The following is a 48,756-nucleotide window of genomic DNA, read 5'->3' as shown; positions in this document are numbered from 1 at the left end:
TGCTCATTTTATCATTTTCTGGTCGATCTGAACAGTACAATTATTGATATTTATAATTAATATCAATCACTTGAATGTATTTAAGCATCGACTAAGTAGACAGTTTATAATAAAAAATACGGGAACGGTCGCGGTTAAACACCGAACACAAAGAACCCGTGTTTTACACGGGTTCTTTGTGTTCGGTTATTGTCTCTTTATAACTTGTAGCAAAAAGACAGTGATTATTTATTCAGGCATAACAACGCAATCGCTGAGAAAAAGATCTCAAAACTTCTATACCACTTTCTTCGGCACGTTTACACCAGTCTTCCAGCTGTTTGACCAACTCATCTTTCGATGCGGTCGAACGTTGCCAAATTTCGATCAATTCTTCTCTCATGGAATAGATTGTATCCAGGGTTTTGGTCTTACTCAATACCTGGCTGAGCGTTTCACGCTCATGTGCCTGTAATGTTTTCGCATCTGCCAGAAGCCAGCGTTTTAACGTTGATTTGTCAATATCATAATGCGAGATTGATTCTTTCAAATGAACGATTTCTTCTGCAAATGCCACTTTCAGTGATTTGGAATATTTCGCCAGCACTTCATAACGATGCGAGATAACTGCATGTAACGTATCCAGGTCACACTGCGTTTTGCCTTTATTGAACCTTAGCTTGGGCGCTACTTTTTTAACTTTTGCCAATCCCATCATTTCAAGCAAACGTATGTACAACCAGCCGATATCAAATTCGTACCACTTGTTCGACAACCGGGCGGACGTTGCATAGGCATGATGGTTGTTATGTAATTCTTCACCACCGATCAGAATACCCCATGGCACAACATTACGGCTCGCATCTTCCGCCTGAAAATTACGATATCCCCAGTAATGTCCAACACCATTAATTACACCTGCAGCAAAAAGCGGCGTCCACATCATTTGAATAGCCCAGATTGTTAAACCAATCGGGCCAAACAGAATTATATTTATAATCAGCATCAACGCAATGCCTTTAGCGCTGTGTTTACTGTATATGTTGCGTTCAACCCAGTCATCCGGCGTACCATATCCATAACGTTCCAGTGTTTCTTTGTTTTTTGATTCAATTCGATAAAGTTCTGCACCCTCGGTCAACACCTTTTTGATACCGTAAATCATCGGACTGTGCGGATCATCCGGGGTTTCGCATTTAGCATGGTGCTTGCGATGTATTGCTGTCCATTCTTTTGTCACCATTCCTGTTGTAAGCCAGAGCCAGAATCGAAAAAAATGACTGGGAATGGAATGTAACTCCAGTGCTCTGTGGGCTGAGTGCCGGTGTAAATAAATTGTTATGCTGGCAATTGTAATATGTGTCAGTACCAGCGTAACAACAACATATCCCCACCAAGGCATATCTATAACACCCGAAATTAAATTGAGAAAATCTGAAATCATAAAAAACCGTCCTTCTCTTAAAACCTAAAATTTTTATACAATTTGAAGCGGTATATTCAAAAACAGCCTGGCAATGTCCTTGCTCGCTTTTTTTAAACGCGAATACCTGATAAGACTAAGACAAAAACATCAGCAGGTAATTCATATAACACATACAATAATAACAAACTGGCCATACAACTTTTTCTAATAATTTTCTAATAACATAAAAACTTATAATGTGTCTAGCGCTTGACGCGCCATCTTAACACTTTAATGACAGCCACTGTCAAAATTTGACACAAAAATTTACCATATTTTTATCCTTAGAAAAAGTGAAGCAAACCTTATCAAATCAAATAAAAAACAAATTCGCGTAAATTGGCGCTTTACAACCAAAGATGCACGGATAAAATCAAAATCACTTTATCCATCAATACAAAATCGATAAAGTACTAGGAAACAAAGGCTGGATCAGCCAACATTTCGATCAGCACCCGCGATACGCCGTTTTGCCATTCAGGCAGACACAGGTTAAACGTCTTCTGAATCCTCGTTGTCTCCAGCCGCGAATTTAACGGACGCTTCGCTGGTGTCGGATAATCGCAACTGGGAATCGGATGCAGATTGTCCGGCACCAGGTTTAGTGGCATACCGGCTTCAGCTGCCTGTGCAAGTATGAAGTGCGCGAAACCATACCAGGATATACAGCCTTGCGCAGTCAAATGATACAACCCGCCGACAGCCGCCGCATTTTTTTGATCGCGCAATGTATGGACGATATGGGCAGCCACATCCGCGATCAACTCTGCGCCCGTGGGTGCGCCGAACTGGTCGTCGACAATCTGCAGCTGATCGCGTTCACGGGCGAGTCTGAGTATGGTTCTGACAAAATTGTTGCCATAAGCGGCATAAACCCAGCTGGTGCGCAAAATAATATGCGCACAGCCCGATGCAATAATATTATCTTCTCCTGTCAGCTTGGTTCTGCCGTAAACATTCAGCGGACCCGTTGTATCTGTCTCTGTCCAAGGCTGATCGCCGCTGCCGTCAAACACATAATCGGTCGAATAATGGATCAGCCAGGCATTCAGTCGTCTGGCTTCTTCGGCCATAACGGAAGGCGCATCGGCATTAATAGTCTGTGCAAGCTGCGATTCCTGTTCTGCTTTATCGACTGCGGTGTATGCAGCCGCATTGATAATGATGTCCGGCTTGACAGTGCGCACTGTTTGCCGGATACCCTTCGGGTTGGCAAGATTGCCGCATAAAGCCGGGCTGTCCGATCCAAGAACAAACAATTGATCCGACGATACCAGCGGCGCCAGGCTGCGCTGCAACTCCCAACCCACCTGTCCGTTTTTACCGAACAGCAGTATTTTCATAAACACTCCGGGTGTAGTTTTTTTCTATCCACAGGCGATAATCCCCGGTCTGAACATTGGCAATCCAGCCCTGATTGTCCAGATACCATTGCACCGTCTTGCGAATACCGGATTCGAATGTTTCGCCGGGCTTCCAGTTCAATTCGCGTTCGATTTTTTGAGCATCAATGGCATAACGGGTATCATGACCCGGGCGATCGGTAACGTATGTAATCAGGCTGCGATAGTCAGCAGACCGGGATGTTTCAACCGACTCCTGCAATAAGGTACAGATGGTATGGACAATATCGATATTGGGTTTTTCGTTCCAGCCACCGATATTATATGCTTCACCAGGCTTTCCGGCTTCCAGTACACGGCGTAACGCACTGCAATGATCCAACACGTAAAGCCAGTCGCGTATTTGTCTGCCATCGCCATAAACAGGCAATGGCTTCCCGGACAGAGCATTAGCGATCATAAGCGGAATCAGTTTCTCAGGAAACTGATAAGGTCCGTAATTATTTGAGCAACTGGTGACCAGCGTCGGCAGACCGTGCGTTTTGTAATACGCATTGACCAAGTGATCGCTTGATGCCTTACTGGCGGAATACGGACTACTCGGCTGATAACGGTGCGTTTCGGTGAAGGCTGGCGCATCCGCTTCCAAAGAACCGAAAACTTCATCAGTTGAAACATGCAAAAAACGGAAATTGCTTTTTGCCGGCTCATCGAGTGCAAGCCAGTACACGCGAACGGCGTCCAGCAATCGGAATGTACCCACAATATTGGTTTGGATAAATGCTTCCGGCCCGTGAATTGACCGGTCGACATGGCTTTCAGCAGCCAAATTGACCACCGCTCTGGGCTGATACTGCGCAAGCAGTCCTGATACCAGTTCTTGATTACCGATATCACCCCGCACAAAATGATACCGGCTGTCACCCGACAAGGAAACCAGATTCTGCAAGTTGCCTGCATATGTCAATTTGTCCAGATTAATAACGGTTTCATCCGATTGCGCCAGCCAATCCAGAATGAAGTTTGATCCGATAAAGCCCGCACCACCGGTCACTAAAATCATAAGATGTGCCTACAATAACGATGATAGAAATTAGTTGCCAAAATCGAAATTTCCAAGCCGCCACTCCGGCACAATTCCCATTTCACCGGACGCAGCCTGTAGCGCGCAATCCGTGCCAATGCCAGGCACCCATGCCAGCTTTTCACCGCAAAATAATAACGGTAACGCAAACCGCTGCCACGGTGGAATAGATGCTTCCTGCAGTAAATTTTTTAAACTGCGCCGCGGCCGTTTACAATCGGGCATAAAATACTCTCCACCCTCGCGCACTTTAATGAACACCGGGGATTGCCTTAACTTGTGCGCACTTAGCCCTTGGCCTTGCACTGATACAAAACGCAGCACCCCGCCCAATTCCGTCAGCCGCACACTTGGCTCGCCCTGCCATCTGCGTTGCAGATGCTTTGGTGACCGTTTTTGTTGGAGCAGAATATACATATAGTCTTTGAAACAACGAACCTCAGCATCGCCAACCGTCACCCGCAGCTGCGCGTCTTTTTTAGCATAGCGTAGTTGATTCAATATTTCATCAAGTTTAACCGTACTGGGCAACGGAATATTGTGTTCGTGCAGAAGATAACGCAGTAGGTTTTTTGCACGTGGCCGATTTAATTTGCGCAAAGCCGGAATATACAAATTACCGGCAATTACGCAATTTTGCGCGTCTACTTCAGCCAATTCGTCAAGTAACTGAGATGCCTCGGCCATATGTTGGCTGGTTCGCTGCAGCGTTTTGGCATAAGCTGGATAGCGATTGTTTAAAACCGGCAACAACGCATGGCGAAGGAAATTGCGGTTGAAGCTGCAGTCGTCATTGCTTTCATCATGAATCCAGTCGAGCCCGCGCTGGCGTGCATAGGCCAGAATATCAGCGCGGGAAATATTAAGCAGCGGTCTTAAAATCGACGGCGCTGCACTGACAGTCTGTTTACGGACAACGGGCATGGCACTCAACCCCCTGACGCCCGCTCCGCGAAGCAATTGCAGTAACAATGTTTCCGCCTGATCATCCTGATGCTGGGCCAGCACCAGATAATCCCCTGGTAAGCGGCTGAAAACACCGTATCGTTTTTCCCGCGCAACAGCTTCAAGACTCGAGCCCGGCTTATTTTTTACCTTCGCGTACCTAACGGAAACGGGAATACCGTAGGCGTAACATTGCCGACAGCAAAAATGACTCCATGCTACGCTATGCCGGCTGATTCCATGATTCACATGAGCCGCCGACAGCGCCAGCCGCATTTGTCTGGAAACGGTCGACAGTATATCCAGCAGCACGATTGAATCAACACCGCCACTCAGCCCGACAATCAAGTGATCGCCCTGTTTGACATACACCTGAAGTACGGCTTTAACATCGTCAACCAGACAATCCGGATTATTCGACTTTTTCCTCCTTGAATGAACCATACAGCATCAATCGTTCTATACGCTTCTCAATGAGTGTATCGCCGGAATAGCCCTGCAGTTTTCTGAGAGACTCTTGAATCACGGCTTTCACCGATTGCATCATGGCCGGATAGTCCCGATGCGCGCCACCGAGCGGCTCGGGAATAATACTGTCAATCAAATGCGCAGCTTTGAGCCGTTCAGCTGTAATACCCATAATTTCCGCTGCATCAGGCGCCTTGTCGGCGCTTTTCCAAAGTATCGACGCGCAACCTTCGGGCGATATAACCGAGTATGTAGCATATTGGAGCATGTGAACCATATCGCCGACTGCGATCGCCAGTGCACCGCCAGATCCGCCTTCACCAATCACGATACAGACAATCGGTACATTGAGTTCGGCCATTACATAAAGATTTTTCCCGATTGCCTCGGATTGTCCGCGTTCTTCCGCGTCTATACCGGGATATGCACCGGGCGTATCAATAAAGGTAATCAGCGGTATGGAAAATTTTTCGGCCAAACGCATCAAACGCAGCGCCTTGCGATATCCTTCAGGTTTGGGCATGCCGAAATTCCGATGAATTTTCTCACGTGTATCGCGCCCTTTCTGATGGCCCAGCACCATTACTGTCTGGCCGTTAAAACGTGCCAATCCGCCAACAATAGCATGGTCGTCGGCAAAATTACGGTCGCCGTGCAACTCTTCAAAATTGGTAAAAATATGCTCAATATAATCTGACGCATAGGGGCGCTGCGGATGCCTTGCAACCTGTGAAATCTGCCAGGGTGTCAGTTTTGCGTAAATACTCTTGGTCAACGCCTCACTTTTTGCTTTTAACCGGTCAATTTCCGCGGAAATATCCAGTGCGGAATCTTCCTGAGCGAAACGCAGTTCTTCGATTTTTGTTTCAAACTCTGCAATACTCTGCTCAAAATCCAGAAAAGTAATTTTCATGTAATCATGTAAGCATAAAAAAATTGATAATTCTAAACCGTGATGATACAGGATTTAGCTTTAAGTCTGCAGGTATGAATGTACTGAAACCGGGTTTTACCGCTGCTAGTGATCCTACCCGGCGGTGATATACAACAATACAACTCAATTCATTTTGTTCTGTCAAAGACAAAAACATAATAAGCCCCCAGCCGGTCATACCTAACTACTGCGCTTACTACTTTGTAACCGATACTGTGCTTTTAGACAGTATGTACTTCACAATTAATTTCGCGTAGTGTATTCAACGAACATCCGCATATAGCAGCAATGGAGGCAAAACATGAATAGACGAAACTTTCTCATTGGCATGGGCGTGACCGCAACCGCGCCTTTGGCTTTTTTTTATCCCACTGAACAGGCGCTGGCAATAGCCCCTGCAGCAGTCGAACGTTTAAAAAAGCCACATACAGCATGGCGCGAGTTGATTTCGCCGGAGGCTTACAAAATTTTGTTCGAGGAACATACCGAGCCGCCTGGCAGCAGCAAGCTAAACCACGAATCACGTGAAGGCACTTACATCTGTGCAGCCTGTTATTTACCATTATTCGAGAGTCGACATAAATATGACAGCGGCACCGGATGGCCGAGCTTCACGCAACCGATTGCAACACATGTCGGCACCAAAAAGGATTTCAAACTCATTATTCCACGTACCGAATACCATTGCGCACGTTGCGGCGGACATCAAGGGCATGTTTTCAATGACGGCCCCAAGCCACGTGGTGAACGCTGGTGCAATAACGGGCTGGCATTAAAATTTATCGTACACACGGAATCGTTACCACCATTGAGAGGATAGGAGGACAAGATGCTCCCGGAACACAATTATTTTTTCAGAACCACAGCTGTCTTTGCATTTATTCTTGTATTTTTGGCAACAGCTTGCCAGCAGACCAGCAACAACAGTATACAAAAATCCAGCACACTCACTGTATCTGAAGAAGACCTGGATACCGCAATTTTTGCAGGCGGTTGCTTCTGGTGCACTGAATCGGACTTTGACAAAGTACCCGGCGTGATTTCTACAACATCCGGATTCATTGGCGGCACGGTTGACAACCCGACCTACAAACAAGTCGTTACTGGAAACACAGGACACGTGGAAGCGGTCAGGATTGAATTCGACAAAACCGTCACCAGCTATGCGGAACTGCTGGAAGCTTTCTGGCCCACGATTGATCCTGTATTTGAAGACGGCCAGTTCTGCGACATCGGCCCGCAGTACCGCAGCGCCATTTTTTACCTAAACCCCGAACAACAGACAATAGCCGAAGCTTCAAAAGCTGCACTGGAGGCAAGCGGCCGTTTTACGCAACCTGTTGTAACCGAAATCTTACCGGCCACACAGTTTTACGCTGCCGAAGAATACCATCAGGATTATTATTTGAAAAATCCGCTGCGCTACAGCTATTATCGCAATAATTGCGGACGCGATGACCGCCTGCAACAGATTTGGAAAAATGGTTACTAACCCAGACACGTCCTTTATTTCGCTGGGCAGTCTGACACCCGGTACATTTCTGCAGCAATACTGGCAGAAGAAACCGTTGCTGGTTCGCAATGCCATGCCGGGATTTCAGGGATTATTGTCACACAAGGAGCTGATTCAGCTTGCCGGCAACGATGACGTACAGTCGCGCCTGGTAATTCAGAAAGATGGGCAGTGGCTACTAAAACACGGCCCCCTGAACTCCCGCGACTTCCCGAATTCAACTGAAAATACATGGTCTTTTCTGGTGCAAGACGTCAATCACTGGTTACCCTCCGCCAATAATTTATTGTTGAAATTCGGATTTATTCCGTACGCGCGCCTGGACGACCTGATGGTCAGCTACGCGCCAACCGGCGGCGGTATCGGACCTCATTATGATTCCTACGATGTTTTTCTGCTGCAAGGTTTTGGCCGCAGACGCTGGGAAATCGCTGCAAATTACGACAATCAACTCGTCCCCGACGCACCGGTAAAAATTCTGCAGCATTTCAATGCGGAACAGTCATGGATTCTGGAACCGGGCGATATGTTATACCTGCCGCCGAATTATGCCCATCATGGAATTGCCGTAGATGCCTGCATGACCTATTCGATCGGTTTTCGAGCGCCCAGTCATCAGGAATTGATCGACCAGTTTCTTATGTATCTTCAGGATCACCAAGAAACAGACGGGTGGTATTGCGACCCTGATTTGAAACGCCAGGCTCACCCTTGGGAAATTCACCGCGACATGCTGCAACAGACGCGGCAGATTTTAAAAAAAATCAAATGGAACGCAGCAGATGTGGAAAGCTTTCTCGGCATTTACCTGACCGAACCAAAAGCACATGTATTTTTCAATCAGCCCAAGCGCCCGTTATCATTTGATGCATTTAATTCTGCAATCCACAAAAAAAATTTCCGGCTTAGCTTAAAGAGTCGAATGCTGACTGGCCGCAGGCAGATTTTCCTTAACGGTGAAAGTTACACTGTCAGTCCAGCAACAAAAAAAGTGTTGAGCACACTTGTTTGTCATCAGAAAAATTCTTTCAATGACAAGCTGAATGACGAATCCAGAAAAATTCTTTACCAATGGTATGTTAGCGGATTTATTAAGATAGCATCACATACCTGATTACCACTGCTTTCAAAAAAATTTTCAGCGACCTTTTTAAAAGGTACTAGACAGTATTATTTTAATCTGGTATTAAGAATATGGTCTTTCGTTGTTCGAGGGACATAAGAGCTGTTTAACAAAACTAATTCGTCATAATTTTTAAAAATATAGGAGATTTTAAATATGAAATACTCTTTATTTGTAGCTGCCTTGCTGGTACTGTTTTTAGTCGGTTGTAGTGAGAAGGAAGGCAAACCGGGACAATATCCACCTAGCTTGTATGAAGATCCAGAATCCGGTGAAAGACTGGGTGCTCCCGCCGGCAAGTAGCATAACTGGTTGATTGACTTTTAAACGGCTCCTATACGTTATCAGGAGCCGTTTATTATTTAGGATTAACACCAGGAACAATTCCCTTCATTACAATCCCAATCTTCTCCGTGGCGGCGGACTAAGGCAACAGCATTTCATTGTGCTTGATTTCTTGTCCTGATTCATCGTAGCTGGTAATTTTGCGCGGTCCGTACAGGGTTGCTAATTTGCCGTCCGAATACTCATACTCTAATGCGATTATCTTGGCTTTCACATAATGACACTGATGCCGGTCGGCGGGATTTGCAGCCAACATCTGATCCGGTTGTCATGACCGGCTACACGCTCACACAAAATATCTTCAGGCTTGTCCTCCATCCTAGTATTCTATCAATATGATATTGCCGGGCACACTGACAAGCTCACTGAATCCGGCAATATCATATTGATAGAGTACTAGATAGCTCGATATTAAAATCAAATTAATCGCGGTATGGGTAGTATCATGTTACTAAAAGATTTATACTTAGCACGTTAGCACGGCAACAGAACTATATCGCTTTCCATCAAAACACAATCTGTATATAACAGCAAATGCGTTAGGAGCCGCAAATAAATAAGTGTGACAATTGGGCGCGTCTGGCGGGATGCAATGCAAGGCGGGAGGATGAGTTATAGCACACAAGCTATGGCGACGACGAACAACGCCGCAGTGTGCCCGCCAGATGCGATCCAGGTGTTACAGTTATTTATGAACGACTCCTTAGTACTGAGATAACGGTTAAGTTTGACACGATTTAGATTGACGGTATAGACTTATTCGTTTTCTGACTTTTAATTTTTTACAAGGGGAAATTCAATAATGAAACAAGCTTTTCTAGTTTTGGTATTAACATCTTTCTTTTTAGCAGCATGTGGTGGTAGACCGGGTCAGGCATTACCTGAACAAGAGAAAGAGAATTTTGAAAGAATTCTTCAAGAAGAAGCTGCAAAAAGCAATAACGAATAAGCAGTTTCATAATGAACGGCATCATATTTAATTAAATATGATGCCGTCATAAAAAACCGCCAGTCGGCGGTTTTTTATTTTCTCATTTATTTTTCAATTGCCAGTTTCGGCAATTATTTTCACTTCTATGCCAACTGGCTCTGTTTGGGTGGGCAGTTAACAGATATCGGAACTGTTTATCCGGTTTTGAAGATAGTTTTCACTTAAGCTGCTCGTGCAGCAGTTTCAGAATACCGCCTGCAATTGCCGGACGAACCGGCGTGTTATCCTCGTTCAAAATAGTCACCGTACTTGTACGGGTACCCGTTTCCTTAACCTGTATATGGTATTTGGCAGCTCTTGCGTCTGTATCGTCCTTGTCTCTCCAGAACATAATACCTGACAACAGTCCTTCATCGTCACCTTTTTTATAGCTGTCAGTTTCCGGGTTTACGTAGCGCACAAAATAAATACCGTCCACACGATTACGATCCTCAACTGTAAATCCGATACGGTCTAGCGCCAGACCGACACGCCGCCATGCACGATCAAATGCTTCATTAACAATCAGCGCATCGCTTTTTTCTCTGTCAATATAAGCTTTCTCCTGCACATTGCCGTTCGCGCTTGCCAATTCCGTCCTGGCGCGTTCTTCCTCAACACCAAAACGCATCATCAAGCGCGCCAGCATCTCAGCTTCCAGATCTGGATCGGCTGGGCGTGGCTGCCAGATTGTACGGTTTGCACCGCTTGTCTCCAGGATTTCGTCCATACCACGATGGCTGATATAGACTTCTGTCGTCCCCATTTCGGTACGTTCAAGCCGCGTACGGAATTTATCGCGTTCAGCCGACGAATAGAAACTATCCAGGAAAGTAGAAAGTATGTTTCTAATAAAATCCTGCGGAATTTTTGCCCGGTTTTCCGCCCAGTCTGTTTCCATAATGCCTGCTTCAGGTATTTCCAGCTTGATGAGAAAACCCAATTCCTGCCAGAATTCTTTTACGATCGGCCAGACGATCTCAGGCGACTGAGGGACAACCAACCAACGCTGCGTACCTGCACGCTCTATATGAACGCTTTGCACCGATATTGGCAACAGTGAAGATGTGCCTGTACCGGGTTGAGCGATACGTTCGTTATTGTATGAGGAAAAAGTGGTACCGCCCGATACCGCACCGGGTATGGAATAACGTTCATCGGTAGCAGGCGCGATCAAGTCAGGCGGCACTTCGAGCGGCGGCATCTTACTCGCAGATTTATAATCAATCTGTTTTTGCTCTGGAAACAAATTGCAACCGGAAACTGTGACCGAGAGCGTTATTGCCGCCGCGGCAATATATTTGTATCGCCACCGTTCTCCTGACATGTTACTCCTTTGGTATGTGAATCTGCGCATGCCGCATTGCTTCCCGTACGCGCTGATGATACTGCTCGGATAATGGTGTTAAAGGCAGGCGGATACCTGCATCTATCAGTCCCATCTGCGCGACCGCCCACTTGACTGGAATCGGGTTTGCTTCAATAAACAAATCGACATGCAGATTCATAAGCGCATTATTCAACGCACGCGCCGTTTTAAAATCTCCTGTTGCCGCCGCGCTGCACATAGCATGCATTTGTCTTGGCGCAACATTGGCTGTAACCGAAATGACGCCATGTCCACCGAGCAGCAACAAGGCAAGCGCCGTAATATCATCACCGCTCCATATCAGAAAATCTTCAGGCACATTCCGCAATAAATCACATCCGCGCGCCATATCACCGGTAGCATCCTTGATGCCGATGATATTTGGAATTTGCGCCAACCTTAAGCAGGTTTCATCAGCGATATCGACCACAGTTCTGCCCGGAACATTATAAAGAATATGCGGAATATCCACTGCCGCAGCAATGGCCTTGAAATGCTGATACAACCCTTCTTGAGTCGGTTTATTATAGTAAGGTGCCACGGAGAGGCAGGCATCAACGCCGGAATCTTTTGCATAAACAGATAAATCAATAGCTTCCCGCGTTGAATTCGCCCCCGTGCCTGCAATAACAGGGATGCGTCCGGCAGCATGACCCACCGCCGTTTGCATCAACAAGTGATGTTCTTCAAAATCGACTGTTGGTGATTCACCGGTCGTTCCGACGACGACAATGCCATCCGAACCTTGATCAATATGGTAATCAATTAAGGCACGGAAGCGTTCCAGGTCTAATTTGCCATCAGCATGCATCGGTGTAACGAGGGCAACCAAACTACCTTTAAACATGATTATCTATCCAGTATAAATGCCATATTTTACCTGAACTGAGCATGCAAAAGTGCTTTCCCCGGTTTCATATAGTTTCATATTTTAAAAACACACACCCGGTACCCTGCACCCCGTCAGCCTCTACATACTTTACATCGGAAGAATCCTGCGTGTCAGTCTTCCTCGCTCACGTTAGTAAATTGCATGCTGCCATCCCTGTAATCAACCATAATGCTGTCTTTGGCGGCAAAATGTCCTTCCAGAATTTCCTTAGCCAATGGATTCTCAATCTGCGCCTGAATAGCCCGCTTAAGCGGGCGTGCGCCAAAAACAGGATCAAATCCGGCTCGAGACAATTCTGTCAGCGCTGTATCGCTGACTTGCAAATGCATTTCCATTGCAGCCAGTCTTTTTTCCAGATGCTGGAGCTGTATCCGCGCGATAGAATGAATATGTTTCGCATCCAACGCATGGAATACCACAACCTCGTCAATACGATTGACAAACTCAGGACGGAAGTGTGTTTTCACTTCCTCCATAACCGAGTCTTTTATCGCCTGGTAATGCTGCCCGTGCATTTCCTGAATCATATGCGAACCCAGATTAGAGGTCATCACAATAACGGTGTTTTTAAAGTCTACAGTACGTCCCTGGCCGTCTGTCATTCGACCGTCATCAAGCACCTGCAACAGCACATTGAAAACATCCGGATGCGCCTTTTCAACCTCATCCAATAAAATCACTGCATAGGGTTTTCTGCGCACGATTTCAGTTAAATAGCCGCCTTCTTCATAACCCACATATCCTGGTGGCGCACCGATCAATCGTGCCACAGAGTGCTTTTCCATAAATTCGGACATGTCCACGCGAATCAGGTGATCCTCCGAGTCAAACAAAAAATTTGCCAATGTCTTGCACAATTCCGTCTTGCCGACACCGGTTGGCCCGAGAAACAGAAAAGAACCGTAAGGCCGATTCGGATCGGCCAGTCCGGCGCGTGAACGACGAATTGCATCGGCAATCAAACGCACCGCTTCATCCTGGCCGACCACACGCTGATGCAGTTTCTGTTCCATCAGCAGTAACTTCTCTCGCTCACCCTGCATCATTTTGGAGACCGGGATGCCGGTCGCCCGCGAAACAACCTCTGCTATTTCTTCGGCACCGACCTGGGTTCGCAGCAACTTAGGTTTTTCTGCTTCAGCTTTTTGCGCCGGACTTTCCTGTGATTTAAGCTGAGACTCCAGCTGCGGCAAACGTCCATACTGCAACTCGGAGACTTTCTGCCAGTCACCCTTGCGTGTAGCAGCTTCAATTTCCAGTTTAGTTTTTTCAATTTCCTCTTTGACTTGTTGCGACCCCTGAATATGCGATTTTTCCGCTTTCCAGATTTCTTCAAGATCTGCATATTCACGTTCTTTGTGCGCAATTTCTTCTTCCAGCAATTGCAAGCGCTTGCGTGAGGCCTCGTCCTGTTCTTTTTTGATCGCCTCACGTTCGATTTTAAGCTGAATCAGGCGACGGTCGAGTTTATCCATCGCTTCCGGTTTAGAATCGATTTCCATACGAATACGCGCGGCGGCTTCGTCGATCAAGTCGATCGCCTTATCTGGCAGGAAACGATCTGTAATGTAACGATGAGATAGCTCAGCAGCTGCGACAATAGCCGGATCGGTAATGTCAACACCATGGTGCACTTCGTATTTTTCCTGCAAGCCACGTAAAATAGCGATTGTCGCTTCCACAGTCGGTTCTTCGACCAGCACTTTTTGAAATCGTCTTTCCAGCGCAGCATCTTTTTCAATAAATTTACGATATTCATCCAGCGTCGTTGCGCCAACACAGTGCAATTCGCCGCGCGCCAGCGCCGGTTTGAGCATATTGCCCGCGTCCATCGCGCCTTCCGCTTTGCCAGCGCCGACCATGGTATGCAATTCGTCAATAAATACAATTGTGTTGCCTTCATCCTGCGCCAACTCTTTTAATACGGATTTCAGGCGTTCTTCAAATTCACCGCGATATTTTGCCCCGGCGAGCAATGCAGCCATGTCCAACGACAACACACGCTTGTTTTTCAAATTTTCGGGTACTTCACTATTAACAATGCGTTGTGCCAGACCTTCGACAATAGCGGTCTTGCCGACACCAGGCTCACCGATCAACACAGGATTATTTTTAGTACGCCGTTGCAAGACCTGAATAGTGCGGCGGATTTCATCGTCACGACCGATAACAGGGTCCAGCTTGCCTTGCCGCGCCCGTTCAGTCAGATCCAATGTGTATTTCTTCAGCGCTTCACGACTGCTTTCGGCTTCGGCGCTGTCTACCTGCTCACCACCGCGCACAGCCATAACCGCCTGTTCCAACGTTTCATAGCTGGCACCATATTCCTTAAGCAATACACCCGTTTCACCTTTGTCTTTCAGCAAAGCCAGCAGGAACATTTCCGAAGCTATAAACTGGTCTCCCCGCTTTTGCGCTTCCTTATCCGCCAGATTGAGCAGATTGGCGAGGTTCCGTGACAGGTTAACTTCGCCGCCAGTACCCTCGACCTTAGGCAGCCGTTGAATGTCACGCTTCGCAGCGTCACGCAGTGGCGCGACATTGGCGCCGCTACGCTGCAACAGTGAGACAGTGGCACCATCTTCCTGCTGCAACAAAGCAAGCAGCAAATGGCCAGGTTCAATATAGGCATGGTCCTGTCCGACAGCAATACTTTGCGCATCGGCCAGGGCCTGTTGAAACTTTGTGGTTAATTTATCAAAACGCATTCATTTCTCCCAAAAAGGTCACTGATCACAACGTGGGGGAACACGCTAAAATTTCAAGCGACTATTAAATCGGATTGAGTTGCTCACCGGTAAAAGCAACCAGGTTAATTGAGATGCTGGTACCTGCGCCATCACCATCAGTGTCTGTGAATCTTGCGCGTGCCGATCAAATGCAGCGAGTCTTCTTTACTTTGGTTATACATATGCCATTTGCGCACCAACGCCATGATGACCGACATGAACAATCCAAACAGCACGATTACAACATAAATATGCACTTCGAAATATATCAACAGCGCATACAGCAACAACATCATGAGAATACTCAAATTTTCGTTGAAATTCTGTACCGCAATCGAGTGGCCCGCACCCATTAAAATATAACCGCGATGCTGTAACAGTGCGTTCATGGGGACTACAAAAAAGCCAGCCATACCGCCGATCACGATCAAAAAAATTATTGCCAGCCAAAGATCATGGGCAACTATCATCAACATCACTACAAGGCCGGTAGCGAACCCGAGCGGAATAACCGATAATGATTTTTTCAGCGATACTGTTCGCGCCGCCATTACAGCACCTATCGCAATGCCAAGTGCGACGATACCCTGCAACTGTGCAGCTTTATTCAATGGATAATTCAGTGCCACTTCAGCCCATTTTATAACGATAAATTGCAGTGTTGCGCCTGCGCCCCAAAATAACGTCGTTACCGCCAGAGATATCTGCCCGAGTTTATCCGTCCATAGCAATTTCACGCAGTGCGCAAATTCCTGAATCAGGAAAAACGGGTTTTTCTTCGGCATGCGGTGATCAATACCGGTATTTGGAATAAATAAATTAAAAATTGCAGCAAGAAAATAAATAACAGCCACAATAGAAATGCTCATTTCCGTAGTTGAATGAATGAATGGGAATTCAAAAGCCAGCAGCATTTGTGACACAACAGGCGTGATCAATATCCCACCGAGCATTGTGCCCAGCACAATTGAGGCAACGGTCAACCCTTCTATCCAACCGTTGGCAATAACCAGTTCCTCGGGTGGCAGCAATTCGGTTAATATGCCGTATTTTGCAGGCGAATAGGCCGCCGCACCGAGCCCGACAACGGCGTAAGCGGCCAGTGCAGAAAACTGATGCACGGCAAAGAACAAGAGAATACAACCCAATACTTTGACGGTATTGCTGATAAACATTACCCTGCCTTTGGGCATGGAGTCGGCAAATGCACCTACAAAAGGAGCAAGAATGACATAGAACAATACAAAAACAAATTTGAGTAACGGTATCAGAAAAGCAGGCGCATGCAATTCGATCAGTAATGCGATGGCAACAACCAGCAGTGCATTGTCGGCAAGAGAAGAGAAAAACTGCGCAGCCATAATGGTGTAAAAACCGCGGTTCAAACTTTTCACCTCTCAAAATGTTATTGTTTTTTTAATACGTAATAGATTGTCTGTAATAGATTTATACCATGAAACGGTAACAAGACATACACCATGCATCTTAAAACTATAAAAGGTGTTCAACTGCAGGCGAAAAATTCAACAAAACAATTGGCTCAATAAAAGTCAGTACGAAAACCAGTCAATATGGATTATCATAATAGACTTTAGTGTCACGTTTATTGCAAGCGAATTCAAATTAACACCGGACTGCATTCTACACAATCTCAATCAAGCAACCAAAAGAAATCAGAATTGGAATTGCCGAAAAATTGAAAGCTGTAATAGTGACATACAGTAACTTACTGCAGTGAATAAAACCTGATGCAACGCCCCATTAAAGCTTATATCGATTTATCCGCGTTAACGCACAATCTGTCCATAGCACGCCAATATGCCCCCAAAGCCAAAATCATGGCCGTCATCAAGGCTAACGCCTATGGACACGGGTTACTACATACCGCTCATGCATTAAGAAACGCGGACGGCTTTGCACTACTTGAATTGGAGGCTGCAATATGTTTGCGCGATGCCGGCATTCGGCACCCCATTTTGCTGTTGGAAGGCTTTTTTTCGACACAGGAATTGATGTTACTGGAAAAACACAAGCTCAGCACGGTCATTCACCATGATGAACAACTTGCGATGCTAACAGGCTGCAAACTTCAGGCGTTGAGCATTTTCATTAAAATCAATACTGGCATGAACCGTTTAGGGATTGCACCAGAACGGTTTCCCGCTGTCATTGAACAGTTATCCAGCAATCCCGCCGTATCGCGGATATCACTGATGACACATTTTGCAACTGCTGATGGCATCCCTAACAATGCACGATTCCGAGGCCAATTACAGGTTTTCGACCAAGCCACCCGCGCGATCCCATTGCCCTGCTCGCTGGCCAACTCAGCCGCAACTATCCGTTATCCGGAAGCACACCGGGACTGGGTTCGTCCGGGTCTGATGTTATATGGCGCCTCACCTTTTGCAACACATACCGGCGCCGACTTCAATTTAAAACCCGTAATGTCATTAACCAGCAGAATCATTGCCACCCATTCTTTAAAACGGGGCGACATTGTAGGCTACAGCGGCAATTTCCAGGCTGACAGGCCCATGCGTATCGGCATCGTTGCATGTGGCTATGCAGATGGTTATCCACGCCACGCACCAACGGGCACGCCGGTGTTAGTTGACAATCAAAAAAGCCGTTTGGTTGGGAAAGTTTCGATGGACATGCTTGCCGTTGATTTGACAGAATTGCCCGACACACCAATCAACAGCCCGGTAACACTTTGGGGAAACGGTTTACCCGTTGAAGATATTGCACACGCATCCGACACTATTAGTTACGAACTGCTCAGCGCACTGTCGACACGGGTACAGCTGGACACCTTGAAAGAAGATGCTCAAAGCAGCCTCCCCCGTGCCTGTCTGGAATCCAAATAAGTCACTCGACTTTAGCCTTGCCGCGCAATTCCTGTACATATGCAGCAAATTCCCGTTGCAGCACACGTTGACGGATATTTTCTTTGACCTCCTCATATGGCGGCACATCCATCGGTCGCGTATCAATCAGTTCTATGACATGCCAGCCGAAATTCGTATGAACGGGATTATCTGTCAACTCTCCTTTTCCAAGTTTGGCCAGTGCTTCTGCAAAAGGTCGGACATAAGCCGCAGCAGGACTCCAATTGAGCTCTCCGCCATTTAATTTACTGCCATCATCGATTGATTTTTCTTCAGCAATTTTGGCGAAATTACCACCCTTTCTCAAGTTTGCTATAATATCTCTGGCTTCACTCTCACTTTCCACAAGAATATGCCGTGCTTTATACTCTTTGTCGCCCATTTGCACTTTCAGCATATCATACTCGCGTTTCAGCGTGTCCTCACCAACCGCATTATTCTTGATGTAATTTGCCTGGAGCGCACGGATCAAAGCCGCCTGTCTGGCAATTTCAATTTGTGAGACCACATCGGGGTCTCTGTCCAGCCCTTTTTTAATCGCTTCTTGTGTCAGAATTTCTTCCGTTATCAAATTTTCTCTTAGCGCCTTTCTCAATTCCGGCCCATCTTCCTGTCCTTGAGCGCCACTTGCCTTAACCATTAAATCCAGGCGTGATTGCGGAATCGCAACACCGTTGACTGTGGCCATTGTCGATGTTGACTGGGCATGAACCGTCATGACCACGAAACCAAAAGAACCAATAATTAATAATCGCGATAATTTAGTCAAACGCATGTAGTTTCCTTTCTGAAAAAATTTGGATAATATGCTGGCGGTAAGTATACGCTTCAATGCAACAAATACCAATAAACGTAATGGCGTCAGTTTGGAAAAATTTTTTTAAACGGTTTAACCGTTACTGTCTGATAAACACCCGCCGTAACATAAGGATCGATGTCAGCCCAGTCTTTCGCTGCCTGTAAGGATTCGAATTCAGCCACAATCAAGCTGCCGGAAAAACCGGCTGGACCCGGATCCAGTGAATCAATCGATGGATACGGTCCGGCCAGCAACAAACGTCCTGCTTCCTGCAACTGTTGTAACCGTTCCAAATGGGCGCCACGCGCAGTTTTTCTTCGTTCGAGGCTGTCAGGCACATCCTCTGCATAAATAACATATAGCATCTTAATTCCCACTTATCTTGTTTTACAATTCTTCCGTGATCCGGCATTACTGTTTCGGCGGTATGCAGCTTAACCGAATATTGCAGTAGTACGCTAGATTTTGGCCTGCAACTTTATGCTAATTGGTTTTCATGGATTCGTACAGTTTGTACCCACGGACCCACTTGCCGGTTTTTAACTTGCCCTGTCTTGGATTGAACGCATATGCTCCCTATGCCGCAGAATAACTGTATCTGCGGTCGCGAACACGCTCAATTCAACACCGCTCAGCGTTTAAATTCCAGCAGCTGACGCAATATACAGGTTAACTTCCACAGGTTTCAAGGTACGAAAAAACTTTCCCACCAGCTCCGTCTGCTACGCAAAGAAGCACACCATCAATCCCATCGCCAACAACTGGCGTGCTACTTCGTGTGTTCACAATAAAGCGGAAAGCGATATATAAATTATCACAACCCATAGGCACGAAAAAACATTCCAGATTAAATTAAGTTTCTGCTACACCTACCTGGGACGGGAGTATCAGCAGCTTTTCCAATAATATCCGGATAAAATTTTTGGTAACGCGGTCATTTGACGTGCCCAGGATCTCGGCAAGCAGCCAGTACAGCACTAACGTGCTTTTACTTTATGAACATCGCATTCCGGAAAGCCAGCATTGCACTATTAAACCGCGCTTCCCGATCAAATTGATTCATCACATGTTATTTTATCCAGTGATGGCACAGCTTAATCCATCCTATTTGCATGACAGCCGTCAAAAAATTTCATCGTCAGGCGAAACTGGCATACCGGCTATTGCGTTAAGAGCAAGCTGGTTGCATATTAACAAACTATTGTGGCTATCCCAGAACCGGGGGCAGCCTCCCCGCCAGATCATTCTTCTGTGCGGTTGCCTGTCCCAGAAGTGCGAACCCCAGCGGATTTCCGGCATCGTCCTGAAAAACTGCCTTTACGCCATCCGCATCCGACTCAACCTGCCATTCTCCTGCCTGGCCCGCTTCCGGTGGCGCAACAACCGTAGGACAGGCGGGTGTTTTGACTAATACCGGCATGACCGGATAAAGCACAGGCGTTGGATTTCCAGCCAGTGTTGCCGCCAGCGCCCGGGCAGCATGGGTTATCGGCATTACAAAAGGCAGCACTTTTCCCAACACCTCGGCGCAATCGCCCAGCGCATAAATATTTTCATCGCTGGTTTGCAACATCTGATTCACAACAATGCCACGCCTGACGAGCAGCCCGGTCTCCTGCGCCAGATCGACACGCGGTGTTAAACCGACAGAGGACAACACGATCTCTGTCTTGATTTGCTCATTACTTGTCAGTACCAACTGTATCAGATCTTCGGCATGATTCACTGACTGCACCGATGCATTTAAGTGAAAAACGACGCCAACGTCTTCCAGTTTTTTTTGCAAGTAAGCGCCCGCCTCGGGTGGCAACAACCGTCCTAGCGGTTGAGATGCAATATCAATCACATCGACCTGATACCCCGTTGCAGAGAGATCATTTGCAAATTCACAACCAATTAAACCCGCTCCAATAATTGCGACTCTTTTCTTATCAGCGATTGCGTCACGAAAACGCTTATAATCATCCACATCGTTGACTGTAAGAATCTTTGACACGCCACTTCCCTGCAGCGGCAGTCTCGCCTGATCCGCACCGGTAGCCAGCACAAGCGCGCCATACTCCAGGCGTTCATTATTTGACAACAAAACCGATTTATTGGCGTTATCGATAGCCATAACCCGGGTATGCGGGCGAATGGTTATATTTAATTGCGTCGCCATCTTTTCTGCATCGCCATTAATGATCGATTCGGGTGTTTTTCCTGTTGACAGCGCATTGGACAACACCGGCTTGGAATAAAAACCGCCATGATCGGCTGAAATCAATACAATGGGCCGGTCGGCCGTTAACCGGCGCAATTCCCGTGCCACCGCATAACCTGCAAGACCGCTGCCGATAATGATGACTGGCTGCATCATGAATCAAGTCTCCAACATTTCAAAATCAGTTTTATTCACACCACACTCAGGACAGCTCCAGCTTTCCGGAATATCTTCCCAGCGCGTCCCCGCGTCGATGCCACGCGCCGGATCACCGGCCGATTCATCATAAATAAATCCGCAAATGTTACATTGATATTTTTTCATTTGATTTTATCGTCCAGCCCGGCTTTTGGATAATCTACAAATTTTTACCTGAGCAACGCATCCGCACCATCGGCCCATACCGATTTAAGATAAGAAAGTGATTTATGAATCAAGTCAAATCTATGCAATAAAGCGATGCCGCTCAAACCAGTATGTTTTGAGCGCACGCTGCTCTATAGGATTCAAAAATTACAGGAAATAAAGCCTAAAGAAACGACTTAATTGTCAGTTTAATCTGCCAATTCAACATCTTCGTTGTTTACCAAGCTATCGCGGCGTTGCAGATAAGCATCGCGCACAAATTCATATTTATCCAGCGCAGCCTCTTCCAGCGTTTTATCGACATCCAGTAATTGTGCACGCGCATCCAGCGCCATGCCCACCGCAACCGGTGTCCGGATTGCAGCATCCAGCGCATCGACGCTGTTAAGATAAACAATTGTAGTTACCGGGTGTGCAACTAAACTATCCACACCAACACCCACGGCATCTCTGAGCGTGCTCGGACCTAAAAAGGGAATCACCAGATAAGGGCCTGTAGCAACGCCATATCTCCCCATTGTTTGACCAAAATCTTCATTTCGTTTACTGATATTGATATCACTGGCTTCACTGATATCGCTGGCAATATCAATCGCACCGAACAATCCGAATGTAGTATTGATTAAGAAGCGCGTCGCACTCGCCGCAGCGCTTTCGAAATTAAGCTGTAAAATTGAGTTTGCCGTCACTACAACATCGTTTGCATTAGAAAAAGCATTGCCCACTACCAACTGAATTGGTTTAGGCACGAAACGCTTATAATTTCTGGCTACAGGTTCGATTACTTTGTCATCGACTATTTCATTAAATTCGAAAACAGCCCGATTCATCGATTCCAGAGGGTCCGGCTGGTTTTGTGTCGACGCGCAACCTGAAAGATAAGCGCTGAACAATACCAGTAAAATAATTCTAGATTTTGCAAGAGATTTCATATTCATTTATTTTTCGATATTTATGCCGCATGTTGCCATATTTGCCAGGCAGGTTCAATAAAATATCAGTGAATTTGTTTTACACTGATAAACTAATATCAACACTGTAATAGCGACGCGTGCAGCCAGTCCTTCAGCACAATCGGCAGGTTAAAATGCTGGCCGGCCATGTACGATTAACTCAACAAACAAAACACTGGAAACTTCGAACATATCAGGAGAAAAATCATGCAGTCTATTTTCAAAAAATCTTGTTTAACATGGGTTCTTCTGCTTCTGCCGCTGACTGGCTGCGCGCCGATGGTTGCGGTGGGTGTCGGTGCCGGCGCCGGAACAGGCGCCATGGTTGCGGAAGATCGCAGAACCAGCGGTATCTTCATTGAGGATGAATCCATTGAGCTAAAAAGCTCAAAGCGCCTGCATGAACAGTTTGGCAACCAGGCGAACATCAACGTCACCAGTTTTAACCGGATTGTTCTGCTCACCGGTGAAGTCCCCACAGAAAACATGAAAGAAGAAGCCAGCAGACTGATCAGAAGTATTGAAAACGTACGTAACGTCATCAACGAAATTACCATTGGCGAAAAAAGCTCACTGGGCTCCCGCAGTAAAGATACATTTATCACGTCAAAAGTCAAAAGCCGTTTTCTTGCATCCGGGGAATTCCAAATCAATCATATTAAAATCGTCACTGAAAAAGGCGTCGTGTATCTGCTTGGCGTAGTAAAACGCGCAGAAGCCGACAACGCAGTAGAAATTGCACGTTCAACATCTGGCGTTGTAAAAGTCGTCAAAGTATTCGAATATCTGAATTAAGCGGGCGATCCCTGAGCGCCATGAATTACCGGCTAATAATTTTTTACTTTAACATCACCGGATGTTGACTCGATGTTGCCCGCTGAACTGATATCTGCTTTAAGCAGCTTGTTACCGCCGGACCGGTTATACACCGATCCCGTAGAATGCTATACCTACGCCTACGATAACAGCCGCAAAATTTTCCCGCCGCAAGCCGTTGCTTTTCCGTTGACCACTGTTGAAATTCAAGCGATTGTGAATCTATGCAATCAATACAATACCCCCTTGGTTCCGCGCGGGCGCGGCACGGGCACATCCGGCGGCAGTCTGCCAGAGCAAGGCGGCATTGCATTGTCACTGGAGCGCATGCTCAATATCCTATCCGTTGATCCCGCCAATCGTGTCATCACTGCCGAACCGGGCGTACTGAACCAGACAATACAGGATGTTGCAAAACCACACGGTTATTTCTGGCCTCCCGATCCCTCCAGCGCCATGTATTCAAGCATTGGCGGCAATATTGCCACCAGTGCCGGCGGCCCGCATGCGGTCAAATACGGCACAACGCGCGATCATGTCTTGGGGTTAAAAGCCGTCACGGGTGCTGGCGAAATCATCAAAACAGGCTGTTATACGACCAAAGGCGTTGTCGGCTATGATCTAACGCGCCTGCTGATCGGTTCGGAGGGTACGCTGGCCGTGGTTACGGAAGCGACATTGAAACTGACCGCACTGCCGAGCACCGTCGCCGGTATAACTGCCTATTTTCGGGATTCAAACAGTTGCGCCGCTGCAATTACGCAAATTATGGCATTACCGCAACTGCCCAGCGCGCTTGAGTTTCTCGATTCCGGTTCATTGAACCTGATACGCAATCACCATCCTGAAATGCTGCCAGACGACGCCAATGCTATGCTGATGATCGAGGCGGACGGCTTTGAAAGTGAAACTGCCACAACTGTTTCTACTATTCTGAGCGCCTGCAAAACGGACGGCCTGATAGGTGCCAACAGAGCCGAGAACATTGCTGCACTCTGGAAGGCGCGCAAAGCTCTGTCGCCGTTGTTGCGTGAAATTGCACCCAAAAAAATCAACGAGGATGTCGTGGTGCCGGTTAATTCACTGCCCGAATTTCTCAATTCGCTCGAACAACTCAGTAAACGGTATCAACTTGCCAACGTTAATTTTGGTCATGCCGGCAACGGCAATATCCATGTTAATCTGCTAATCGATCCGGACGATGCCGGAGAGGCTGCTCGCGCAGAACAGTGCCTGGACAGAATTTTCGATCTAGTGATCCGCCTTAACGGCACTTTATCCGGCGAACATGGCATCGGCAGCGAGAAGCGGCCATTTATCCACAAGGAAATCGATCAGCCGACGCTTGCGCTCATGAAACATATCAAACAGATTTTTGATCCCAACAATATCCTAAATCCAGGAAAGCTTTTCCCGTGATGTCAGGTAGTCCTATCCATATGATATTGGCGGGTACAGCGTTACCGTGGTGTTATGCAACAAGGTACGGCGCGCAGGAAAGGGCTGCTCTCTTTTCAAGTACTGTAACGAAGTTGCAGAGCACCGCGGTAGCGCCCTGTGGGTGAGTTTGTCAGCGTCCATGGTCTGCGTTGCGCCTTTTGACAACAGAACGGCTATTGCCTGCAAGGCACGCCTTGCCGTGTACACTGACAAGCTCACTGAACCCGGCAATATCATATGGATAGCGTAACAGTCTCGAAAAGATTATTCAAAGGCCGGTTAATATGCAGCAGGCGCCAGCTACCGGATGCCAGATCTTTTAATGAAAAATCACCGATGGCAAACCGAATCAATCTTAGTGTCGGATATCCCACTGCAGCAGTCATGCGCCGCACCTGACGGTTTTTTCCTTCATATATGGTTAATGTTATCCACGCCGTAGGAATTTGTTTGCGGAAACGCACAGGCGGTGTTCTCGGCCACAGATTTTCCGGCATATTCATCAGATCTGCTTTAGCCGGCCGCGTCGTATAGTCTTTAATCCTCACACCTCGACGCAATTGTCGCAAAGCCATTTGCGTTGGTATGCCTTCCACCTGTACCCAGTAAGTTTTGGGTAACTTGTACTTCGGATGACTGATCCGGTTTTGCACGCGCCCATCGTCGGTCAAAATGACCAACCCTTCACTATCAGCATCCAATCGACCGGCCGCATAAAATTCTGGCAATGGAATATAATCTCTTAGCGAACAATGACCCGATACTGCTGAAAACTGACAGACCACCCCATAGGGTTTGTTAAATAGTATCAACCGTGCCATTAATTAATGGATGACAGCTTACCATCAAAGTCAACTGGCATAGTCGCCCCATAGTTTTTCCGGATACATGACTGCGCGCAAACGCACTAATGCGGCCTCGTCTAATGCCGGCTGAAGCTTTATAATGATTACCGCGCCTCTGACATAAACCCAATCTTAACCAGGCAGCCATTTTCTCGTCTTTCACCAAATCTTTCCTGTCAGTTGCCCCGAACAAATCCTAATACTCTTATCCATATGATATTGCCGGGTTCAGTGAGTTTGTCAGCGTACATGGCAAGGCGTGCTTTGCAGGCAATAGCCGTTCTATTGTCGAAAGGCGCAACGCAGACCATGGACGCTGACAAGCTCACCCACAGGGCGCTGCTGTGGTGCTCTGCAACTGCGTTACAGTACTTGAAAAGGTGAAAAGGGAGCAACCCTTTCCTTTCCTGCGTGCTGCGCCTTGTTGCATAACACCACGGTAACGCTGTACCAGGCTATATCATATTGATAGAGCACTAGTCTAGCATTGACCTGATTTCCATGTGTACGCCGGCAACGATCATCAGTAACAATTGGATAACTATCAGCACGAATAGCGGCGAGAGATCCACATTAGCGATTGGTGGAATACGCCGGCGAAAAACAGATAAAAACGGTTGCGTGAATGTATTGAGTAACGGAGCAATCGGACTATAGGGGTTGATCCATGAAATAACAGCCTGAGCAATGATCATAAATAATATGATATACAATGTCATCTTGATAATTTCAACCATGCCCAGCAGACCCATTACGCCCGGTGCAGTAACCATATTCGCACCAAAATCGAAGCCCTGATACAAATAGACGATAGTGACAATAATGCACTCAAACAGCCATGCCAGTATCAGCGTTGACATATCCAGTCCCTTCCAGCCAGGAATGAAGCGACGGGCAGGCCGTACAATAAAATCGGTCACAGCAATCAAAAACTGCGCGATATTGTTGTAATACGGCACGCGCAGCAATTGAAAATAAAAACGGAGCAATAACGCCAGGGAAAAAAGACCTAAAATCGTGTCTATCAGGAAAATTATAATCTGGTTAGTCATCATTCGTTCCCTTTACATGTTATCTGCGGTTACAAGCACTTATTATCAATATCTGATCACAGTTTACCGAATTCCTCGCTCATCTCGCGTGAACGCACATTTGCCGCAAAAACAGCGGCAATAATTCTGTTTTTTACATCGCCTGCATCCAGCGTTTCAATTGCCTGCTGCGTTGTTCCGCCTTTTGACGTAACTTTTGACCGCAATACAGCCACATCCTCGTCCCCTTCGTTTGCCAGCTTGACTGCGCCCTGAAATGTTTGTAACGCGAGCGTTCTGGCCTCGTTTTCACTTAGCCCTAATTTTATCCCTGCCGTCTGCATGGATTCAATAAAATAAAACACGTACGCCGGCCCGCTTCCGCAAATCGCAGTGATAGTATGCAGCATGTCCTCGTCACCCACCCAGAGTATCGATCCAACTGCCTCCATAATGGACTCGGCAATATGCCTGTCTTGCTCAATGACATCTGGCACAGCATACAGACCTGTTACGCCCGCCCCAACAAGCGAAGGTGTATTGGGCATGGCCCGAATAATCCGCTGGTAACCACCCAGCCAGCGCATTAAATCCGTAGCGCGAATACCCGCCGCAATTGAAATAACCAGTTGCCGGTCCAACGACTCCCTCATTTGTTGCGAGAGCTCTTGCAGCTGCTGCGGCTTTACCGCGAGCACGACTACATGCGTACCGCCACTGCGCGTAGCTGAAGAAAGACCACCCTTCAAATCGGCCACGGCCGTAATACCGAACATGGTTTTTAGCCTGGCACGGGTATCTTCATTAATCTCAACAACACCGATCTGCCCGGCTGAATAGCCCTGTTTCAACAACCCGCTGATTAAAGCGGATGCCATATTGCCGCCACCAATAAATGTAATTTTCATAGCTTGTTTTTCGTTTCGGTTTGTTTATTTTTGCATTCATGCGTTTCAAAAACAGTACCCCGTCGCTAAGCCGGCTTTGCTCTCACCAGCATATAAGTGTTCGGGCTAGCGGTTCGGGCTAGCGTTGACAAACTGGACAATAAAAACTTGATCGTTGCCCCTGCTTGATCTGCTCAATCACTGTTTCACACTGCCTGCAAGCCAAGCCGGTGCGGCCATAAACCCAGTAATGCTGTTGAAAATAGCCGGGATTACCATCACTGTTGACAAAATTACGCAAGCTGCTGCCGCCGGCGTCAATCGCTTGGCGTAAAACAGATTTAACATTCTGCACAAGTTTTTCATAACGGGAAAGCCCTATTCCGTCCACATTTGTACGCGGATTTATCCCCGCATGATACAACGCCTCATTGGCATAAATGTTACCCACGCCGACAACCACATGATTATTCATCAACAATGCTTTTATATTTGTTTTGCGCTTGCGCGAAACTTCATACAGGTGTATTGCACAGAAATTGTCGCTCAGTGGTTCGGGACCCAGGTGGCTTAGCAAGGGATGCTGATACACATAGCCTGGCTGCCACAAAATGGCGCCAAAACGACGCGGATCTCTGAACCGCAATACTCCTCCATCCTCCAGAATCAAATCGAAATGATCGTGTTTACCCGGAGAAAATTCTGGTTCCATCGTTTCTGCTGCTACCGACTGTGAATTAGCGATTTGCAGTATCCGTAAACTACCGGACATCCCCAAATGTAAAATCAACGTGCCTGTGCCGCAATCAAGCAAAAGATATTTCGCTCGCCTATTGACTGAGGCCACGACCTGGTCTTGCAGCTGATGCGGCAATTCGGCAGGAATGGGCCAACGCAACTTCGGCTGCCGAATAATAACCTGTGTAATGCGTCGTCCCTCGAGATACGGCGTTATACCCAAACGTGTCACCTCAACCTCGGGCAATTCTGGCATGTAAAAAGCCTGCGCCTGTGCTTTAGTCCGCAATCTTTTTCGGATTAATCGTGTTCGGTCGCAACCGGATTAAGCAATTTCCGGCTTACCGACTCAGGAAACAGATAACCAATCTGTTCATTATCACGATAAAATGCCGTTCCATACTCATGTTCGACGGCTGTAATGATTATGCTGCGCCCATCTTGGAGATTGATTATTCCGGCCGCAGTACCCTCAGAATCCTGCAATGGCTTCATCAGTAATTCTGGCGCCCGGTAATCGCGCCAACTGTTAACCCAGCGCTCCAATGCTTCACTACTCTGGTAGTTTCCGTTTCCTGCATCAGTTTGCCACGCACCGTTTTGCTGTCTAATCGATACCCCGTTCAACTCAAACCGTACTGGCAGCTCGTCATCAGCCAGCAACTTTGAATCGGCCAGATCCAGTGGATCCACGGGCACCCAAGTCGCATAACGTGGAGAAACCAGATATACATCACCGTTGATTGCCAGATATTGTTCATTAGTGACGGGCGCGAGCCCGCCGAACGCAAAATGCTCGTCATCAATATACAATTCAACGAGAGGTTGATCCAGGTTAAAATTCTCAACATCTCTAAGTGGAAAACGCTGGCGGCTGTTTGCAGACAAAACATTCAGCATTTTTTTAACAAGCGTGCCGTCTGCCCGTGCGAATACCGGTGTCATCAAGTGCCAGTCACCTCCAATGCGCCGCAGTTCAATTTCCTGCCCTTGCCGCACAATACGAACCGATTGCACTGACTCCGGAGTGCGCAATGAAACCTGAAACGCATCATCTGTCTCGGATTGAAACTGCGGTGTCAAATAAAGAAAAAAAGCCAGCCCTATAATGGTAGCCAGCATAATCAGATTAATTTGTGAATGATACGTCATAACCTTACTTGACAGTTAAGTCGTTTTTTTTCGGCGCCACCAAATAACAACGCCGCTTGATAAAAAAATAATTGGCAGTACGAACAAAAAGAAAATCACGATTACAGTCAATTCGGTATCGGTCAACATCAAATGACTGTCTAGCGTCGCACGCGGTTGAATGGTAATCATTTCCTCATCACCGGACAACCAGTTAAACAGATTAATCCCAAAATCCAGATTGTTCCCATTACCCAGATACATATTGGCAAGAAAATGGCCGCTACCGACAACAATCACCCGTTGTTCACGATCATCGACATCGCGTGACAGCGCTACGGCAATCGTTACCGGACCGGCGACATCTTCCTGCGGATCAAACGTATAATTATCATCGGCGCTAAGCTTTACCCAGCCATTGTGCGCCACTTCGACCAACGAGACGGCACGCCATTTTTCATTCTCATTAATAACAATCTGACGCGCAAAAGGAAAGACTGTAATATAATTGAAACCCTGGGTGATTGCATGTTTCCCGTAACCGGTACCTAACGCAAACGTAACGGGTGCTTTTAACTGCTCGGCCTGCGGATCGATAACCACACCAGGCGTCATAATCAAATGCAGTTTCTCTGTCAGCGGCATCAATCCCCGTAAAGACTCCTGGTCGGCCAGCCATAACAAGTTGCCGCCGTTATCGATATACTCGAGCAGCTTATCCACTTCACCGGGCAGCAAATCAGTTTGAGGCGAGGCAATCAGCAACATATCGGCATCAGCAGGAATTTCGGGCGTAACCGTCAGATTCAACGATTCACTGACAAATCCATTCACTTGCAACTGTTGACCGAATTCTCTTAAATCATAATTAGCTGCGCCTTCAAGACTACGCTCCCCATGACCGCTTAACGCCAGAATCAATTTTTCATGGGGGCGTGACAGACGCATGAGCACCTGTGTCATTGCCTGCTCATTAATCGTTGTCAGACTCGACTGCTTGTTCTGATAATGGATAATCAGTTCTCCATTGACCTGCACCCCCGCCTCTCTGGCCAGATCCGGATATTCTGCAGGATCAATAAATGCCAGTGATATATCCGGTTTAATCCGCTGGTAGAGCTGTACAAAATTATGAATGATTTCCCGCACATCGCCAAACTGCACATGCTGTTCCGTGACAAAAGCCGTTATCTGCACAGGTGCAGTCATTTTATTGAGAATATCGATACTGGTCTGACTCAATGTATTGCGGCCATTTTGGCTGACATCCCATTGTGTACGCGTCTGCAACGCCAGATACCCCAGCAACACAAACAATGACAGTAGCAACAGCACAAAAATGCCCCGTTGCATTTTTAATTGAAAACGTAATGATTTATTTATGCGCATCAACGTTGCAAATCAATGTTGGAAACTTAAGTATTCTATCCATATGATATTGTCAGGCACAGCATTACAGTGGTGTTATGCAATACAGCCGCAGCACGCAGGAAAAAGAGTTTCTTTTCAAGTGTACTGTAACGCGATTGCAGGACATTATAGTAGTAACCCCCTCCGGGTGAGCTTGCCAGCATCCATGGGCGTTGCCGCCCCTTTTGACAATAGAACAACTATTCCTGCAGGGCACGCCTTGCCATGCATACTGACAAGCGCACTGCATCCAGCAATATCATATAGACAGAATGCAGCGCCGCTTTCATAACACACTTTTTACCCGTGCAGCCGCTCCCCATCCAGACTACGGATGGTCAGCACTAAGAAAAACAGCATAAACAGTAAAAAATACATCAGACTGAACGTATCGATTAGTCCATTATTAAACAGCTCAAATTGTTTGAAAATTGAAACGTAATATGTCCAGCCCTCATGATCACTGGTGACCAGATCCAGCACCCAGAAACCCAGCAGCACGCCCAGCATGCCTATAGCGGCAATCACGGGTTGTATTGTCAAACTGGAAATATAAAGCCCGAGCGCGACAAAACAACAGGTTAACAAAAACAATCCTGATGCACCACTGATTAAAAGACCATAATCCAATGTGCCGCCTGCAAGCAAGGTCAGAAACATTGCCACAATCAAAACGACCACACTCATAAAAAAGACAATTAATCCAAGAAATTTACCCAACACGACTTCAGTAACCGAGACAGGCGCTGAAAGCAGCAAAGTGAGCGTATGACTCTTGCGTTCTTCCGCAAACTGCCGCATTGTCAGCAAAGGCGTCATTAAAAGCAGCACAATCGCAGCCAGCGCGAATACCGGTGTAACAATGATTTCGGTGAACCCGGGAGGATTGGCAATCTGCATTAACTGTGGCTGTAACTGTAAAAAAGCATCCAGACGACCCAGAAAAAACCATGCAAACAGTAATTGCATTGATGTCAGCAGCATCCACGCCAGCGGCGAACAAAACATCATGTACAACTCTTTACGTGCAATAGTAAAAATCATAAGTTGACGATTTAGTGAGTTATTGGCTGCGGATTTTGCGTCAGCCGGGTAAATTCCATCTCCAGATCCGCATCTTTCTGCCTGAGCCCTGCTAATGTTTCATTTAGAACCATTCGACCATCATGCATGATCTGTACCCGGTCACAAACACTTTCAACTTCAGACAAAATATGTGTGGAAAGAATCACACTGCGCGATTTTCCCAGATCCCGAATTAATGCGCGCATTTCTCGCATCTGATTTGGATCAAGTCCAACTGTTGGCTCATCCAGAATAATAATGTCTGGCTCGTGTATAATCGCCTGCGCAATCCCTACACGCTGCTGCAACCCCTTTGACATAGTGCCAATCAATTGTTTGCCGCGATCGGCCAGGCCGCAACGTTGTTTACAATGCTCAAGCGCATGCGCTATGCGCTGTTTGTCTATCCGGTGAAGGCGCGCGGCAAACCGCAGATATTCATTCACAGTCATATCAAGATACAACGGTGGTATCTCAGGCAAATAGCCGATATGTGCTTTGGCTTTTTGCGGTTCACCCAACAAATCGACACCACAAACTTCAATACTTCCGCTGCTTGGAGCGAGGTTGCCTGTAATCATGCGCAGGGCCGTTGTTTTACCAGCTCCGTTCGGCCCCAGCAACCCAAGCACTTCACCTTTTTTGAGCTGCAGCGTAAAATCATATACAGCTATTCGCGCGCCATAGTTTCTTTGTATATGCTGCGCTGAAAGCGTAAAATAATCGCACTCATCTTTCATAGACACATTCTTTCATATTGATTTAATTACTTGACCGGAACCGGGTGGGCTATGCTGGCCCGCGGTCGGTCTTGACAGCAAATAAAATATGGGCTCTACACTATAAATTTAATATCTCGCGACACAATTTTTATCTGTATATTCTATCGCACAAATCCGGTACTTCAATTCACAATCGCGGAATATTCTTGAATAACGGCTATGACGGCAACATGTAATGCACCGTCAGTCACGATTATTGTTGACAGCTGTGGCTCCTGTTTCTGCTTTATCGCGGCAGATATCCCAGCGGAGCATCATACTGTATGATTATTGCGACACAATAGTATTGATCCAGCCCGGGAATTGCTTTGCGGACACTTTAGACTAACAAAACAATATTCTTAATTTTCAGTATGCTATTCTTTTTATGTTGCGAAAAAGATACACCTGTATTTGACAAAAATCCGTATATAAATTCATAATCGCGTCAGCACATCATACAGTGATACGAAAACAATGGTGGGACGGCCTTCTGTTACTGGATGTCAGTAACAGGAAATTAAATCTGAAGTTTTCACTTAAAAGGGATAACAGCATGAATAAATTGTCAGCCAAGCAAAAACTGATCGGAATGATCATATTACCCGCGTTCTTCTCCGGCACAGTTGCAGCGCAGGTAGCTCCGATAGATCGATATGAAAACGATATTGAAAAAGCCGAAGGTTACGTAACAGAAGATGAAAACGGCATAGTCTGGCGCAACTCGCCAGATCTGGGCCATCACTGCTGGCGCACAGGATACTGGGACGAATCACTGGCTGTTGTAGAAGGTTGCGACGGCTATGAAAAAATAGCAGAAGCAGAACCAGAACCAGAACCAGCACCAGCGCCGCCAGCACCACCTGAAAAACTGACCTTCTCGGCTGATGCATTATTTGATTTCGACAGTGACGTTCTGAAACCAAACGGAAAAATTGCACTGGACGAATTTGTTCGCGGCCTGGAAGGTGTTAATTATGACGTAATCGTTGCCGTCGGACATGCCGACAGAATTGGCAATCCGGACTACAACCAAAGACTGTCAGTTCGGCGCGCCGAATCTGTTAAGGCCTATCTGGTGTCGAGAGGAATACCAGACAACCGTATCTTTACAGAAGGCAAAGGCGAAACGCAGCCCGTTACCGGCACCACCTGTGATGGCAAATCAGGCGCGGCACTCAAAGAATGTTTGAGACCTGATCGCCGCGTTGACGTCGAAGTTGCCGGCACGCGATAAACACGCTGCCTGAGCAAGGCTCTCCAACGAATGGAATAAAAAGCCCTGTCTAACAGGGCTTTTTTATGACCTACTTGATGTCCGACACCAACGAAATTGACACACTGATTGAAGCCCGCTGGGTGATACCAGTCGATGCAAAGCGGTCCGTTCTCAGCAACCACGCAGTTGCCCTCCATCAAGGCAGCATAGTGGACATTTTGCCGAGTCATGCTGCACGTGCAAAATTCAATCCTCAAAACACTGTCGACTTGAATAATCACGCGCTAATTCCGGGGCTAATCAACGCACACACGCATGCGGCAATGATTCTAATGCGCGGTCTGGCGGATGATTTGCCGTTAATGACGTGGCTAAACAAATATATCTGGCCGACCGAAAATCGTCATGTCAATGAATCTTTTGTACTCGATGGCACACGCCTGGCTTGTGCCGAGATGCTGAGAAGCGGCATTACCTGTTTCAACGACATGTATTTTTTTCCTGAAGCCATAGCGCAGGGCGCCTTGGAAACCGGTATTCGCGCGGCAATTGGCATGATTGCCATAGATTTTCCGACGCCATACGCAAGCGATGCCGATGATTATCTGGCTAAAGGCATGGCATTGCGCGATAAACTGCACCCTAATCCGCTGCTGTCATTTTGCTTTGCACCGCACGCCCCATACACAGTCAGCGATCGAACACTTACACATATCCTGACTTACGCTGAACAGCTTGAAGTACCCATACATATTCATCTTCACGAAACTACGGACGAAATTGATATTGGCATGAAGTCGCACGGCATACGTCCAATTGAGCGAATGCAACAGATTGGCATGCTTGGACCCAACCTGGTAGCGGTACACATGGTACATCTGAATGACATTGAGATTCAGCTTATACAACAACACGGCTGCCATGTAGTGCATTGCCCCTCATCCAATCTCAAACTGGCAAATGGATTCGCCCCTATTCCACTACTTCTTGACAATTGCATCAATATAGCGCTTGGCACCGATGGTGCCGCCAGTAACAACCGGCTGGATATTCTTGCAGAAATGCGGCTGGCCGCCTTACTTGCCAAAGCGACAAGCTGCCGTGCCGATACCCTGCCCGCCTATCACGCCCTTGAAATGGCCACTATCAATGGTGCCCGGGCACTTGGCATTGACGCCCTTACCGGCAGTCTTGAACCCGGCAAAGCCGCAGATATAACAGCGATTGACTTTTCTGATCTACATCTGTCACCGTGTTACGAACCCGTTTCACATCTCGTCTATGCCGCCGGACGCGAGCAAGTGAGCCATGTCTGGGTAAATGGTAAAATATTGCTGAAAAATAAACAATTGACCGTGCTTGACGACGCTGAACTGCATCGCCGTGCATTATACTGGGAAGACAACATCAAGTCATCCATATGAATGGCACCAGGACACTGGAAACCGTTTCCGATGTAGACTATCGGGTAATAGCAAGCGAAATAACAACCAAGGAAAGGAAATGAAATGAAAGAAGACGGTATCAATGCCGACCCTTTAGAACTGGAAAAATTCAGTCAGCTGGCGCACCGCTGGTGGGACCCTAACAGCGAGTTCAAGCCACTGCATGAAATTAACCCATTACGCATGAATTACATTGAAGAACTTGCCGGGCTAGAAGGAAAAACGGTGCTGGATGTTGGTTGTGGCGGCGGTATTCTATCCGAAGGCATGGCAAAGCACGGCGCAATTGTTACAGGAATTGACTTGAGTGACAAAGCTCTCAAAGTTGCCCGTCTGCACCTGCTGGAAAGTGGCCAACAGGTTGAATACCGCAAAATCACAGCGGAATCGCTCGCCAAGGAGCAGCCTCACCATTACGACATTGTCACGTGCATGGAAATGCTGGAGCATGTGCCCGATCCAATGAGTATTGTTCGCTCCTGTTCAACACTGGTAAAGCCTGGCGGCCGGGTATTTTTCTCCACCATTAACCGTAATCCGAAGTCCTATTTATTCGCCATTATTGGTGCAGAGTATATTCTTCAGCTGCTGCCTCGCGGCACGCATGAGTACGCCAACTTTATCAAGCCTTCCGAACTGGTGCGCATGGCCCGAAATGCCGGACTTTCTGATGAACAACTGATTGGCTTGACTTACAATCCGTTTACCAAAGTCTATGCGCTTGGATCAGACACGGACGTGAATTATATCATGGCCTGCCGGGCCTGATATTACGGCAACATAGAGGTGCAGATCAACGCGGTTTTTTTCGATTTTGACGGCACCCTTGCCGATACCGCGCCGGACCTAGGTCACGCGCTCAACCGGCAGCGCATAAACAAGGGACTCGATCCGTTACCTATCGAACAAATCCGCATCCAAGCTTCTGCCGGCGCACGCGGATTACTAGGACTCGGTTTCAATATAAAACCGGAAGATCAAGGTTATATAAAATTGCGCGATGAATTCCTGGAATTTTATACCCAGCGCCTCTGCCATGAAACCAGGTTGTTTCCCGGTATCCCGGAACTTCTCGATCAATTGGATGCGCTGGCTCTGCCATGGGGTATCGTTACCAATAAACCGGCCCGCTTCACACACCCACTTATCGCATTGCTGGGCCTAAAACACAGAGTATCCTGCGTTGTTTGCGGTGACGATACCAGCCATACCAAGCCACACCCTGAACCGTTACTGGTTGCCTGCGAGAAAATCAACATATCTCCTTCTGACTGCTTGTACCTGGGAGACGATTTGCGCGATGTCAAAGCCAGTCTGGCCGCTGGAATGGTGCCTGTCATTGCGCGTTACGGCTATCTTGGAAACGGGCTGCCACCTGAATCCTGGGGCGCACGTCATATTATTAACAAACCGCAGGACATGCTCGCCTATATTTGATACAAATGATAGAATACAAAACACGGCAATCAACAAAGATGAACTTTTAACATTTATCTTTATCATATCTGTACCACAAAGAATTCGGGGACGATCTGGCTTCGACGTGGGTTGCAAAGCAGTGTAGGGCATACCGAGGATCAGGTTACCTCGTAAATCCATCTGAAAACAATAGTCGCAAACGACGAAAATTACGCTTTAGCCGCTTAAATGGCTAGCCTCTGCGCCGGTGGGCCTCAACGCCGGGTCTGGCAACAGACAGCAGAGTCACTAACGAGGATCGCGCACTGCAGGGTTACTTTGCAGGACGCTAAATTTAAGGTAACTCGCTTGTCATCAGCCTGCCGGTTGGCGGTTGGCAGGTCAAATTAAAGAACACGGCTAAGTATGTAGAACTGCCTGTAGAGGGCTTGCGGACGCGGGTTCGATTCCCGCCGTCTCCACCATTAATACCCCCAGTAACATCCGACACCGTCCTAGAGACGGTGTTTTTGTTTGTGATATAGCAGGTTATTTATCCAACAAAGTTTTATCGAATCCGGTAAAATCCGTTCATACAGGGGGTACTACATGGGGTATTTCGATTAATCGAACAGGAGAATTTTATATGCCTGGGGGTATCGGAGGGCGGTTGACAGATAAGGCCTGCAAAGCATTCGCTGCTCAAAAGGCGCATGGCAAAAAGCTTTCAGACGGTGGTGGATTATATCTTTTTATTACACCGGCAGGCAGTGCGGTCTGGCGGATTAAATATCGTATCGATGGAAAGGAAAAAACATATTCTGTCGGCAGCTATCCCGCCATCTCTCTGGCGGTAGCACGCACCGATCTTGCAGAAGTCAAGGCGCTGCTTCGGGAAAATAAAGATCCGGTTACACAGCGGCGTATCAACCGCGCCGAATCCAGATCAGCAAGTGAAAATACTTTTGAAACCGTAGCTACACAGTGGCTCACAATGAAACAACGGGAATGGAGTGCCGGACATTTCGCCAGATCGGCACGCGCATTTGAACGCGACATCTACCCGCTGCTTGGCAAGCTTCCAATTGCGAGTATTACACCAGCAATTATTGCAAAGGCCATAGAGGACATTCATAAGCGTGACGTACTTGAGACCGCCACACGAATTCTACAACATATAAATGGCGTATTTCGCTACGCACAGGCAAAAGGTCTATGCCGTGACAACCCGGCTCTACCCGCTCGGGAAATTCTGCCTCGCAAAAAAGACAGCGGGAGAATGCCCGCTCTGCTGGATTTCGCTTCACTGGGTGACGTATTGCGGCGGGCGGATATGGCAAGAACTTCACCTTCAGTACGTATGGCACATCGTCTATGTGCTTTTACTGCTGCCCGTATCGACAACATAATCACCGCCGAATGGAAAGAATTTGATCTGGATAGCGAACAACCTATCTGGACTATTCCGCGCACCAAAATGAAAGTTAAATCCCGTTTCATCGATCACCGCATACCCTTGTCCGATGAAATTACCTCCGAATTGAAACAATGGCAGGCGATCTACGGCAAACAAGGTTTTCTATTTCCATCGCCTACAGGCGGCAAACATATCGGGTGCGAATCCATCGAAAAAATGTACCGTGTTACTTTACAGCTTAAAGGTATCCATGTACCCCATGGCTGGCGAAGCTCTTTTTCTACGCTGGCAAAAGATAACAATTTTGAGCGCGATGTCATTGAGTTGGCACTCGACCATGCGCATGACAACGAGGTCGCACGTGCTTATGACCGTGGCGAACGGTTTGAAAAACGTATTCAATTATATGATTGGTGGGGAAAACAGCTTGCTGCAGCGCAGCATGGTGCGACTGTGATCCCGATGAAAAATAAAACTGCTTGATCGGTTGCGTATTTATACTCTTGTTTTGTGGAAACTTGTGAATTTGCGTCATTAATTTCATTCACTTACGAATAGCTTTTGTGGAATGCCTCCGCCGTAAACTTCACAAACTCCTCGGTTTTCTCCTGACCACGTGCGATTACCTGCCAAGGCTCAAGTCTGGCGATCTCCGTTTGCAATTCCTTTGCGGTCTTCGCCGTGCATCCCAAAATCTTTTGTATCGAGTTTGCGGTCACGCCATCACATTGAAAGACATAGGCAAATTCAAGCAATTCTTGGAAATTGAAAAACTCTTGTTGATAGTCGTTGGGTGACTGACTGGCGAAGAAGACCACCACACCTTTCGATCGCCCCTCGCGAATGATACGTTGAAGAAAAATATTTTTTTGGCTAAGGTAGTTATGCGCCTCGTCAATAACCAGTATTGTACGAATGGTACGACGCCCATCTGTTATGGGGCTATCCGGCAACGTCGCCATCTCTTTGTAGAGCCGCTCAATGACAAGATATGCAACCAGTTCTTTGAGCACCGGCATCGCATGTACATCGATTAACATCGTGCGATTTGATACTCGGTCCATTGGTGCAACTGCGCTGCCGTGTCGCCAAAAAAGATCAAAGTCTGACAGGTCGCGCAGTACTTCAATTAAGCTGTCGTCCTTCTTGCCATCTTCCTCGTAGGCAGCAGAAGCTATTTCAAGGATGTCTGGAAAGTCCGGAAAAGGAGTCTCAGTTCCGACCCGTTTCGTGTAGCCTGCGCGAATTGCTTCAGTCAGCGCACCCTTCTGCACTATGCCCAGCTTGCTGTTAATGGACGCAAAACTCTCCGCTTTTTCGCGAGCAGATACATTAATTGTCTGTTCATCATACGCTGGCAAGATAAACGGATTGATAGGCAAGTTCTGTCCACCCTGCAACAATCGAAAAGGTTGCACACGCGCTAGCTCCAGAAAACGTTCGTTATCTACAACATCACCCTTGTAGTCGAAGTAGATGAAATGAGTCTGGTAATTTGATTGTACGCGAATGTCGGTTAATAATTTGAGTAGAAACTGTGTCTTGCCGACACCGGGCTTACCCATGATGGCCAAGTGCGAATTCGCATGCTTAGCGGTGTTGTTTAACTCCATCATCAACTCAGAACGTTGCAGCAAAGTTCGACCGATAAAGATGTCCAGAATGCTGCCGAGCTGTTCTCGCCGCCCCACAAATTCAACTTCGTCAACCAATCGACGAATAAGCGCATCGCCGCTGCGACCTGATTCCTGGTACAGTGCAGCCATCAGTGCCGCACCGCTGTCGATATGATTTTTTACGACGGATCGATTGGAGAAGAATTCGTCCTCCGCAAAGTCGTTCTTCCCGTAGATATGTGCAATCAGGGTGCGGATAAATATTTCATCTTCACCAATGAATGTAGGGCGCTTCATCTCACCACCACTGAAGTTCGGACTTTGAGTCACCGTATGTCCGTCTTTAACCAAGGAAAGTGTAAACGCGATGCGTGCCAGCGTAGCCTTCTCTAGCTTGGTCTCAAAGCGCAGTGCGCTTAATATTTCGTCGGCCTCACTCGATGTATAAAGACGATCAGCCATGACTGTTCTCCCAGAAATACCCTTGACGGAAAGTCGTTAGTTCCTGCCGTTGATCAAACTCCAGACTTCCTGCACCACTTAGGCGCGGTTTTAGCGTGCGATAATAATTCGTATCGATTTCTGTATCCGTGGACAAGATGACCACTTGTTCACCGGCATTCGGAAAATAATTGCTCACGATATTGTCGCGGTGTGTGCTATCGAGTCGAGACAACGGCGTGTCGATGATGATCGGCAGTTTCAACTCACTGGTCTGGGCTAGACCCCATAACAACGACACCGCAAACACTTCCTTTTCACCTGCTGATAAAGCTGATTTGCGAATCTCGTGTCCGTTGCGGTCAGTGATCTTCACTTCATACGTTTTGTCGTCGATAGTAATGTCTTTGATTAATCCGCTGCGACTGGAGAGCAGACGATACATTTCGAATGTCTTTTCTTGCAACATATGTACCTTGTTCTTGCGCAAACGCACAATGAACTGGTTCAGCACGCTAGCAATCGCATCGCACTCTTCGATGAAATCTGCTTTCTCTTTTGAAACATTGTGTTTCTCGTAGAGCTTTTCGATCTCAACCTCGATCTCACTAATCCGTTTTTCAAGTGTGAGAATATCCTCTTCTAGCAACCGCAACTGTTCGGTCTTGCGGCCAATTTGGGTGGAACAACTTTCCATTTCTGTCTGAATCTCATCGAACAACTCGCGCTCGGTCACCGTGAGTGCACTGCCCTGATTGATGCCTTCAAGTTGTCGAATTTGCGCTTCTAGATCACGCGCCTCTTCCAACAGTGGTTCGAGCAAAAATACTTCACTGGTTTCCAGCGATTCGATCTTGTTCAAAACCCTTGCTGCGTCACGGTCTGACAGGTCCAGAATTCTCTGTACATTGGCTTTAGGGTCTCCCTCTTTCAGCAACAGATAAATTCGCCGCTCCAACTCGGCCATGCGATCTGCCGAAAGCTTCTCAGAATAGATCGGTTCCGGTTCCTCAACTACTCGAACAATGCGCTTTGCCAGGTTCGACGCGTTCTCTTTGATTGCCTCGCCGCTTGCGGATTCACGTTCGACTTCTATCTGTCGCCGGATATTATCGAAGAACTTACCCGCAATGCTATATGGCAGTGCCTTTTCACATAAACTCCGTATTTCACTCTCAATCTGCGTCAAACGGTTTGCCGCAAAAACCCGTTTCTTCTCTTGTTCGCGCATAGCCTCACGAGATTCGGGGGCGGCATGGAAAGCCGCTTCAAAACGTTTCTTCGCCTCTTCTAACTGATATTTAAAATCAGTTAATTCCGCACGTAAACCATCACGTTCCAGGTGTTTACGCGTCAACTTGCTTTTCTCTCGTTTCAATTCGCTCTGTTTGAATTCCAGGTCCTCGTCGGAAATTTCGACAAAACCTTTACGCTCTTCCTGCTTGATGTAGACGATATCGCTCGCCAACCGGTTGATATATTGAATGCCAAGAGCTGCTTCCAGCGAGGATTTCAGGCGCACTTCCGAGTGATCGTCCGCTGCAATTTCCTGAATCTTTTCGCCGTCGAAGAAGAAGAACTGCGTAATTCCCGGCGGAATCGCAGCGCGAATAAAATCCTGCCAAATCTCCTGATTCTGCACCGAAACCCGCTTACCGTCGCACACCACCACCAATCGCTCGGTCAGATCGCGCGCCTTGGGATCACTGATCACCCCTGCCGTCCAAGAGCGTTTCACAACTAATTCAGAACCATCGTCCATTTCAATAACAAGCTCGAAGACCACGTTAGCGTTATCCTTGGCTTTCTCGCGCCGGTTGATGTTGCGAAAAATTTCGTCCGATTTGCCGCCATATAGACAGTAGGTAATAGCCTCCATGATGGAGGTTTTGCCAGCCCCGTTCATGCCACCAATCAGAAATATACTGTGACCATCCTTACCTAACGGGAATACAATTTCGGTGGAAAACTGGAATGATTTATAGTTCTCGATGGTTAGCTTGCGAAATTTCATTAGCTATCCTCCCCCAACTCCCAGATACCGCGCGGCGAACCCTGGCGCAACGCACCGTCTTGTGTCATCTGAAAGCGCTCCCACTTTGCGTTGTTCTGCCAGGCAGGCTCGTTGGTCGCGTCCCGCCAAATGTTGTCACCAGGTAACAACTTTCCATCTAACTGTTTAGTCATCTGTTCAATGACGTCAGAGACTCGCGCCCGACCGCCCAGCGTCTTGAGTGCTTGAATAATGTGTACACGTAAGATGCTTTGCGGCGTTTTCGGTAACGTCGAGCGCTTGGTGCGCGGTTTCGCTTCCGAATTAGTTGTGTTTTGCCCGAGTCGTTCCCGCAGGTCCTTCAGGATGTCCTGAAACTCGTCGGCCAACTGCGCCAGGGCCTGCTTAGCATCGCTATGTACTGCCAAGGCTGCTGCAATGCGTGTTTTTTCAGCCCGCAAAGATTCCGGTACTGTTACGTCGGATTTTTCCAATTGCTCCACCGCTTTGGCGATAGCCCGCAACTGGGCCTCTTGCTCAACAACCGCAACATCTTCTGAACTGGCATCGAGCTGATCGATCACGCCCCGGCACAACTCCACCAACAGGCTCGGGTCTTTGACGAAACGGTCGATAGTGTCGCCGTCGTTCATGCCGGTCGCTCCGTATCACCCGATGACCTGCTTTTGAGTATCTCGCGCAGCGCATCATAAACGCCCGTGCGGCGGTCCTTGAATTCGTATTCGCGCACGGCATCCAGCAGCTTCAGCACCTTTTCCTGGCTGACGCCGTGTTGCTCGCAGAGCTCTGCAAGGAGCCTTGAATCATCGGGGGACAGGTTCATGACTGCACGGCCTCCTCGATGAGTTGTTCGACGCGGGCTTTTGCTTGTTCAAGAAGTTCTTCCGACTCTTTTTCTTTGGCATAACTTTCCAGAACAAGACTGTGAACTTGCTCGCGCACATCTTGCCTCACGTTTGGTACTAAAAAACGCTTTATGTCCTTCGGATAAATGTATTGCTGAGATGTGCCGCTTTGGTAGGTTTTTGATTGCAAAAGCCCATATCGGCTGTTCAGTAGCACGTGCATAAATCCCGCATCGTGCTCTTCATTGCATCGCAACAGCGTGATGAAACTAGCAGGGACGGCTTCATCGTCGTTCAGCCAGATATTTGTTTTTCCGAGATATGCGCCCACCGAGTAAAACAACAAATCATTCTTCTGTAGTGCCGCAGATGGGTTCGCTTGTCTCCACCCAGTTGTAGTGCGAAGTTCGTTACCATATCCATCAGGCGAGATATTCCGCAGGTGTTTTTGGGTAACGATTGGGACGCCGCTATCCCCGTAGTCAGGGTTCGCGAACTTGGCAACATGTGCGAATTCGGGAAGTCGACGGAGTTCAAATTTCTTCGACAACTCTGCCCACAGGAATCGAAGCTCTGGATCGTAGAATTCAGCATCTGAGCGGTGCGAGGTATCTAAGTCGCTAAATCGAGCGGTGTAGCCTACCGGCCTCTGGAATGTCAGCTTATCTAGCCCAAGCTCGGCTTCGAGGAGTTGTTGAGCTTTCCGATACAGAGCACTACTATTTTCACGATGAGCCTGCGACTGCCGCACACAATCTGCAATTAACTGCTGATCTTCCAGTTGAAACAACGGGACAATGAGTTCGCCGATGTCTTCCAGATGGAGATCTGGCTGACTGATCCCTTTGTTTAACCTCAGTAACTGAAGTTGCCCATAGCGGCAATTCATAAACATCGACAAGAACTCGGGCAGGATTGCGCCCGTAGTTCGAATCAGTGCAACACTTACAAAAATACTAAACTCCTCCAACCCCTCTGGCACAACACAACTCCAACGAGGACCGACCCCCACCTTGCGAAGTAGCACGTCACCAGCCTGAACTGGACATCGTTTGTGGATCGCCCGATGCTCTGCCTCGCTAATGAATTTGAACGGCCCATCGTGAGCAAAATAGCCATCTTTTATATTTACCGCCGAGTAGAATCGAACACCGGTCTCGGTGTACCTCGGCGTGAAGTGAGTACCGTCTGTAATCTTCTGGCGACACAAGCCAAGCTTTGTGTGAGGTATGCTTTCGACAAGCTTCTGGCAATTTACGTACTCTGGCCGGTAGAACTCAGCTTCAATCCGCACGTGATTTCCAATCTCATGCATGTTGACAGTGTTCCAGACTGCCATCACTGAGCCTCCCAAAAGGTGAGTTCTTGTTGCTGCGCAAAGCGTACAAAAGCCTCCGCAATGCAAAGCTTGTCGTCAAGAATCGTGGCTGCATCGGCCAGGTCTTCAGAACGCAAGTCGTAATTCACCAGGTCCTGATTCACGACGAGCTGCCCTTCCTGCGGGTGGCCATCCGGGAATTCGATCAGGCTGCCGTCTGCATCAATCATATATTCGTAATCGCCGGAGTTGTTCTTACCGCCGCGCTCGCTCACGGCCATGAAGATGGGGTAGTCGAGCCGCTTGGCCACTTCGGCGGCGATCCATCGCTCCTTGAGAGTGCCTATTAGTTCTTCGTCCGCCAGCATCAATTCCAGCTGGCCGCGATTGCTGAGCATCTTCAGTTCGCGCTCGACCTGCGGGATTTGCTTTTCCAGTGCCTTGATCTCAGCCTTGAGCGTCTTTTGCTTGGCCTTCTGAGTTTCCTTGAGTGCCGCCAACGCCGCCTTGTGGTCCGTCTTGATGGGCTTCAGGTGTGCATTCAGTTCGCTCTTCTTGCCGTCCCAATGTTCGGCAATCGCTGCGATTTCCTGACCCTGTTGTTGTACCAGGGCTTCAACATCGCTTTCGAGGTCCATCAACTTCTGCTTGGTCTTCACCAGTGCGGCCTTGAGTTCGTTCAGTTTTTCCTCGGCGACCGCCAGGCGATCTTCGACGGCAGGCGATTCTTCGCCGCTTTCACCGTTCTCTTCCTCGTCGTTGCCATTGACTATTTCTTCCGGTTCGGGTTCGGTAAAGATTTCGGCGAGCAAGTCGGCAATAGCCTCGGGAATCGCTTCCTCAGGTACGTCGTCGGCTGCTTCGTGCGCGGCCAGCAGCCCCTTGATCTCGGCCTCGTAGTCCGGGCAGGCCACGGCCACCTCGTCATGCACCTTGGCGATCTGGTCGAGCTGTTCCTGTGTGTATTTCTGGACGAACAACACCGAGGTCTTGGTGCCGGTGTGCGGTTTAAAGGTGTTGGGGTGCAAACCTACAACTGCCAGCAATCGCGCTTTCTTGAGAATCCACTCGCGGATAAAGGCCAGTGAGGAGTTGTTGAACTTGCCCTGCGGCAAAACAATAGCGGCACGCCCACCGGGCTTGAGCATTTTCAGGATGCGTTCAATGAAAAGCACATCGCGTTCTTCCTTCGGTTGCTTGTTGTCCCCGGCACGCCTGAGGGCAGTTTTTGCAAGCTCGTAATGTACAAGCATCTTGCGATCCTTCATCTCGCCCGCAAAGGGAGGATTCGCAAGGATTACGTCGAATTTGAGTTCGTCGAAATATTCCCAAGCCTTGTCGTCATCCGTGAGCGGATCATCCACTGGAATCTTCTTTGCGTTGAGTTTCGCCTCACGTAGTCCTTTGAGAAACGCTTGTCCAGACGCTGTTTCATACCACGTCTTGGGATCGAGACTGCTTACGTCCGGGCCAAAGATATTGGTGTGACCATCACCGGCAATCAGCATCAGCGCACGGGAAGTCTTGGCTGCGCGCTGCTCAAAATCGATGCCCCATAGGTACTTGGCAGCGTAACGGTGTTTACGCAGCTCACGCTGTTCGTTGTCGGCTGCCGGATAACACCAGTCCATGGCGTGCAATAAAAAGCCGCCGGAACCACATGCAGGGTCCATCACATATTCCTTGCGGGTAGGGTTGAGCATGCGCACGCACATTTCTACTACATGGCGAGGTGTGAAGAACTGACCTTTCTTTTTCTTGGCTTCAGTGGGCAACAGATACTCGAAGGCGTCATCCATGATACGCAGGTTCGAACCCATCAACCGCACACCCTCAATCGGACCGACACAAACTTGCAGGTGGCGCTTGGCAAGGTCGATATCTTCGCCTGCTTTGAAAATACCAGGCCACTCATCGCAGGCTTTGTGAAAGAGGTTATTGATGCGGTCAAATGTGATTTCGGGATCAATGGCCTTGCGGAACTCGACGACCCTGTCCTTTCGATTCTCCAGCGCCTCTTTCTCGTCCCAAATCTTGGCGAAGATCAGCTTGAAAATTTCATTGAATTCGTCCTTTCCGCTATCGGCTAGCACCAGCTCTTCGAGATCCTGGATAATTTTTTTGAAGTTGAAATCCTTCTTGAGCTGCAACAGCGTTTTGCTGGCTTCGAGTACATCCTTCGGCGCTTGCCCGCGCTTGGGAATGTCGAACAGCGTATCGTCGAACTGCGCCGGATAAGGCCGATAGAGGATGATACTGTCCGCCCCATTCGACCATACTGCGACCGGCGCACCCTTGGCGTTCATGTAACTCTTGAGCTGCTCGATGCCGTCCTTGCGCTTGGGCTTCTTGCACTCGACAATGATTTTCGGCGTGTTTTTGGTCGTATCCGTATAGACGATGATGTCCGCCGCCTTGGTGCCGACTTCGGTGCCAAACTGGACACTTTTTTCGAGATCAATCTCGTCGGCCTTATAGCTGTATTGGTGCATCAATTTGTAAACCCAGAGCTGCCGAACAATTTCTTCGGGGGCTGATTTACCGTCCTCGACATAGACCTGCACTTCCTCGTTTCCCGAGGAGAAGGGAATAAAGCTTTTCAGAAAATATTTTGTTTTCCCAGCGTCCTTCCCGGTTGTCACAGCCTTAGGGCAAATCGTTATGATCTCGTGAACCGGTTTGCCAAGATTATCAAACTCAGTAAGTTCGTATTTTATCCCTGGCTCTTTAAATACGCGATCAATGAGCTCTTTGGTTTCCATCAATGTATTATTTATTTTTTTATGATTATTCTTAACCACAACCTTTTATTTTTAACTTTTTTAGTTTTACAAAAAAAGCAAATGTATAGTGGGCAATTTCAAATTTCTAGTAAATTTTATTTTCAGGATTATTAAGTGTAATGGGTATATAAAATTTATATTGTTGTCATTATTTAATGAAAAGTCTGTCAAATATGCACTGAAATGTACAATAAGATACTACAAAATCAAAAGAACTATTTCAACGTTGTCAATAAAGGGGAAATATGGCCAGACACTACTCTACCAAGAGTTTCTTCCGACAAATGCCCAATGCGCTGCTTGCCCGCTACTTTCATGAACGTAATCTGCTACTGGATTTTGATTTTACAATCATGAAGGAAGGCAACCCTGCAGCGCTGTTTGAAGTCTGGCTTTCGCTACCTGATGGTCAACGCAATGTCATCGATTCCGAGTTTCGCGAAATCTATGATATGAGCTGTGAGAAAGGTTTTACAGCTATTCTTCATGAAGCTGAGTTTCAATTCAGCGATAAAACTACACTACATGATTTTATAGAGAAGCTGTCTGCGCTAACCAATCACTATGAACGCGCGATGATCACATTTCTTGATCACAAAAATTGCTGGAAAGTCGCCACCCTTTTTTATCATGCAGATACCTTGACCCATTGGCGCAAGCGTAAAAACTTACCACAGACTGGAGCTGCAATTGATGAAGCCAGCATCAATCAGCTCGCAGTGTTTATCAGCAGCTATTTCCATCATACCGAAGGCCGCGGGAAAAACTGCGTCGTGGAGCCCTATCGTCGCGGTGAACTGGATTATTTTTTTGCTTATCCCGAAGATTATTCACAACACAGCATCGAATGGGTTGATGGTCAATTTGATTGTCGGCCGCATAACCCTGCTTTTGAAATAATTTATGTCTACTCAAAAAAAGAGGGGTCGCTCGATTTGAATTTTCGCGGTGCTTACAAAGCTATTGAGCCGCTACAGAACATGTTTGCCCAGGCGATCCTGAAACTCGATAATCTACCGCCTGATCCGAAAGACACACGTGTATATGATCTTGATCCGCTATTACAGAAAAGTTTTGATTTTACTTACATGCCAGCCAGTGGCATTGAATCTGTGATTATCAAAAAATTAAGGCTTTCTTCACGTATTAAGAAAGGAGACCGTATAACCCTGGAGGCCAATACGGAAGAAGATCCCGACGCTGTCTACTCGCTATTTGAACAGGTTAAAACTTCCTTGCCGATGAATATGTACAGCGTTACTCAAGTTGAATTATCCGCATCGGTTGTCATTGATGCCGAGAAGCCGGCAAGGAAGGTAACATTCCGCATTACTTACCCCAATTCCTGTACATTGAAATATGATGAAACCGATTTGAAACTGCGGGATATGCTGGAGGTTTCGGGTATCGAACCCAAAGAACCGGAATCTGTTGATGCATGAATCCACTGGATACACTTATTGAAATAATTGAACGTGTTGGGGCCAGTTCAGTCGCGGAAGTCCAGATAAGTGAAGACGATTTAAACGAATGGCCGAATGAAGCGATATCTGCACTCAAAAAACAAAAACTGCTGATCAAGGCAAAACCGGCTTCCAGTGCAGTTTGTGTTGATACCGGTTTAAACTTGACCACCCATTACGGTTGAAATTTGACCAGGGGGAAACAGTGCGCAGGATACTACGCATCTGTGGATAAGTCGACCAGACTGAGTTGGTATTTTGCCTCCTGCTGATGCTTTGTGTTCAGTTGTTCGTTACAAATT

General features: G+C 47.4%; 44 protein-coding genes and 1 other RNA gene. 16 read left to right on the top strand and 29 right to left on the bottom strand.

Translation table 11 applies throughout. The annotated features are described in order from the left end of the window. Nucleotides 1–232 precede the first annotated feature (232 nt). The 5 genes from BMY60_RS08760 to BMY60_RS08740 all read right to left on the bottom strand — a co-directional run bounded on the left by BMY60_RS08760 (nt 233) and on the right by BMY60_RS08740 (nt 6,197). Nucleotides 233–1,423 carry a DesA family fatty acid desaturase gene (locus BMY60_RS08760; RefSeq protein WP_090332965.1) on the bottom strand — a complete coding sequence of 397 codons (1,191 nt, stop codon included), beginning with the start codon at nt 1,421–1,423 and terminating at the stop codon, nt 233–235. Between the two features lie 434 nt (nt 1,424–1,857). After that, nucleotides 1,858–2,787, bottom strand: coding sequence for a dTDP-4-dehydrorhamnose reductase (rfbD, locus tag BMY60_RS08755; protein WP_090332963.1), 930 nt, complete (start codon nt 2,785–2,787; stop codon nt 1,858–1,860). Next, nucleotides 2,765–3,850: a dTDP-glucose 4,6-dehydratase gene (gene rfbB, locus BMY60_RS08750; RefSeq protein WP_090332962.1), complete on the bottom strand. Its 1,086-nt coding sequence runs from the start codon at nt 3,848–3,850 to the stop codon at nt 2,765–2,767. Before rfbB ends, rfbD begins: the two co-directional genes overlap by 23 nt. A gap of 30 nt (nt 3,851–3,880) precedes the next feature. Then, entirely contained in the window at nt 3,881–5,260 is a 1,380-nt protein-coding gene (gene tilS, locus BMY60_RS08745) for a tRNA lysidine(34) synthetase TilS (protein ID WP_090332960.1), read from the bottom strand. Continuing rightward, complete coding sequence (locus BMY60_RS08740; protein WP_090332959.1) at nt 5,229–6,197, bottom strand: acetyl-CoA carboxylase carboxyltransferase subunit alpha; 969 nt, start codon at nt 6,195–6,197, stop codon at nt 5,229–5,231. The genes tilS and BMY60_RS08740 overlap by 32 nt, the downstream gene beginning before the upstream one ends. A 322-nt stretch (nt 6,198–6,519) precedes the next feature. On the opposite strand from BMY60_RS08740, the gene msrB reads away from it, so the two are divergent. From msrB to BMY60_RS15760, 4 genes are all read left to right on the top strand, one after another. Continuing rightward, a complete protein-coding gene (gene msrB / locus BMY60_RS08730; protein WP_090332955.1) occupies nt 6,520–7,038 on the top strand; it encodes a peptide-methionine (R)-S-oxide reductase MsrB in 519 nt (172 codons plus the stop codon). Nucleotides 7,039–7,047: 9 nt separating this feature from the next. Then, a complete protein-coding gene (gene msrA, locus BMY60_RS08725) occupies nt 7,048–7,710 on the top strand; it encodes a peptide-methionine (S)-S-oxide reductase MsrA (RefSeq protein WP_090332954.1) in 663 nt (220 codons plus the stop codon). Then, nucleotides 7,700–8,845, top strand: coding sequence for a cupin domain-containing protein (locus BMY60_RS08720; RefSeq protein ID WP_090332952.1), 1,146 nt, complete (start codon nt 7,700–7,702; stop codon nt 8,843–8,845). The genes msrA and BMY60_RS08720 overlap by 11 nt, the downstream gene beginning before the upstream one ends. 165 nt (nt 8,846–9,010) lie before the next feature. Further along, on the top strand, nt 9,011–9,157 hold the full coding sequence (locus tag BMY60_RS15760) for a hypothetical protein (protein WP_177166637.1): 147 nt from the start codon (nt 9,011–9,013) through the stop codon (nt 9,155–9,157). A gap of 121 nt (nt 9,158–9,278) precedes the next feature. Here the strand turns inward: BMY60_RS15760 and BMY60_RS15755 are convergent, their stop codons facing one another. After that, nucleotides 9,279–9,455, bottom strand: coding sequence for a hypothetical protein (locus BMY60_RS15755; protein ID WP_177166636.1), 177 nt, complete (start codon nt 9,453–9,455; stop codon nt 9,279–9,281). Between the two features lie 546 nt (nt 9,456–10,001). Here BMY60_RS15755 and BMY60_RS15750 point away from each other — a divergent pair. Then, nucleotides 10,002–10,148, top strand: coding sequence for a hypothetical protein (locus BMY60_RS15750; RefSeq protein WP_177166635.1), 147 nt, complete (start codon nt 10,002–10,004; stop codon nt 10,146–10,148). A 199-nt stretch (nt 10,149–10,347) separates the two neighbouring features. Here BMY60_RS15750 and bamC read toward each other — a convergent pair whose 3' ends face one another. From bamC to lplT, 4 genes are all read right to left on the bottom strand, one after another. Next, on the bottom strand, nt 10,348–11,496 hold the full coding sequence (gene bamC, locus BMY60_RS08710) for an outer membrane protein assembly factor BamC (RefSeq protein ID WP_090332949.1): 1,149 nt from the start codon (nt 11,494–11,496) through the stop codon (nt 10,348–10,350). Between the two features lies 1 nt (nt 11,497). Then, on the bottom strand, nt 11,498–12,385 hold the full coding sequence (gene dapA, locus BMY60_RS08705) for a 4-hydroxy-tetrahydrodipicolinate synthase (protein WP_090332947.1): 888 nt from the start codon (nt 12,383–12,385) through the stop codon (nt 11,498–11,500). A 155-nt stretch (nt 12,386–12,540) separates the two neighbouring features. Then, the gene (gene clpB, locus BMY60_RS08700; RefSeq protein WP_090332945.1) at nt 12,541–15,138 is read right to left on the bottom strand and encodes an ATP-dependent chaperone ClpB; all 2,598 of its coding nucleotides are present in this window, start codon (nt 15,136–15,138) and stop codon (nt 12,541–12,543) included. Between the two features lie 137 nt (nt 15,139–15,275). Then, on the bottom strand, nt 15,276–16,544 hold the full coding sequence (gene lplT / locus BMY60_RS08695) for a lysophospholipid transporter LplT (protein WP_090332975.1): 1,269 nt from the start codon (nt 16,542–16,544) through the stop codon (nt 15,276–15,278). Between the two features lie 363 nt (nt 16,545–16,907). Here lplT and alr point away from each other — a divergent pair, with 363 nt between their 5' ends. Further along, nucleotides 16,908–18,029 carry an alanine racemase gene (alr, locus tag BMY60_RS08690; RefSeq protein WP_090332944.1) on the top strand — a complete coding sequence of 374 codons (1,122 nt, stop codon included), beginning with the start codon at nt 16,908–16,910 and terminating at the stop codon, nt 18,027–18,029. Between the two features lies 1 nt (nt 18,030). On the opposite strand, the gene BMY60_RS08685 is transcribed toward alr, so the two are convergent. From BMY60_RS08685 to BMY60_RS08665, 5 genes are all read right to left on the bottom strand, one after another. Continuing rightward, a complete protein-coding gene (locus tag BMY60_RS08685; protein WP_090332973.1) occupies nt 18,031–18,825 on the bottom strand; it encodes a peptidyl-prolyl cis-trans isomerase in 795 nt (264 codons plus the stop codon). A gap of 86 nt (nt 18,826–18,911) precedes the next feature. Next, nucleotides 18,912–19,214, bottom strand: a complete 303-nt coding sequence (locus BMY60_RS08680) for a YciI family protein (RefSeq protein ID WP_090332942.1) — start codon at nt 19,212–19,214, stop codon at nt 18,912–18,914. 842 nt (nt 19,215–20,056) lie between these two features. After that, nucleotides 20,057–21,208 carry an NAD(P)/FAD-dependent oxidoreductase gene (locus BMY60_RS08675; protein WP_090332941.1) on the bottom strand — a complete coding sequence of 384 codons (1,152 nt, stop codon included), beginning with the start codon at nt 21,206–21,208 and terminating at the stop codon, nt 20,057–20,059. A 3-nt stretch (nt 21,209–21,211) separates the two neighbouring features. Next, nucleotides 21,212–21,376, bottom strand: coding sequence for a rubredoxin (locus tag BMY60_RS08670; protein ID WP_090332939.1), 165 nt, complete (start codon nt 21,374–21,376; stop codon nt 21,212–21,214). Between the two features lie 230 nt (nt 21,377–21,606). Then, a complete protein-coding gene (locus BMY60_RS08665; RefSeq protein WP_256250769.1) occupies nt 21,607–22,356 on the bottom strand; it encodes an MlaA family lipoprotein in 750 nt (249 codons plus the stop codon). Between the two features lie 222 nt (nt 22,357–22,578). On the opposite strand from BMY60_RS08665, the gene BMY60_RS08660 reads away from it, so the two are divergent. Continuing rightward, nucleotides 22,579–23,166 (top strand): BON domain-containing protein, encoded by a 588-nt coding sequence (locus tag BMY60_RS08660; RefSeq protein WP_090332938.1) that lies wholly within the window; start codon nt 22,579–22,581, stop codon nt 23,164–23,166. A gap of 72 nt (nt 23,167–23,238) precedes the next feature. Continuing rightward, entirely contained in the window at nt 23,239–24,606 is a 1,368-nt protein-coding gene (locus BMY60_RS08655) for an FAD-binding oxidoreductase (protein WP_090332937.1), read from the top strand. Nucleotides 24,607–24,860: 254 nt separating this feature from the next. Here BMY60_RS08655 and BMY60_RS08650 read toward each other — a convergent pair whose 3' ends face one another. From BMY60_RS08650 to BMY60_RS08615, 8 genes are all read right to left on the bottom strand, one after another. Further along, nucleotides 24,861–25,448, bottom strand: coding sequence for a pseudouridine synthase (locus BMY60_RS08650; protein WP_090332935.1), 588 nt, complete (start codon nt 25,446–25,448; stop codon nt 24,861–24,863). Between the two features lie 500 nt (nt 25,449–25,948). Beyond that, a complete protein-coding gene (locus tag BMY60_RS08645) occupies nt 25,949–26,524 on the bottom strand; it encodes a YggT family protein (protein WP_090332970.1) in 576 nt (191 codons plus the stop codon). Between the two features lie 56 nt (nt 26,525–26,580). After that, the gene (gene proC, locus BMY60_RS08640) at nt 26,581–27,411 is read right to left on the bottom strand and encodes a pyrroline-5-carboxylate reductase (protein ID WP_090332934.1); all 831 of its coding nucleotides are present in this window, start codon (nt 27,409–27,411) and stop codon (nt 26,581–26,583) included. 118 nt (nt 27,412–27,529) lie between these two features. Further along, nucleotides 27,530–28,384 carry a bifunctional DNA-formamidopyrimidine glycosylase/DNA-(apurinic or apyrimidinic site) lyase gene (gene mutM / locus BMY60_RS08635; protein WP_090332933.1) on the bottom strand — a complete coding sequence of 285 codons (855 nt, stop codon included), beginning with the start codon at nt 28,382–28,384 and terminating at the stop codon, nt 27,530–27,532. A gap of 44 nt (nt 28,385–28,428) precedes the next feature. Beyond that, entirely contained in the window at nt 28,429–29,280 is an 852-nt protein-coding gene (locus tag BMY60_RS08630; RefSeq protein WP_090332931.1) for a DUF4340 domain-containing protein, read from the bottom strand. A 15-nt stretch (nt 29,281–29,295) separates the two neighbouring features. Beyond that, on the bottom strand, nt 29,296–30,648 hold the full coding sequence (locus BMY60_RS08625; protein ID WP_090332929.1) for a GldG family protein: 1,353 nt from the start codon (nt 30,646–30,648) through the stop codon (nt 29,296–29,298). Nucleotides 30,649–30,969: 321 nt separating this feature from the next. Further along, nucleotides 30,970–31,713, bottom strand: a complete 744-nt coding sequence (locus BMY60_RS08620; protein ID WP_090332928.1) for an ABC transporter permease — start codon at nt 31,711–31,713, stop codon at nt 30,970–30,972. Nucleotides 31,714–31,724: 11 nt separating this feature from the next. Beyond that, a complete protein-coding gene (locus BMY60_RS08615; protein ID WP_090332926.1) occupies nt 31,725–32,474 on the bottom strand; it encodes an ABC transporter ATP-binding protein in 750 nt (249 codons plus the stop codon). A gap of 577 nt (nt 32,475–33,051) precedes the next feature. Here BMY60_RS08615 and BMY60_RS08610 point away from each other — a divergent pair. The 6 genes from BMY60_RS08610 to BMY60_RS08585 all read left to right on the top strand — a co-directional run bounded on the left by BMY60_RS08610 (nt 33,052) and on the right by BMY60_RS08585 (nt 38,457). Beyond that, nucleotides 33,052–33,732: an OmpA family protein gene (locus tag BMY60_RS08610; RefSeq protein WP_090332968.1), complete on the top strand. Its 681-nt coding sequence runs from the start codon at nt 33,052–33,054 to the stop codon at nt 33,730–33,732. A 65-nt stretch (nt 33,733–33,797) separates the two neighbouring features. Beyond that, the gene (locus tag BMY60_RS08605; RefSeq protein WP_371264205.1) at nt 33,798–35,138 is read left to right on the top strand and encodes a TRZ/ATZ family hydrolase; all 1,341 of its coding nucleotides are present in this window, start codon (nt 33,798–33,800) and stop codon (nt 35,136–35,138) included. An 84-nt stretch (nt 35,139–35,222) separates the two neighbouring features. Continuing rightward, entirely contained in the window at nt 35,223–35,927 is a 705-nt protein-coding gene (gene ubiG / locus BMY60_RS08600) for a bifunctional 2-polyprenyl-6-hydroxyphenol methylase/3-demethylubiquinol 3-O-methyltransferase UbiG (RefSeq protein ID WP_090332925.1), read from the top strand. Nucleotides 35,928–35,951: 24 nt separating this feature from the next. Next, entirely contained in the window at nt 35,952–36,596 is a 645-nt protein-coding gene (locus tag BMY60_RS08595) for an HAD family hydrolase (protein ID WP_371264206.1), read from the top strand. 86 nt (nt 36,597–36,682) lie between these two features. After that, nucleotides 36,683–37,042: a transfer-messenger RNA gene (ssrA, locus tag BMY60_RS08590) on the top strand. Between the two features lie 161 nt (nt 37,043–37,203). Further along, nucleotides 37,204–38,457 carry a tyrosine-type recombinase/integrase gene (locus tag BMY60_RS08585; protein ID WP_090332921.1) on the top strand — a complete coding sequence of 418 codons (1,254 nt, stop codon included), beginning with the start codon at nt 37,204–37,206 and terminating at the stop codon, nt 38,455–38,457. A gap of 65 nt (nt 38,458–38,522) precedes the next feature. Here the strand turns inward: BMY60_RS08585 and BMY60_RS08580 are convergent, their stop codons facing one another. From BMY60_RS08580 to BMY60_RS08555, 6 genes are read right to left on the bottom strand one after another with little or no spacing between them, the layout of a single operon-like run. Then, nucleotides 38,523–40,052, bottom strand: coding sequence for a DndE family protein (locus BMY60_RS08580; RefSeq protein WP_090332920.1), 1,530 nt, complete (start codon nt 40,050–40,052; stop codon nt 38,523–38,525). After that, entirely contained in the window at nt 40,045–42,045 is a 2,001-nt protein-coding gene (gene dndD, locus BMY60_RS08575) for a DNA sulfur modification protein DndD (protein WP_090332918.1), read from the bottom strand. The genes BMY60_RS08580 and dndD overlap by 8 nt, the downstream gene beginning before the upstream one ends. Next, nucleotides 42,045–42,677 (bottom strand): hypothetical protein, encoded by a 633-nt coding sequence (locus BMY60_RS08570; RefSeq protein WP_090332916.1) that lies wholly within the window; start codon nt 42,675–42,677, stop codon nt 42,045–42,047. Before BMY60_RS08570 ends, dndD begins: the two co-directional genes overlap by 1 nt. Continuing rightward, entirely contained in the window at nt 42,674–42,868 is a 195-nt protein-coding gene (locus BMY60_RS08565) for a DNA modification system-associated small protein (protein WP_090332915.1), read from the bottom strand. The genes BMY60_RS08570 and BMY60_RS08565 overlap by 4 nt, the downstream gene beginning before the upstream one ends. Then, entirely contained in the window at nt 42,865–44,229 is a 1,365-nt protein-coding gene (locus tag BMY60_RS08560) for a restriction endonuclease subunit S domain-containing protein (protein WP_090332914.1), read from the bottom strand. Before BMY60_RS08560 ends, BMY60_RS08565 begins: the two co-directional genes overlap by 4 nt. After that, the gene (locus BMY60_RS08555; RefSeq protein WP_090332912.1) at nt 44,229–46,970 is read right to left on the bottom strand and encodes an N-6 DNA methylase; all 2,742 of its coding nucleotides are present in this window, start codon (nt 46,968–46,970) and stop codon (nt 44,229–44,231) included. The genes BMY60_RS08560 and BMY60_RS08555 overlap by 1 nt, the downstream gene beginning before the upstream one ends. A 266-nt stretch (nt 46,971–47,236) precedes the next feature. Here BMY60_RS08555 and BMY60_RS08550 point away from each other — a divergent pair, with 266 nt between their 5' ends. Both BMY60_RS08550 and BMY60_RS08545 read left to right on the top strand, forming a co-directional pair. Then, nucleotides 47,237–48,433, top strand: a complete 1,197-nt coding sequence (locus BMY60_RS08550; protein ID WP_090332911.1) for a hypothetical protein — start codon at nt 47,237–47,239, stop codon at nt 48,431–48,433. Next, complete coding sequence (locus tag BMY60_RS08545; protein WP_090332909.1) at nt 48,430–48,639, top strand: hypothetical protein; 210 nt, start codon at nt 48,430–48,432, stop codon at nt 48,637–48,639. The genes BMY60_RS08550 and BMY60_RS08545 overlap by 4 nt, the downstream gene beginning before the upstream one ends. The last annotated feature ends 117 nt before the right edge of the window (nt 48,640–48,756 follow it).

Source organism: Nitrosomonas sp. Nm51, from assembly GCF_900111165.1.
Taxonomy (GTDB): Bacteria; Pseudomonadota; Gammaproteobacteria; order Burkholderiales; family Nitrosomonadaceae; genus Nitrosomonas.
The sequence above is the reverse complement of the archived record's forward strand: the minus strand, read 5'-3'. Positions and strand labels throughout refer to the sequence as shown.

Coding starts and splice junctions, on each gene's coding strand:
- BMY60_RS08645 (WP_090332970.1), bottom strand. CDS start 26,524: ATGACTAACCAGATTATAATTTTCCTGATAGACACGATTTTAGGTCTT.
- BMY60_RS08720 (WP_090332952.1), top strand. CDS start 7,700: ATGGTTACTAACCCAGACACGTCCTTTATTTCGCTGGGCAGTCTGACA.
- dapA (WP_090332947.1), bottom strand. CDS start 12,385: ATGTTTAAAGGTAGTTTGGTTGCCCTCGTTACACCGATGCATGCTGAT.
- BMY60_RS08565 (WP_090332915.1), bottom strand. CDS start 42,868: ATGAACCTGTCCCCCGATGATTCAAGGCTCCTTGCAGAGCTCTGCGAG.
- BMY60_RS08580 (WP_090332920.1), bottom strand. CDS start 40,052: ATGGCTGATCGTCTTTATACATCGAGTGAGGCCGACGAAATATTAAGC.
- clpB (WP_090332945.1), bottom strand. CDS start 15,138: ATGCGTTTTGATAAATTAACCACAAAGTTTCAACAGGCCCTGGCCGAT.
- BMY60_RS08555 (WP_090332912.1), bottom strand. CDS start 46,970: ATGGAAACCAAAGAGCTCATTGATCGCGTATTTAAAGAGCCAGGGATA.
- BMY60_RS08545 (WP_090332909.1), top strand. CDS start 48,430: ATGAATCCACTGGATACACTTATTGAAATAATTGAACGTGTTGGGGCC.
- BMY60_RS08655 (WP_090332937.1), top strand. CDS start 23,239: ATGTTGCCCGCTGAACTGATATCTGCTTTAAGCAGCTTGTTACCGCCG.
- BMY60_RS08650 (WP_090332935.1), bottom strand. CDS start 25,448: ATGGCACGGTTGATACTATTTAACAAACCCTATGGGGTGGTCTGTCAG.
- BMY60_RS08560 (WP_090332914.1), bottom strand. CDS start 44,229: ATGGCAGTCTGGAACACTGTCAACATGCATGAGATTGGAAATCACGTG.
- mutM (WP_090332933.1), bottom strand. CDS start 28,384: ATGCCAGAATTGCCCGAGGTTGAGGTGACACGTTTGGGTATAACGCCG.
- BMY60_RS15760 (WP_177166637.1), top strand. CDS start 9,011: ATGAAATACTCTTTATTTGTAGCTGCCTTGCTGGTACTGTTTTTAGTC.
- BMY60_RS08630 (WP_090332931.1), bottom strand. CDS start 29,280: ATGACGTATCATTCACAAATTAATCTGATTATGCTGGCTACCATTATA.
- tilS (WP_090332960.1), bottom strand. CDS start 5,260: ATGGTTCATTCAAGGAGGAAAAAGTCGAATAATCCGGATTGTCTGGTT.
- BMY60_RS08665 (WP_256250769.1), bottom strand. CDS start 22,356: ATGAATATGAAATCTCTTGCAAAATCTAGAATTATTTTACTGGTATTG.
- BMY60_RS08585 (WP_090332921.1), top strand. CDS start 37,204: ATGCCTGGGGGTATCGGAGGGCGGTTGACAGATAAGGCCTGCAAAGCA.
- msrA (WP_090332954.1), top strand. CDS start 7,048: ATGCTCCCGGAACACAATTATTTTTTCAGAACCACAGCTGTCTTTGCA.
- BMY60_RS08625 (WP_090332929.1), bottom strand. CDS start 30,648: ATGCGCATAAATAAATCATTACGTTTTCAATTAAAAATGCAACGGGGC.
- bamC (WP_090332949.1), bottom strand. CDS start 11,496: ATGTCAGGAGAACGGTGGCGATACAAATATATTGCCGCGGCGGCAATA.
- BMY60_RS08610 (WP_090332968.1), top strand. CDS start 33,052: ATGAATAAATTGTCAGCCAAGCAAAAACTGATCGGAATGATCATATTA.
- BMY60_RS08675 (WP_090332941.1), bottom strand. CDS start 21,208: ATGATGCAGCCAGTCATCATTATCGGCAGCGGTCTTGCAGGTTATGCG.
- BMY60_RS08605 (WP_371264205.1), top strand. CDS start 33,798: ATGACCTACTTGATGTCCGACACCAACGAAATTGACACACTGATTGAA.
- BMY60_RS08660 (WP_090332938.1), top strand. CDS start 22,579: ATGCAGTCTATTTTCAAAAAATCTTGTTTAACATGGGTTCTTCTGCTT.
- rfbB (WP_090332962.1), bottom strand. CDS start 3,850: ATGATTTTAGTGACCGGTGGTGCGGGCTTTATCGGATCAAACTTCATT.
- rfbD (WP_090332963.1), bottom strand. CDS start 2,787: ATGAAAATACTGCTGTTCGGTAAAAACGGACAGGTGGGTTGGGAGTTG.
- alr (WP_090332944.1), top strand. CDS start 16,908: ATGCAACGCCCCATTAAAGCTTATATCGATTTATCCGCGTTAACGCAC.
- BMY60_RS08570 (WP_090332916.1), bottom strand. CDS start 42,677: ATGAACGACGGCGACACTATCGACCGTTTCGTCAAAGACCCGAGCCTG.
- BMY60_RS08620 (WP_090332928.1), bottom strand. CDS start 31,713: ATGATTTTTACTATTGCACGTAAAGAGTTGTACATGATGTTTTGTTCG.
- BMY60_RS08680 (WP_090332942.1), bottom strand. CDS start 19,214: ATGCTATATGTTATTTATGCAGAGGATGTGCCTGACAGCCTCGAACGA.
- BMY60_RS15755 (WP_177166636.1), bottom strand. CDS start 9,455: ATGTTGGCTGCAAATCCCGCCGACCGGCATCAGTGTCATTATGTGAAA.
- dndD (WP_090332918.1), bottom strand. CDS start 42,045: ATGAAATTTCGCAAGCTAACCATCGAGAACTATAAATCATTCCAGTTT.
- BMY60_RS15750 (WP_177166635.1), top strand. CDS start 10,002: ATGAAACAAGCTTTTCTAGTTTTGGTATTAACATCTTTCTTTTTAGCA.
- BMY60_RS08740 (WP_090332959.1), bottom strand. CDS start 6,197: ATGAAAATTACTTTTCTGGATTTTGAGCAGAGTATTGCAGAGTTTGAA.
- msrB (WP_090332955.1), top strand. CDS start 6,520: ATGAATAGACGAAACTTTCTCATTGGCATGGGCGTGACCGCAACCGCG.
- BMY60_RS08760 (WP_090332965.1), bottom strand. CDS start 1,423: ATGATTTCAGATTTTCTCAATTTAATTTCGGGTGTTATAGATATGCCT.
- ubiG (WP_090332925.1), top strand. CDS start 35,223: ATGAAAGAAGACGGTATCAATGCCGACCCTTTAGAACTGGAAAAATTC.
- BMY60_RS08615 (WP_090332926.1), bottom strand. CDS start 32,474: ATGAAAGATGAGTGCGATTATTTTACGCTTTCAGCGCAGCATATACAA.
- BMY60_RS08670 (WP_090332939.1), bottom strand. CDS start 21,376: ATGAAAAAATATCAATGTAACATTTGCGGATTTATTTATGATGAATCG.
- BMY60_RS08685 (WP_090332973.1), bottom strand. CDS start 18,825: ATGCGTTTGACTAAATTATCGCGATTATTAATTATTGGTTCTTTTGGT.
- proC (WP_090332934.1), bottom strand. CDS start 27,411: ATGAAAATTACATTTATTGGTGGCGGCAATATGGCATCCGCTTTAATC.
- BMY60_RS08550 (WP_090332911.1), top strand. CDS start 47,237: ATGGCCAGACACTACTCTACCAAGAGTTTCTTCCGACAAATGCCCAAT.